We start from the raw sequence: 57,671 nt of genomic DNA, 5'->3' as shown, positions 1-57,671 counted from the left end.
CATAAAACGTCCTTCCACTAATTATATTGATACAAAAAATAATGATACTGATAATTATTAACGCATTTAAAAAGAAAACGCACAAGAAAAATAGGGTGATTAGGTAAATATTTAATGCAAATGAGAATTATAACCATCTTTATTGAGTATAATTTAGCCCACAATGGCTATGTGTTCTCTTGATGTACATCAATTTAATTTATAATAATGGTCGAAAAGCTATCAGATAAATGCCGTGAAGGCTGTACTGTTATTCATCAAAAAACAAACTGTAACAGTTAGAGATAATTGCGCATCATTAGTGTAACAATCAGTGAATGCTATTAACGGGATCTATCATCAAGGTCATACTGACAGATCCCGTTGCAGAGAATAGTGCTAGTTAATTAGTGGGATTAGTGAGTCTGCTGGTGGCTAAAAAGTTGATAAATCGTATTAGGGGTATAACTATAACCTTCATAAGAGATAACCCAATCAGTGATGAACGCAATATCAATGGGATAAATGCCACCTTCTTCCATTTCTTGTACATAGAATGGTACGTTAAGTAACTTAGCATAAATTCGGTCACCTTCTCGAGACTGAGGGATAAACCACATGTGCTCAAGCTCTTTTTCTTCCTTATCACCATAAGGAATACCAAACTTAATCATAAATTGCCATGGGCTCTCAGTTTCTTCATTGCTCTCTTTACTACCTAATAATTTTGCCAAGAAACCGGTTTTTTTCTCTACGGGGGGCTGATGGTAGTTATCAAACATGGAGAGAAAATATTGCCAACGCCTTTTGGCCTTTTCTGCCATTTCGTAGGTTTCTTCGTTACTGCGTAGTAGCATCATGGCTTGTTGTTCTTCATAACCTTTAAAGAAAGTTTCTAAAATAGGGTTTTCTTCATTAGTTCTAAATAACATCGATGATGGGTGCTGATGATATTCGTCTCTATCAGCCATATCGCCCAGAAATACGCCATGTGGTGCCCCTTGAGTGTTATAACGCATCTCTTCTAATGGTCTAAGACTATCTAAAGGTGTGGACTGATTAACGTGACGTATACCTTCTTCAAAGGGCAGCGCGACTAAATATTCTAATCCTGACGAAGTTTGTCCACAAAGCATCGGCTCGCCAAATTCAATTTGGCGGTTGTTAATACTGTTATTGACAAAACAACGGAAAAGATCAGGAATACCGTAGTAAGATTCCAACATGCTTGGGATCACTAAATCAACTTCAGTTAAGCCACAACGTTGCAAGCCATGGGTATGAAACCAGAACATGGTTGGTGGATCATTTTCTGTATCGTAAACTGCATGAATAACATACAAACTTTCTACTTCAGGATAGAGATCGGGTGTCTCCAATTGAAAGCGTATCCATTCGGGAGTTAATCCTTTACCTGCGGCAGATTCATCCAGTGCGAGGATCATTTCTGGCGCAATTATGTTCAGTAGATTGAGCTGATGGCGATAACTCGCTAAAGGATGTAGGGTGTCAGAGAACATCGTTTCTAATAAGATGTCTTGAGTGGTGGCATTGGCATGGGCTAATAGCTCAGGAGTCATCTCATCTGTCGCATACATAGGACGTATTTGATAATCTTCTGATCGTGGTAGCAGACAGATAAAAAAATGGAGCTCATCATCGCCATGTTGGCAATGATAGAAAAAACCTTCATCAAGATCATCACTAAGATAGCTTATCTCACCATCTGTGTATTCGGTCTGTTCCTCTAGGCGTTGTTCTATCAATGCATAGTTTAGTGGCTGTGCAGGGAATGCCACTATACGAGAGGGCTCTTTTTTTCCTTGCCCTGCGGCGATATCTAAATAGTGTTGTTTATTATCCATACTTATTATTACTCGTATATTAAAAGAAGAAAAATAGAATATCAGGGTTATTTAATAAGAAATAGATAGAGTTGTCTGAGCTTTTATTTAAAAAATAAATTTAAATAAAAAATCATAATTTCTAATTATGACTATTTAAAATAGAGAGAAAGGAAATGAACAGATACCAATATATATTTGGTATCTGTCAGATTAAGATAGGGTAACGATAAATTACTTACCTTTTAATAACTGCATAATATCTTCTGTTTTTTCTTCATCGTCATCTTCTTCAAACTCAATGCCTAATTCCGCCATTAACGCATCGATGCGATCAAGGGTTTTTTCAGTATAAGCTTGCTCTTCAGGATTGAGTTTACCCCCTTCTTCCAGACGAGAGAGTAATTCATCTAAACGAGTATCATTCTCTAAGAGTGCTAACTCTTCTTCTAACGATAAGCGCATAGGCTCCATTTTTGCTGGCGCGGATTTTTTCTTATCTACTTTAGGCGCCTGATTATCCACGATGAGAGGGATGGGTTTTTTACTACCAATACGTGGATCTTTCTGTTCATTGGTTTGCGCTTGCTCTTTTTTCATCGCTTCCTGCTGACGGTTACCAGCAGGATTGCCACGATGCTTTTTCTGGCGCTTACGTTCACGTCCTTCTGCATTTAGCTCTTCACGTGTTTTTTTACGCGTTTTAGCTGCGGGTTTTCTTTTAATCATATTCATAATGGTAACTCGATTTGTGATCTTATTGGTTGCGCAATCTATCAGAAACTATTTTGCGATAAAAGCACGAATTTAAGACAATTTAATATTTACTCACGTACAATGTAGCGCTCGGTTTACTATACTTTACTGTATTGTGATAGCAATTAACTATAAATTTAAACTAATTAACTTAACATTCTGTTTATTATGACATTATCATTTGCTCGATTACGCAAACCAGTTTATTGGTGGATAATTGGTTATGCGGTTTTATGGATTATCGTCAGCTATTTATTTGATCCCACCGTACCTTATGATGCCGTAGAAGCGGTTAACTGGGGTACTAATGGCGGTTGGGGCTCACCTAAAAACCCTTGGTTTGTTGGTTTTATTATGTGGCCAGCCATTTATGGTGGTATTGATTTTAGCTTTTATTGGTATTTTATCCACTTTGTGATGATAGCCATCGGCTTATTAGGTGTTTGGAATTTAGCCTATAAGTTAACCAAAAATTATCACCTAGCTTGGTTTGCCATGTTAGGTTTAAATTTATCAGGAATTATTAATTTCGATATCATTCCTTATAACGATAATTATATTTTAGTGGGTTGCTGGCCTTGGGCGCTCTATTTCTTTTTATGCGCTATCAATGACAACCCCAAATATTGGTGTGGATTCGCTGCAGTGATGGGGGTGGCTACTATGGGGAAATACTCCTCATTAGCCCTGATTGGTGCGGTATTCTTATTAAGCTTATTAGTACCTAAAGTTCGTCAAAGCTATCGCTCCCCTTATTTTTACTTTGCGATAGCTATCTGGTTGGCGTTTGTCATACCTAATTTTATTTGGTTGTGGCAAAACGACTTTGCCGCCTTTAAATGGGTCGACTCACAAATAGAAGCACGTTTTAATTTACGTACGTTACGTGCCGCTTTAACGGTTTTCTATCCAGTGCTACTAATGTGGGGAATTGTACGTCTTTATGGTGGGCGAGTTAGTTGGCGTACTTCTCAAGATAGTCAATTATTGAATTTTATTTTGCTATTCCCATTAGCGATTATTTTTATTTGGTTTAGTTTCCATGAAGGGGGACGTATCACTGAGTGGTTACAACCTTTTATGTCAGTGGCTACCGCTCTTTTTGTCGGCTCAATTAGTGTCATACCTAAGCGTTCATTACGTGGTGTGTTATATGGTTTAGCGGTTTTTGGTATGTTAGTGGTATCTGGTTATACGGTAGTACAAGCTGCTAATGTGCGTAATGCGGGTCAAAAGTTTATTGGTGTTAAAACCTTTGTACAAGATGTCGAGAATGCTTGGCATCAGCATTATCATCAGCCTTTATCTTATGTAGGGGGTGAGTATATGCATGAGTGGGTCACTTTTTATGGCAAAGATAGACCGCTATCAGCCCAACCCTGGATTGTCGAGAAAGATGTTCAGCCCCCTAATATTTATAACCGTCATATTACGTTGGCGCAATTAGAGGACAAAGGTGTCTTATTGATTGGCCCGGTGGGGTATTACTGTGATAAAGCCCATTTCGATGCGGGATTACAATATTGGCCGAGTTTAAAAATAGCAGATACTCAAGAGATCATGTTTCGCTCTGAGCCTGATGCACTGGCAGAGCCGGTATGTATCGCTTTTGTCTCGCCTAAACAGCAATCAGAGAAGTTGTAAAATGCGTTATGCTGATATTCGTATTGAAACAGAGCGATTATTATTACGCTCTTTTGCCATGAAGGATGCTCAAGAGTGGTTCCAGATTATGAGCTCTCCTGAGGTTACTCGTTATTGGAGCCATCTTCCTTGGCAAAATATACAACAAGCGAAGGAAGATATTATTCAGGATATTACGCATATGGAGCGTAAGGAATATCTGCGTTTAGCCATTATTGATAAAGCAACAGATAAACTTATTGGCATGTGTGTATTCTTCAATCATCATCTCCATTCTTGCCGTGGTGAAATTGGTTATTGTCTTGATAACGCCTTTCAAGGAAAAGGGTTGATGTATGAGGCAATGATTGCTTTTATTGATTATTTAAGAACACATCTATCAATACGCCGTTTAGAAGCGGATATACATCCCGATAACCAAGCCTCTAGGGCATTATTAACCAAGCTTGGTTTTGAGCAAGAAGGCTATTTAAAGCAACGCTGGATTGTTGGTGATGAAGTGTCTGATTCCGCTATTTTTGGTTTGTTGCTACCAACTTATATCAAGTAATTTAAGATAATAAAAAGCACCAGTGATGAATATTATTGGTGCTTTTTTTATTATTAATAAATTAATTTATTAAATATTAAAATAAATTATTTAAATCAATAACATGAGTATCAATTAATAATATTTTTAGAATAAATAACAGTGAAACGATCACCACACAGAGATTAATTTCTTTCCAGCGTAGAGTACCCACTTTCATCACACAATAGGCGATAAAGCCAAGGGCGATACCTTCGGTGATAGAAAAGCTAAATGGCATCATCACGGCGGTAATAAACGCTGGTACGGATTCAGTTAAATCATCCCATTTTACGCGCGTTAAGCTGGAGGTCATCAGCACCCCGACGTAAATTAATGCCCCTGCGGTAGCGTAGCTTGGCACCATTCCAGCCAGTGGTGATAAGAAAATGGCGAGTAAGAAAAGAATACCGACCACAACTGCAGTTAATCCGGTACGACCACCAACAGAAACACCCGAGGTACTTTCAATAAATGCGGTAACAGATGATGTCCCCATGGCGGAGCCTGCGACAGAACTTAAACTATCTACATAGAGCGCTTGTTTCATCCGTGGGAATTTACCTTTATCGTCTGTTAAACCCGCCTTATCGGTGACACCAATTAATGTACCGGATGAGTCAAATAAGTTAACCAACATAAAAGCAAAGATAACCCCAGACAAGCCAATATCTAATGCGCCAACAATATCAACCTGCCCTACAACGGGAGCAATAGATGGGGGAATATCAAAGATACCTTGATATTGAACATCCCCTAATAACAGGCCAATAACCGTAGTGATAATAATCGATATTAAGATTGCCGCATGAATATTACGAGCCGCAAGGATGGCGATAATAAAAAAGCCTAGAGCACCTAATAACACATTGTGGGAGGCAAAATTACCGATAGTCACAATGGTGTCGTTGTTAGGAATAATGATCCCAGAGTTTTTTAGGCCCATCATGGCAATAAACAGACCGATACCGCTGGTGATCCCAACACGTAAACTAAGCGGAATATGCGCTATTATCCAATAGCGTATACGAAAGAGAGTAAGCAAAAAGAGACCTACTGCGCCCCAAAAAATAGCGCCCATGGCCACTTGCCATGAATACCCCATCGCTCCTACTACGACAAAGGCAAAAAAGGCATTTAGACCCATCGCGGGTGCGACGGCGATAGGTAGATTAGCCACCAGTCCCATTAAAATACTACCGAACGCGGCAATTAAGCAGGTAGTAACAAACACTGCTTTAATATCCATATGGGCTGCAGCAAGAATTTGTGGGTTAACAAAGATAATGTAAACCATGGTTAAAAAGGTGGTGACACCGGCGATCAGTTCTGTGCGAACCGTGGTGCCGTGTTCCTGAAGTTTAAACAGGCGTTGGAGCAAACTCTGCGGAGCAGAATTTGGTGATGACATGCTCATAGACAAAAGATCCCAAAAAAAATGTTTTTCGCTTTATCCTACACAAATAAATTAGAAACTGCACCTAAAAAGTAATCGATTGCGTTTTAAGACGAACATATCACGAAAAAGTGTTGTAGAGATAAAGGAGGTATAGGTTTTAATTAAGCATTAATACCTATAGTAATAAGTCTTGTTATTAGAAATAAAATGATATCTCTATTGGTATTATTTTTATCAGAGTAATTATTTATATTGTTTTCATTTTATTTAGTTCGGGATCTAATTAATTATGAATATGCTTTCCTATTGCCAAATAAATATATTTCTCTAAAGTTAATTCACCAGTAAATTTCAATCGATTTTTTGTTTTATATTTTATTTGTCACCTGTTAGTGCTTAATAGATCTTTTAAATAAAGAGAGATCTTATTATTTAATTAACTTTTGTGCTTAATATAAGGTAATTATAATGAATAGGAAAAAAATTGTTTCTTTTAAAATTAATTTATTAGTTTTCTCTGTATTATCAACGTTAAATATGGCGACTGTAGTACAAGCTGATCCGTCTGCTCATATTGTTGTGCAACAACAGCAAAAAAATAGTAGTGTTGATATTCTTAATATTGCCGCAGCGATTAATGGCTATTCCAGTAATTCATTAACCAGTTTTGATGTTTCTGAAGCAGGGTTAATATTAAATAATAGTCCTGATGGTGCTGATACTCAATTATCGGGGCATATTGACGGTAATAGTAATTTATCTAGCGGTGCGGCAAAAGAGATTACTCTTGAGGTTAATGCTAAAAAAGCCATTACGTTAAATGGCCCTGTTGAGGTGGCCGGAACAAAAGCACGGGTTATTTTATCTAATCCTGCTGGAATTATTTGTAGTAGCTGTAACTTTCTTAGTGCTGACCGTGTTGTGTTGACTACTGGGAAAGTGAATACACAAAATGATACCGTTGATAGTTATAAAGTGGAAAAAGGGAATATTACTGTTAAAGGTAATGCCACTTTTGATAAAAGTGCGCAACAGATTGATTTAATTGCCCGCAATGTTTCTATTGAATCGCCTCTTGATGCATCTGGTATTAATGTGAATGTGATAACTGGCGCTAATGAAGTTAAAGCACAAGATAATACGGTGGTTGCACAAAAGCCAACAGGCGTTGCTAGTAAATATAGTTTGCAGATAGTCAAGAATGCAGGAGTGAGAAGCTCATCGCTAAAATTTATAGGTACTGAAGCTAACTCACCACTGAAAAATAATGGTAATGTTGAAACTGCTGGGGGAGGGATCGAGCTTATTCATAGCGGTGCACTTGATAATAATAAAGGTAACTTCTTATCTGAGGGGGATATCTATTTTGCTTTCGATAAAGGTGTTACAAATAGTACTGGTGAAATACAAAGTACTAAAACTATCTCAATAGAAACAAAAGAAGCGAAAGTTGATAATATCTCTGGTGGTAATATTTTGCGGATGGAAATGTAACTATCAATAGTGGTGAATTTAAAAACAATGCCTCCTATATTGCAAGTAAAGATAAATTAGATATTCAGACAAACGGTAAACCAATAACGAATACTGCAACGGTCGGTGAAGGCGTCGGTATTTCTGCTACTAATGGTATTAAAATTAATAGTGGCTTATTTAATAATAAAGAGGGTCAAATCAATTCTAAAAGTGTCATTGATATTAATACTAACCTAAAAGACTTCAATAATATTGATGCTTATATTGATGCGTCAGGGGATATTAGTATTAATAGTGGCGCAATGAATAATACCCATAGCCGCCTACGCTCAGTTACTCGTGTTGAAATTGATACTAATGGTAAGGCGCTGAAAAATACCGGCATGACTGCAGATACTGCTAGCGATGATTCATTAGGTATTCTTAGTGGTCTGGATGGTATGACAGTTAATATTGCTGGACTGAATAATGACCAAGGGATTATTGCCACCGATGGCGATATGAACTTCACTAACAAAGGCGACATTACCAATAAATGGGGACATATAAAATCAGGGGGATACTTGACATTTAGTAGTGATAAGATCAAAAACCTCTATGGTGGCTTAGCATCTAAAACTGGTGCTAATGTGACTTTCTCCCAGACATTAGATAATAACTTTGGTGTTTTTTACTTAGAAGGCGATAGCGTTACCATCAGTGCGCCTTATATAAATAATAATAAAGGTGTTATTAAAGGAGACGCTATTTATTTTAAAACAGATAAATTTAATAACACATCAGGATTTGTGATCACTGAACAGAAATTAGAGATTGATACACCAGAACTGACGAATAACAGCAGTTTAGATTTCAAAACAGAAATGGGCTTTTATCTGGGGCAACCTGATCAGAAAGGGGGATTAATTAGTAAAGGCGAAATGAAATTAAGCGGTAATAAATTAGTGAGTAATAAAGGACGTATTGTAACAGAAAATGGGGATATGGAGCTTAAATTCACCTCTGTTGATAATACCAGTGGTACTATTGCATCACATAAAAATGCTTCTGTAGTGACAAGCACCTTTACCAATTCACAAGGCACATTGTTTGGCCAGGATAAATTAACACTGCAAACCGATACACTGAAAAATAACAGTACAGGTTCGGTTGAAAGTAATACCTTAAAAGGTGTTATTGCGTCGAGTGGTGATACTGAAGTGACGGTTAATCGTGATTTTGAAAACAATGGCGTCATTTCTGGTGTAGAACATTTACGTGTAAATATAAATGGTAAATATACCAATGCCAGCAATAGTATTATGTCAGGTAAAAATAGTTTCGAATTAGGTGTGACAGGAAATATTATTAATCGCGGTATTCTTAATTCAATAAAAGACACGACTATTTCTGGTGAGAATATTACTAATGAAAAATCAGGTATTATTGTTGGTAGAGAAAGTATTACTATCGATAATAAAGGCACTTTTACTAATAAAGGTAAAGTTGTCGGGCCGTTAAATAAATAACATTTTAGCCTATCTATGAGCGATATTTTGTCGCTCATAGATCAAAGGATACACCATCTTGAGTATGAAATAATATGGGAATAGGAACTGATATTATAGAAATAAAAAAGGTGGCTATTGCAATATGTAGAAGTGGTGAACCGTTAACTCAGCGATTATTAACTGAATATGAAAGAAACAGTATCGGTAGAATTCATGAAAATTATCATCGTGTTGCAGGGTTTTGGGCTGCTAAAGAAGCCGCTGTAAAAGCAATAGGTACAGGATTTCGTTTGGGGATTTTATTTCATGATATTGAAATAAGGCATGATGAATATGGCGCACCTTGTTATTTTTTTACAGGCCATTTTTCTAATTTATTAAAGCAGAAAAAAATAACCCAATCATTATTAAGTATTTCTCATTGTGATCATTATGCTGTCGCTGTTGCAATTTTTAATTGATGCTTTTATAGGTGTTTTATTATGTTTATATATTCTGATCTAAAGAATAAGAATGTGATTGTTACAGGAGCTAATGGTGATATAGGTATTGCAATTTGCCAGAAATACCTTGAACAGCAGTGTCATGTTTATGCATTATATCACCAAAATAGAAATAACTTAGATAAGCTAAAAAAAGAGAGTGAATATTGTCACCGCTTACATATATTACAATGTGATATCAATAATGATAAATCAATTCATGACTTTTTAGATAAACTAAAGGCATATGCTAATGCTATTCATATATTAATCAATAACGCAGGTGTAATTAAAGATGAATTATTTTCTGCTATAAATATAAGTGAATTTGAATATGTTATTAAAACCAATTTATTAGGAACTTGTCAATTTACTAAACAGTTATTGCTTTTATTAAGATCGGCAGAAAAAGCGACCATTATTAATGTTGCTTCTATTGCAGGGATTGTTCCAAGTATTGGGCAAAGTAACTATAGCGCCGCTAAAGCTGGAATTATAGGTTTTACTCATACGTTGGCTGCAGAGTTGGCAGGTAAAGGAATTCGAGTCAATGCGGTGGCACCAGGTATGATTGAGTCTGACATGGTCAAAAAAGTGTCACGCCAAGTCGTCCGTCATATTAAATCGGTTATTCCATTACAACGATTGGGAGCAAGTGCTGAAGTTGCCAATACCATTGTATTTTTAAGCTCCGAGGCATCGAGCTATATTGTTGGGCAAACATTAATCGTTGATGGTGGGATGGTGATGCGATGAGAGGTAACCCTTATGAGTCTCTATAATCAATCGTTATTGCCTCCTACACTATTTTTAAAATTAGGGGCATGGCGACAACCGACCATTATGGTTGATAGGATAGTCGATTTTGTCCCTAGTGAAAAACCTATTATCAAAACGATTAAACATGTCACCTTTAATGATCCCTATTTATTAGGACATTTTCCAACCGATCCTGTTATGCCAGGGGTTATGGTGGCGGAAATCTTTGGTCAAACGAGTGAGTATTTATCTTTTATTGATGACTTTTGTTCAATTTATAAAATAGAACATAATATTGAATTAAATACATTTAAAGAAATAGCCAAAGCCCTTAATGAGCCGAGATCAGAACGAATTTTAATTCAGCATCGAAGAAAGGTTTCCGGTGTATTGGCCTCACAAAATTTAAGGTATAAAAATGCTGCTTACCCAGGGGATACCATAGAGATAACAAGCATTCTATTATTTTCTGATAAAAGCAATTTTAAACACTATTCTGTTGAGGCAAGAGTGGGAAAGAAAATTATTGCTAATGGCACCATAGTTAATTTCAGAGAATATAATCACTCTGAACAAAATAAAAATTAGGATATTAATAGTATGGAAAATGACGATAAGTTAAATGAAAAAATTGAACAAAGAAAAAAAATGTTAAAGCGAGTCAAAGAAGGGCTTATTGAACGACTCAATTTAAATAAGAGTGTTAATCAAATAGATGATGATACTCCATTATTTGGTAGTGGTTTAAAATTAGATTCTGTTGATGCCACTGAGATAATTGTCTTTCTTAATGATGAATTTAATATTCAAGTAACAGAAGGTGATGATCCTTCTTATATGAGAACAATAAATAGCCTAACAACCTTTATTTTAAATAAACAGCGAGAAAAACAAGAAAAAAATGAGAGTAATAATAATTAAGTTATATCATTTTTATTTATTGGAGATGTTATGAAATACTTTGAAATGGAAAATAAAGCGAATGTATTATTCGGTGAATATAATGGAGTGACACTTCCCAAACGTTATACTAATGAACATGAGGCTTATTTCTCGGTAAGAAATAGCATATTAATGACAGACTTTTCTCATTATGGCATGGTGAAAATTTCTGGTGAAGATGCTTGGCGGTTACTCAATTATCTTATTTCTGCAGACATTTCATCTATTCGTGATGAACAACTACTTTATACATTGTTGCTAGATAAAGAAGGGAAAATAATAAGTGATGCCTATGTACTATGTGATAATGAACACTATTTTTTAATTTCAGAGTGGATGAATAGTGATGCCATATGCCAGCAGATAAAAAAAGTATTAGATAAGCAAGATGAACGGGGTGAATGCTACCAAATTGATGCTATCGCTTCTCTTACTCCAGATTGGCGTATGATCTGTCTAGAAGGCCCCTATGCTTGGGAAATTTTATCTGAAATCGTCGGTATGGATATTATTGGATTACCTTTTCATGAGTTTATGTATGTTGATGAAGATGTCATTACTATGCGTGTTGGTAAACACGGTGAATATTGTTATCACATTATGGGAGATGAAGAGAAATTAATGTCTATTTGGCGACATTTATGCACTTTATCTGAGAAATTTGATTTAAAGATTGGCGGGGTTGATGATTTAAAAAATATACGACTAGAAAACCCTTGTTGGGAGCCTCAAGTGATTAATCCTTTTAGTCGCTGTCCTATTGAGTTACAAATGCAATGGGCGATTAGTTACGATAAAGATGCATTTATTGGTCAAGATGCAATAAAACAACGTGCTGATAATGGGGTAGATCAGAAAATAGTTGGCGCAAGAATAATTAATATGCCTCAGAATGCTGCAATTTTACAAGGCGATGCAATCTATTACCAAAATGAACAAATAGGCGTAGTTATTCAAGTGGGATACTCTTTTATATTAAAAGAACATATTGCCAGAATATTATTAAAACGAGAATTTGCTTATGTTGATATTGATGACTATAAAATAAAAACGGCTTATGGTGATATTGATTTTATCACAACGAGTATTCCCTTTGTTAATAATTTAAGTTTAATAATTAATCCAACCGAAGATAGTTATCTTGAAAGACATCAATAATGAAAGATTAAATTTATAGAAAAAATATTTATTAAAAATAATAAATATTATATAGGAATTAACATGAATAGTAGACGCCGTCGGGTTGTAATAACCGGAATGGGGATTTTATCATCTTTAGCTAAAGATGTGCCTCAATTTAAACAGGTTCTTTTTAATAGACAATGTAATATTAAGCCCAGCCAACGTTATTTAAAATGGTTTAAAAATGCCAATGCATCTGAGATTGAGATGGCATTAGATTATTCAGATATACCGCAGCATATCGCTCGATCACTAGACAATGCGGCATTATGGGCATATCGAGTCTGCAATGAGGCATTACAACAAGCAAACTTAATAGATAATCAGTCTATTTTAGATAATACCGCGATGATCGTGGGCGTCTCTTCAGCAGGAACGGAAGCCTTTCTGCCATTATTTGAACAACATATTGATGATTTTTCGATAAAAAAAGCCATTTTATCCGGTGGATTTTCATCATGCTGTTCGAGTGTATCAAGTCTACTTGGCTTACGTGGTGGTCTTGAATTAGTGGCGACGGCCTGTACCGCAAGCCCTAACGCGATAGGTATGGGGTATGATTATATCCAAAATGGCAAAAATCCTGTTGTGCTAGCGGTCGGAACAGAACCCATTTATCTTCCTACCTTTGCGGGTTTTTATGCCCTTAATGTGATGAAAACAACACCAACTTCCCCATTTTCAGGTACTCCTGGTATGTCTATTGGTGAAGGTGCTGGGGCGTTAGTATTAGAAGATTATCAACATGCGGTTGAACGTGGTGCGACAATATATGGTGAAATTGTCTCTTACGCGACATCTTGTGATGCTTACCATGAAACTAGCCCTGATCCTCGAGGAAATGGTGCAGTGCAAGTTATGTATAAAGCACTGGATAATGCGGGTATTACTCCTAATGATATTGATTATATAAATGTGCATGGTACAGGTACTGAAGCAAATGATCGCATTGAAACTATGTCGATGAAAAAAGTGTTTCCTAATATTTATCATATCCCATTAAGTTCAACAAAATCTTATGTTGGTCATAATATTGGTGCTGCGGGTATTGTTGAAATCATCGCGTGTTTTATTTGTTTAGCAGAAGACAAACTTCCCCCTACATTAAATTTCACTCAGCCAAGGCATAGCTGTGATTTAAATTATGTACCGAATTTCTTTCAAGATAAAAAAGTAAAATTTTTTATGAAGAATAATTATGCTTTTGGAGGAAATAACTGCTCTATTATCGCAAGCCCTTATATTACAGATAAAACACCGACGGAATATAAAGCTAAAAAAGTGGTTATTACCGGAGTGGGGGCGATTACATCTATTGGCAATAATGTAATGGAGATAATAACAGCGATTTCGGCAGGAGATAAAACAGGTACATTAAAACCTATCGTATTTGCGAGTGATGTGCAGAAAGATATCGACAACTTGATGTCTGTTGTCATAAAAGATAATGATTTTGAGCAATCGTTAGGACATCCTTATTTTGATCTCGACATTGATCATCGCTTAAAAAATAACGCCTGTTATCATGCTATCACTGACGTTAATCCGAAAAAAACATTACGTTATTATGATCCAAGAAAAGCTATTCCTAGCGGGACTTATGCCTTATTCGCTTTAAATGAAGCACTTGCTAATGCTGGACGCAAAATTAAACGTGATGGTGATAACTTAGGTTTTATTGTTGGAATGTCAAAAGGGCCACAAAGTACCGTTAATCGTTATTTACAAAGTTTAATTCCTGATCCGCAAAAAGTAAGAACATCAGAATTTCCTGGTACTTTAATGAATGCAGTACCGACATTTTGTGCCATCACAGAGGGAATAAAAGGTTATACCACGACATTGGCAACAGGGGTTAATGCTGCATTAGGAGCGTTAACTTATGGTTATGAAATTATCAGGCAAGATCTACAACCTCAGGTAATTGTCGGAGGGGCAGATGAGCACTTCAGTTCTATTTCACTCTATTTTCAAGCGATGAGTAAGAAAGTTAATCTGACCAAGAATGCGACAGATTATCAGGTTTATTCTAATGCAAGTGCCGGCTATATCCCCGGAGAAGGGGCAGGGATGTTATTTCTTGAAGATAAAGAGTATGCCAAGCAACGAGGCGCTAAAATTTATGCTGAAATTATTGGCTACGGTAAAGCTAATGATAATACTTTTTTAGTAGACGAAAATATTACTGATAGAGTGGCCGCCTTATGTAAGGCTATCCAACAAGCATTATCTGAGGCGCAACTCAGTTGCCAAGATATTGATATTATCTGTGGTACCAGTGATGGTAATAAAGAGAATGATGAAGTTGAAATCCGTGCGATTCGGCAACTATTTTATCAAGCGGCAAATCATGTACCAGTAGTTAATTACAATGCCTTTTTTGGTTTAGTTGAATCATGCGCTGGGATATTGGCGATCTCTTTAGTGATTCATATGATGCAAAGCAACACGATAATACCTATTCCTTATACAAAAAGTTTTATAGCTGATGATATTCATTTTGTTACCCAACCGATTAATAAGCAGATAGAAACTGCTTTAGTTCTTGGTTCATCAGAAGGATGTAACCACTATGCAATTATCATCAGGAAACCGTTATGAAAAATGTTGCGATAAGTGGATGGGAACTTAATTTACCTTCAATAGTAAATTTTGAACAACTTTCTGAACAACTCTTATTAAAAAGAACAATTAAAACAGAGAAATACTTCTCTGATGATTATTTTGTAGAATATTTTAAATTTAATCATAATCCGGCGGTGATCCCCTATCAAAATATTCCCAATAATCATTTTGAGATATTAACGCGATTAATTCATAACAGTTTAAAACGGGCTAATATCACCCTAGAAAAGCTTCGCGCTTCACGTACCATAATGTATCTTGCAGGTCACGGGCCTAGAGCCGATTTTATGGATTACCAAGGGTTTTATGATAAAAACGATGCCGAAGACGTTCAATATTCTCCACAGATAAAATCACTCCATGCAGCCTCTTTTGCACAGGATGAATTAGCGAATAAATTGTGGGCTGAATATCAGTTAGATTTCCCACCTATTCCTATCTATTGTGCCAGTAATTCTGCGTTAATGGCTGTGCATATAGGACATAATGAAATAAGCCAAGATATGGCGGATATTGTAATAGTATTGTCGTGGAATAGCTTACTTTTACAAGATATAGCCTTTATGGATAGCCAAGGCATGTTAGTTGAAGCGCACGCTCAACCTTTGAGTAAATACAGTGATGGGGTCACCTTATCAGATGGTTATGCCGTGATGATTTTAGAAAGCCAACAACAGATAAACTCGAGACAATATCTTGCACCTGCTTATATCTATCATTCCGTTTTTATGCAAAGTAATGCTGAACGGACAATGGGAGGCACATTATTTAACTTTTATACAATATCAAAAGTGATTTCTCAGCTTCTCGATCTTAGTCATTATTTACCAAGTGATATTGGTGCTATTTTTATTCATGGTAATGGTTCGATTATTAGTGATAAAGCTGAGACGGTAGCTATTACTAACATCTTTAAACAACCCATCCCTATTATTAGCTATAAAGGGCAGATAGGTTATATTTCTAATTGCTCTGGTATTATTGATTTAATGATTATAGCTGATTCATTAAAAAATAATCGATTGATCCCCTCGACTTCACATTATCCAATAGATGATGGAATGGAGGTTAATTTCCTCACTAATCAAGAGTGTGTGAACTATAGCGCTAAACCTATTTTAAAAATCGGCTTAGGTATGGATGGCTCTATTATTGCCATGTTATTAATCGCAAATGGAGAGCAAGGATGAGGCGATTATTACCCACTGGTGCTATTAATTTAGCCGCTTATGCTTTTTTTGAGCCACAAGAGCCACTGATCCCTTTTATTCCTTCATGGTATAACGTATGGGAATCTCATATGTTACGTTTAGCGGGTAAAAAAAGCGCAGGAAAAAGTTGGAGTTTTCAACGCTATGGGGTCAATCATGATATGTATCTACGTGAAGGAATAAGAAAAACAAATTGTCGTCCTTACCTATCTGCAATAGAGCATGTGGTCGATCATGCTGTTGGTCAATTAGATACAAAATCACAATTCCTCTTAAAAAAAGAGCGAAATGGACTGATTTATATTGATGCATGGGGAGAGCTAACTGCTTTCGAACAGATAGATAGTTTAAGGGATGTGTTTACTCTTAATATTATTCCTAGAAATATCATAAAAAAATACAGTATAAAAAATTTCTCTTGCAAAATAAGAGGTGAACGTAATGGTATGATGTCGGCACTATTATTAGCACAAAAACTTATTAATAGTGATTTACTTGATAATATATTTATTTGTGGTGGTTTTCGGGCTGTACCAATTTTATCTTTTAGTGAAATAGAAAGACAACCGATAACCCTTTTTTTCAAGCCTAACTCTTTGGAAAATATAAATAGTATTGAAAGAGTCGCCTGCATTATTATCAATAAAAAACAGTGTTCAGATATTTTGATTTCTATCAATCATTATTTTTCTATGAGTCAAAATAGAAAAAAGGCAATAAAGCAATTAGTTAAAAATTGGCACCGTTGTATTAATAAACAGACGGGTTCAATTTATATAACTGCGTTACTGACTTATAAATATATTTCTATACTTGAAACCGCATTCACAGCATTACCTGTTAATCTTAATTGCTATTTTTTAAATCGTCTTTATGGTGATAGTGGGTTTATCACACCGGCTCTTATGTTCGATCATTTACAAAAAGCAGCAGATAGTGCCTCTCATTACCTTTTGAGTGCGTTTGATGGAGAAAATGGTGTTTGGCTGGTTGATTGTTGGAAACAATAATAAGGTATTTTATGTATGGAATAACAAAAGCACGCCAATTAGCATTATTTTCACTAACAAATATTAATAAATTTTATCATGATAAAAGTAATGCTGAAATAATTTTTAAAAATCTCACATTCGACATTAATAATGAGCATTTTACATTAATAAAATATCAACAAGAGAATGAAAAGAATGCATTGATTGATATTATTTCAGGAGTTGATATTCAATATACTGGTTATACTTATTTTTTAGGTAACTATATAAATATTCTAGATGAAAAGCAGCGAGCTTTATTAAGGAATAGAATGATCGGTTTTGTTTTCAAAGAAAATTACTTTTTTAATCATTGTAATGTATTTGATAATATTTATTATTCAGTAGTCAATCATAAAGATAAAAAAAAGCTAAAGAATAATATTATAAATACACTTAAATCTATGGGCATAGAAAAACTCTATAATAAAACCCCAAAATCGTTATCAACAGATCAATTGCTAAAGGTTGCCTTTAGCAGAGCTTTAGTGAAAAAACCTAAGTGTATCATTGCTAATTATAATAATGATTGTTTCAGTCAGAATAACTTTGATTATTTTATCCAATTATTATCACAAGTACATAAAGATTTATCTATACCAATATTATTAATCACTAATTGTAATCATCCAAACACGGCTGTAGATAAAATTATAACGATTAAACATGGAGAGTTATATGATGGGGAGAAAACTTAATTGTATCGGTATTATTTTAATAATAATTTCTCTATTGCTCTCACAAGTAGAGAGTAAAATAGATATTAAAAATAGTGATAAACGTTTCTTATTATTTATATCACTGAATACATTTACTGCCAATGATAAATTGACCTCATTAATTTCAGAGTTAGAATACAGTATAAAACAAGGTGATCATCCATTTGATAAAGTCATTTATGGTTATGTCAGTGTATTTTTATCCGCTTATTATCATAAAAATAAAGCTTATTCTCAGGCTGCACAGACAATAAAAAAGGCCTTTTTTTATCTTGATGAAGTTGTTGAACAAAACCCAACTAATTGGCGGTTGATCTATCTAAGATTAAGAATGGATGCTTTTACACCTCGTTATTTAGGGCGCTGTGTGGTGGCTAAAAAAGACAGTCAGCAATTACTTGAGAATATTAATATCAATAGTGAACTTATACCCATGATTAACTATATGTATGCGCGTGCATTATTTAGTTGTGAGCAAGTGACACAAGCAAAAAAGATCATGGCTCAATTACTTCAAGAAAATGAAGCGAGTAAAAAAATTGCTCGATATAGTTTCACTAGCGTTCCTCCTTGGTTATCTATTGAAAAGACCGCGGTTATTCAACCAATAACATTAGAGAGTGATTAATGGAAAATATTATTATATTCATCTCAATATTTATTTTGATAGTATTACTTTCTAGTTCATTATCTTGGTTTTATATCAAATACACATTAGGGTTACTTTATATAACCCTTAGCCATTTTTATCGAAATTTATGTTTTATCGTTTTACTCTGTGTCGCCATCTCGATTTTGGAGGGTTTTTATCATCACCTCACGCTACTGCTCAAAGAGCAAGTAGCATATTCCAATTTAGGGCATATCGAAATTTATAAAAAAGATAATAAACAGGATATTACTGATAAGAAAGATTATTTGGAAATAACCAATGCTGAAGAAATCATCCATTTATTAACTTATGATAAGCAGTTATTAGAAAAAATTCAGGTAATTTCACCACAAATTATTTTTTCAGGCATGATAGAAAATGTTATCAATAAAAAAGCAGTATTGTTTTCTGGCCTAGCTATCGAGCCTAAGTCATTATTAACTATAGGAGCATACGATCTAACTGTTTCAGGGAGTGAATTGTCTCATGTCAGAAGAACTGAGATCACGATAGATAAGTTTATTGCTGATGCTATAAATATAAACTATGGGGATTTAGTTAATGTTGTATTTATTCATAATAATGAAAAAATGGTATTACCAACTTATGTACGTGGTATTTTTAACACACAAATAAATAGTTATCCTTATGCCATGATCAAAATTCCATTAGAAACACTACAATATATAAAAAAAAGTAAAAGTGTCTCAAAAATAAATATTCTATTAAAAAATGTGCATGATATTGATAGCGTAATAGCTAAAATAACAAGGATTAATAAAGAAAAATCTTTAAATTTGCAAGTGATCCCTGTTATTGAGAGACAAAGTTATATTATTTCTATTGTGACATTCTTTAAGTGGTCAATGCTATTATTGTATAGCATTATTGCTATTTATTATTATTTTTTAGTGAATAAAATCATTATCATCACTATCAAAAAAGCTATTGGTGATCTGTTCGAATTTAATCGATTAGGTATTTGGCGAGGTAGTTTTTCTCGATTATTTATTTTATTGGCTATTTTTATGACTATAACAATTTCTATAACGATATTATTAATTCATCAGCTATTATTTTGGTTGATTAATTTGAAACAAATCAATATTTCTTTATCTGATAATAATAGCTATTCATTAATGCTCCCTTGGCTATGGCAATATGATGCTATGTTTAAAATCCCTCTATTATTATTTTTTTCCGCAACAATCGCTTCGTGTATCTCTATTTTTAAAGTTAGCCACTATTTACAAAAATATCAAAAAAATAATATTACTATTTAGGAGTATGGTCTATGCCATTGAGAGAGAAAAAGTATCACCAAAATCAAGAGAGCATTTTATTTTTTCCAGGTCAGGGTAGGCCTTATTTAGGTATGGGAAATAGGGTATATCGTGACGTTCCATCAATAAAAGAAGTATGGAATTGTGCGAGTGAAATAGCAGGGTTCGATGTAAGGACGGTTTGTTTAAAAGGGCCCATGAATAAATTGGTACAAACCTGTTATCAGCAAGTGGCGTTAACAACTATCAATATTGCTTCTCTTTATTTACTGCGTGAGCATTGTTATGTGAATGAGGCGGGGTATTCAGGGCACAGCGCTGGAGAATATTCAGCGTTATTTGCGGCGAACGTACTGGAACTTGAATCTGTCTTTAAGTTAATTAGTTATCGCGCATCTATCATGCAACAGCTCGCTAAGAATAACAAAGGGGTAATGTATGTTGTTAAAAATTGCTCTTATCAGACGTTATCAACATTGATTGCCCAGCAAGATCTCGCCACAAAGGTGAATATTTGCTGTGATAACAGTGAACTTCACCAAGTTATTGGGGGGGAGTATGCAAGTGTACGTAAGGTTGTTAATCAATTAGCTAATATGAAAATAGAAACGAATAAATTAGCCGTTAATGGTGCTTGGCACACTGAATTGATGAGCGAAGGGAAAAATTTACTTGCTCACTTTTTACAGACAATCCCTTTTTCAATCCCAGATAAACCCCTAGTGATGAATGTTTCTGCTGAGATTGTTAGCGATATTGAGACAATTAAACAGAATTTAGTTAATCAACTCACAGAAACCGTAAGATGGACAGCAACTATGGCGCTATGGTGTCATTTAGGCTATCACAATTTTATTGAACTTGGTGATAGCAAGTCATTGTATTATTTAGCGAAAAATTCACATACGCTAAAAGATAAAAATATATTGCATGTTAATGATTATATTTAATTATCTTATATAGGAGCAATTATGTTGCCTAATTATCATTATTATATGCAAGCGCATCATCATACTATGCTAACACCTATTTATATCGCCTCGATAGTATTAAGTTTATGCTTTATTAATAATTATAATGAGTTAAGTTTTTGGTTATTATTTATGGGTAACTTTGCTATTTTTATTGTCATCTTACTCAGTGCAGTGATGAATGAGCGAATATATTGGCGATACTGTCTCTTTTCTGAAAAGTTTTATTTAAAAAATAATAATAAAAGCGAGACAAAAAGGACGATAATATCACGTTATTTTACTGTTTTTTCGTTAAGCTATATAATTGGGGTTATAATAATATTTCTTGTTACCTCTTATTTAATCGAGATTGTTTTTGATAGCCAAATATATATTATTATTTTTCTTGGTTTTTTCTTGTCACCATTAATGATATGGTTTTTTATGTATTTTTTGATCAAGTTTTATGTCAGTTGTTCAATTCATTATTTGAATAACTTTTCTTTATATAGCCGTGAGAAGAAAAAATTTAACATATCCTATATTATTGTTAATGAGGTTTTTTTAAGTTTACTTGTTAATTTTCCTATTGTTTTTCCGCTCCAGAACAGTGCTACTTTCTCGTTAGAGCAAGGTTATCTTAATATTGAGTTTATTGTTGCATTAATTATTCTTTTATATAGTGTTCTGTTTATTATGCTTTTTTTGTCGAAGGCGAGTAAAATTAATTACTTAATGGGGATGATTATTTGTTATAGCTTTGAAGAAGATTTTGCTGAGGTAAAAAAAAGAGGCCTATTTTGCCGTGTATTATGGTTTCTGATTTTGATCCCTTTAGGTACATTGTTACTCTGTTTATTATTCTATTTGCTGAATATAAAAGAGAATTTCTTTTTAATTTATTCGGTGAGTTTATCTTTAGTTATTTATCTCTATTTTATTGAGCGGAGAAATAAACTCTATCAGGAATTTATATTAGCATTTGATATGATCTTACGTTTAAAAGCACTAAAAAATTTTAAGGAGTAAGACATTGTGATGGTTATTATTTAATCCCCTAATCAATATTATTAGGGGATGAATAAGTTAAATAATTTTTTCACTCAGTGAAGGCTTTTTATTAGGGATAACATATTGCCAAAAAGAGCGTTTTTCTTTTTGGGGGGTAAATAATTTCCCCACTCGGTTGGCAATTAACTCTAATGAAAAACAGAGCACAAAGTAAATAAAGGCAACAAATAAAAAAACTTCCATCGGGTACACCATGCTGCGATTATTAACTTGTGTTGCTAAGAATGAGAGTTCACCGACACCTACAACATAAGCGAGGGAAGTATCTTTAATTAAGGCTATCCATTGATTGATAAAAGAGGGCACCATCATACGTAATGCTTGTGGTAACACGATATACCAAAGCGTCTGCCAGCGATTAAATCCTAATGATAAACCTGCTTGCCATTGCCCTTTGCCAATAGCGAGAATACCGGCTTTAACACCATGAGCGATATAAGAGGAGGTAATAAGTGCTAGAGCACAGATCACGGTGGTTATCTCAGGAATTTCCATTCCTAATACCACGGGTAATAGAAAATAGAGCCAAAAAATCAGCATAATGACCGGAATAGCACGGAAAAAACCTAAAAAAGCGGCAAATAAGTTAACCCATACCCCTTTAAGCATGGCGAGAGCGATCCCCCCAAGCGTCCCTAATATAATAGATACAATACCGGCGATCACACTAATAAATATGGTTAAAGCCGCACCTTCTAATGGCCCATCAGGATACGCGCCAAAAAGTAGATACTGCCAATTATCAGCAATAACAGTAAAGTCCATATCAATATCCTTGCGCTAATTTTCGTTGCTGATGCCATTGCCCCCAAGCTTCCATTAATGCAATGGCAGCGATATACAGTATGGTGGCGACGCCGAACGCTTCAAAAGTACGTAATGATTCAGTTTCAACTTGCCTTGAAGCATAAGAAAGCTCTGCGACACCTATGGCCATAGTGAGAGAGGAGTTTTTGATAATATTCATATATTGACCCAACAATGGCGGAAGGGCGATACGAAAAGCTTGCGGTAAAATGACATAACGCATGGATTGCCAGTGGGTTAATCCTAACGCTAAAGCTGCATATTTTTGGCCTTGTCTGACTCCCTGTATTCCTGCTCTTAGCTCTTGGGCAATAAAAGGTACAGAGTAAAAGGTAAGCCCAATAATACCGGCTAAAAATTCAAAAGAGGGCCAAGAGAGCGTTAAGCCAAATAAAGAAAGTTCATGTGGGGTGTTAAGCCATATCATGGCCGTTTGTGGCAATAGTTCACCAGAAGCAAAATACCAAAAGAAGAGCTGAACCAATAATGGGGTATTACGAAAGAGTGAAGTATAAATGGCCGCACACCAACGTAATGGCGCGATATGGCTATCATAGGCAGCACTGAGAAGAAAACCTAGTAATGTGGCAATAATGATAGTCCAGAAAGAGATAAGCAAGGTGATTAAAAAACCTTGCCACAGCCAACTTAAGTAGTGAGGCTCAAGAAGATAGTGAGAAAGAAACTGCGCAAACATAATTATTACCTATTGCAGACGCCAAACCCCGCAGTAGCGGGGTTGGTGTTTTATCAATAAATCATCGCGATGAATTAAATCGTTATTTGCTCTACCATTAGGATTGAGGCGCTTGCTCAGAAAGTGGGGCAAACTTAAAGTCACCACGAGGTTGAGCGGACTTAGTATCTGGGCCAAACCAACGATTATAAATTTCGTCTGCTTTGCCTTCTTTCTCTAATCTTAATAGCGTGTTATTAATCTCGTTAATTAAACGCTGTTCACCTTTAGCTGCGGCAACGGCTTGATATTCTCGTGTAATACTAAAGGGCGATATTTCAAAATCAGCTTTGATTTTCTCAGGTAAATTAGCTAATAACCCTACTAATTTAGCATCATCTTGGGTTATAGCTTGTACATTGCCATTGCGTAATGCGGCAAACGCAAGAGGGGTATCGTCATAGGAGATGACTTTAGTTTCAGGATAGCGTTCACGTAAGGTAATTTCCTGTACGGTGCCTTTGTCAGCCCCAATGCGTAATGACGCAATTTGCTCAGGGCTGGTTAATACGCCTTTGCGCGCGATAAATTTCTGTCCAGTAGCAAAATAAGGTACAGAGAAATCGACTTGTTTTGCTCGCTCTTCGGTAATGGTGAAGTTGGCGGCAATTAAATCGACTTTTTTGGCGCTAAGTAGTGGAATACGGTTAGCTGGGTTAGTTGGACGTAATTCCAATTTTACCCCGAGATCTTTGGCAATTTCATTCGCAATATCTGCATCATAACCTGCCAATTTTTTGGTTTGTGGATCGATAAAACCAAACGGTGGGTTACTATCAAAAATAGCAATGCGTACCACACCTGCCTGTTTTATATCGTCTAATTTATCGGCTTTTGCCAGACCAGAAAAAAGCACTGAGCCAGCAATTAATGCCGTTGCCAAAACACGTAATTTCATTATTCACCCCAAAAAAAGTATTCTCATTGTTATGTTGCCTATCACGCTATCAAGTTGTTCTAAGTTCATAAAATAATAAAAAATGATATGGATATGCTTTTATAGAATAAGTTAAGGAGAGATAGTGACTTTATAAACATAAATAAAAAAACAGAGGCAAATAATGCCTCTGTTTCAGAGCGTAAAGAGAGTGAATAAATTATTTAATTAGCAGAATGACTATCATCATTTTTTGTCAGCATTCTTTCTACTTGGTCACCCCCTAAATGACGGAAGTCATGACCCTTGACGTAGTAGAAGATAAACTCACAGATATTTTGGCAACGATCGCCAATACGTTCGATAGAACGAGCACAGAATAATGCCGTCAGTACGCTCGGGATAGTGCGAGGATCTTCCATCATATAAGTCATTAATTGACGAACAATACCTTCATATTCGTTATCAATTTTTGCATCTTCACGATAGACTCGAATAGCTTCTTCTAAGTCCATACGAGCGAAAGCATCAAGAACATCATGGAGCATTTGTATCGCATGTTGGCCTAAGGACTCTAAACTTACTAGCAGTGGTTGATGTTGATGTGAAAATTTCTCAAGGGCCGTTTTACAGATTTTTTCTGCCACATCACCAATACGCTCTAATTCGGCGATAGTTTTAGAAATCGCCATAATAAGGCGTAAATCACTGGCGGTGGGCTGACGTTTGGCAATGATACGCATACAGGCATCATCAATGGCAACCTCCATCATATTGACTTTTTGATCACCTTCAATCACTTCATTGGCTAATGCTTGGTCTTGGTTATGCATTGCGGTAATGGCTTTTTTTAATTGCTCTTCAACTAAGCCACCCATGACCATCAGTTCTGTACGGATATGCTCTAACTCAGCGTTAAATTGACCAGAAATATGTTTATTGTGGTTTAAATTATCCATGATTTGCCTCGTTATCAGCCATAACGCCCAGTGATGTAATCTTCAGTTTGCTTCTTCGCTGGACGAGTAAATAATGTATCCGTATCACTGAACTCGATTAATTCACCCAAATACATAAATGCAGTGTAATCAGAACAACGTGCAGCTTGCTGCATATTGTGGGTGACGATCACCACGGTATATTCGGATTTTAGTTCACTGATAAGCTCTTCAATACGACCTGTAGAGATAGGATCGAGTGCAGAGCATGGCTCATCCAGTAATAATACTTCAGGACGGATAGCAATACCGCGTGCGATACATAAACGTTGCTGCTGTCCCCCAGAAAGACTATAGCCACTTTGATGTAATTTATCTTTGGTTTCATTCCATAATGCGGCTTTGGTCAGCGCCCACTGAACGCGTTCGTCCATTTCAGCACGAGACAGTTTTTCAAATAAGCGTACACCAAAAGCGATATTGTCATAAATCGACATTGGAAATGGTGTAGGTTTTTGGAATACCATGCCTACTTTTGCGCGTAATAGCGCAATATCTTGTTTATCTGTCAGAATATTGTTGCCATCTAACAAGATTTCACCTTCAGCACGCTGTTCGCCATAAAGCTCATACATTTTATTAAAAGTACGCAGTAAAGTGGATTTACCACAGCCAGAAGGGCCGATAAATGCCGTTACTTTATTTTTGGCAATATCTAATGAGATATTTTTCAGCGCATGGAACTTACCATAGTAGAAGTTCAAGTCACGAACTTGGATTTTGTTTCCAGCGTTATCATTAGCCATAGTCATTCAACGTTCTCTCTTGCTTAACTTTCTGCGTTAGCCATGCTTATTTTTAGCAAACAGCACGCGCGCGATAATATTGATAAATAGAACACAGAGGGTGATCAGTAATACGCCAGCCCAAGCAAGCTCTTGCCATTGTGAGAAAGGGCTCATGGCGAATTTAAAGATAGTCACAGGTAAGTTGGCTATCGGTTCGTTTAGATCTGTGCTCCAGAATTGGTTAGATAGTGAAGTAAATAGCAGTGGTGCTGTTTCACCCGCAATACGCGCAATCGCTAATAATACGCCCGTGATAATACCTGATACGGAGGCTTTTAACGTGATTTTAGCGATCATCTTCCACTTGGGCGTCCCTAATGCATAAGCTGCTTCCCGTAAGCTATCAGGGACTAACTTCAACATATTTTCCGTGGTGCGAATAACAATAGGTATTTGTAATAACGCTAATGCCACAATACCCGCCCAACCAGAAAAGTGCTGCATTTGTGCCACCACAATGGTATACACAAACAGTCCAACAACAATCGATGGGGCTGATAATAAAATATCGTTGATAAAGCGTATGACTTCCGCTAACCATGAACGACGTCCATACTCAGCAAGGTAGATACCCGCTAAGATCCCCAAAGGAGTACCAATGACCGTCGCCCATAAAATAAGTAGACCACTACCCACAATGGCGTTAGCTAATCCGCCACCATCGGTGTTAGGGGGTGGCGTCATTTCTGTGAATAAGGCCCAAGACATGCCATCAAAGCCTTTGGTTACTGTAGAAAACAAGATCCACATTAACCAGAACAGACCAAATGCCATGGTAGAGACAGATAAAAACAGTGCGATACGGTTTTTTTGACGACGCCAAAGTTGGCGTTTATGGCGTATATGCAGTTCTTTTTCTGTTTGAACTTGTAATGAAGAAGAGGATGTTTTAGCCATCTTAACGTGCTCCTTCATTCTTAGATAAACGTAGTGTCATAAACTTAGAAATCGCAAGGACGATAAAGGTAATGACAAATAAAATCAGACCTAATTCCATTAATGCAGCGGTATGAAGACCTGTTTCTGCTTCGGCAAATTCGTTGGCTAATGCAGAGGTAATACTATTGCCCGGCATAAAGAGTGATGCAGAGTCTAACTGGTAGGTGTTACCAATAATAAAGGTCACAGCCATAGTTTCCCCGAGCGCACGACCTAATCCAAGCATCACACCACCTATCACACCGTTTCGGGTATAAGGTAAAACGATATTCCAAATCACTTCCCATGTGGTACAGCCGATACCGTAAGCGGATTCTTTCATCATCACCGGGGTCTGTTCAAATACATCACGCATTACAGACGCGATATAAGGGATGATCATAATTGCGAGGATAACCCCTGCTGCTAATATACCGATACCAAACGCAGGACCAGAGAATAACTCACCGACAATAGGGACTGATGAGAGCACATTGCCAACAGGCTCTTGGAAGTATGTGGCAAAGAGCGGCGCAAAGATAAAGAGTCCCCACATACCATAAACGATACTTGGAATAGCGGCTAATAACTCAATAGCGATACCTAATGGGCGCTTTAGCCAATTGGGTGCCAGTTCTGTTAAAAAGAGTGCAATACCAAAACTCACCGGAACCGCAATGATCAGGGCAATAATTGAGGTAACGACAGTACCGTAAATTGGTACTAAAGCACCGAATTCCTGTGCGGGTGGATCCCACTCTTTCGTCCACAAGAATGACAGACCAAATTGTTGAATACTTGGCCATGAGGCGAAAATCAGTGAAACAATGATACCTGCTAAAAGCAAAAGTGTAATTAACGCAGCTAGTCGAACTAGTGCGCTAAAAATAACGTCCCCTCGTTTACTCGGGGCCTTTATTACCGTTGTATGCTCGGCCATAAAGCCTCTTTAATTTATTACCCCCTGTGTTGCAGGGGGTGAACGTTAATCTATTTTTTAATGGTAACCCTTTGGTTAGTAAATTGGTTTACCATTACTGTCTTTGATGCTTGTTTTCCAAGCGGCACGAATTTGTTCTACCACTTCTTTTGGCAATACGGCGTAATCAAGATTTTTCGCTTCATCATTGCCTTTTTCATATGCCCAGTTAAAGAAATTCAGTACTTCTTTTCCTTTAGCCGCATCTTTTTGCGTTTGATGCACTAAAATGAAGGTAGTAGAAGTAATTGGCCAGGCATTTTCGCCTTTTTGATTCGTTAGGTCTTGTGCAAAGCTCTTACTCCAATCAATTTTTCTCGCTGCTGCGCTAAAACTATCGGCAGTAGGAGGAATAACTTCGCCATCTGCAGTGACTAATTGAGTATATGCAAGATTGTTTTGTTTTGCGTAAGCGTATTCAACATAACCAATTGAGCCTGGTAGACGTTGAACAAAGGCTGCGATGCCATCATTTCCCTTACCACCTAAGCCTGTAGGGCATTTAACGGTAGAGCCTGCGCCTACTTCATCTTTCCATGCGCTATTTACTTTAGATAAGTAGCTAGTAAAAACGAATGATGTGCCTGAACCATCAGCACGACGAACAACAGCAATGTTTTGGTCAGGTAGATTGAGTTTTGGATTTAGTTTAGCTATAGCAGGATCATTCCATTTTTGGATCTTGCCTAAGTAGATATTCCCGATAGTCTCACCGTCTAAGACAAGCTCACCGGATTTAATACCTGAGATATTGACTGCCATCACCACACCACCGATGACAGTTGGAAATTGGAATAAACCGTCAGCCTTGAGTTTTTCATCAGCTAATGGTGCATCAGAAGCACCAAAATCGACAGTATTAGCAATGATCTGTTTTACACCACCAGAAGAGCCTATGCCTTGGTAGTTAACTTTGTTGCCAGTTTCTTTTTGATAGCTATCTGCCCATTTTGCATAAACTGGAGCAGGGAACGTTGCGCCAGCACCAGTCAGTGAGGTCGTTGCCTGTGCAGAAAGAGCCGTCATTGAAAGTGCAGCGGCAATGACACTGGTCAGGGTGGTACGCATCAGTTTCATAATCCCTCCTGTGGGATAGGTAGAATAACTTTTCGACATCTATCAACTTCGGTTACGGTACGCACAGACAATAGGTCAGTTAGATGACAATTAAATGTCTTAATTGTGACAGTTTTATGACAAAGCAGAAAAAGAGTGAAAATAATGCATAAAAATAGGTGAGAAAGAATAAGAAGGGCGTTAACGTTGAAAAGTGAGGATATTAATCATCTTCGTCTTCTTGCACTTTTAACGGAAAGTTGGCACGGATAAGTAACCCGCCTTTCGTGCTATCGCCGAGTTCGACAAAGCCACCATGGGCATCCATGATCCGACGAATAATAGATAGACCTAAACCCGCACCGGTTGAACTTCGTGCTTGTTCCCCTTGAACAAAGGGTTGGAATAAACGTTGTCTATCTTCTTTGGCAATGCCTGGACCATCGTCTTCAACTTGAAACCAAGCATATTCTTCATTTTGATTACTTGTGATGCTTATCCAACCATGTCCGTAGCGTGTGGCATTAACAATCATATTGGTAAGCGCCCGTTTGACGGCAATTGGGTTTGCTGTGATATTGATAGGATAAGGGTATAAATGCTCTTCGCTGACTTTGCCTGAGTTAGATTCAGCGCAGATCACTTCACGCAATAGACCATTCATATCACATAATTCTAAAGACATCTCTTTGCCTGTGCGCATATAGTCTAAAAATTGACCGATAATGGCATCGCAATCTTCAATATCTTTATTGATAGAATCAGCAAGATAACTATCTTCAGGACTCATCATTTCTGTAGCAAGACGAATACGCGTTAACGGAGTGCGTAAATCATGGCTTACCCCTGCCATCACCAGTGTTCTATCATTATCTAATGAGCGAATATCTGATGACATTTGATTAAATGCTCGAATAATTGAACGCATTTCAGCAGTGCCAGATTCAGGTATTGGCGGAGGGATCACCCCTTTACCAATGCGTCGTGCTGCATATTCAACTTCATGCAATGGACGATTTTGAAAACGGTTATATAACCAGAAAAATGCCACTACGATGATGATAAAAATAATGGCTTGCCGATAAACGGGTAATAAGAAATTTTGCCCTAATTCGGTAAGTGGTACGCGTATCCATAGCGTGGGTGAGAGTTGGGTATTAATCCATAAAATAGGATACTCTAGGGTGTTTTCTAGCCAAATCGTCGTATCACTATTGAGATAATCCGTCATCTGCTGGCTAAGTTCTAAATCTTCTCTTGCCCACTCTAAACCGGCTTTTAAAGCGGCGTCTTTATCAAAAAATGAGATACCTAACTCGTTGTAAATTTTATTACGTAGAGCGGGAGAAATTTTAAGTGGGGTGCCATCGACTAAGATCAGTTCTTCCGGTACTAGCGTACGAATTTCATACGCTAATACTTTATTAAATTGCTGGAGGCTTGGCCCGACAATAAGATGCTGTACAACAACATAACTGGCTATCAAGCTAAAAAAAAGTAATGAGATAACCAGAAATAGAGAGCGAGTGAGCTTATTGTGGGGTGAAAGCCTCAGCCTTCTCATTATGATACGCTCGTTCCATCAGGTACAAAGACATAACCCAGTCCCCAAACCGTTTGAATATAGCGAGGATGGGTGGGATCTTCTTCAATCATGCGACGTAAACGAGAAATTTGCACATCAATAGAACGCTCCATCGCACTATATTCACGACCTCGCGCCAGACTCATTAATTTATCACGTGATAATGGCTCTCGGGGATGTGAAACAAGGACTTTTAATACGGCAAATTCACCACTGGTCAAAGGCATATGTTGATCTTCGTGGAACATTTCCCGCGTACCGAGGTTAAGCTTAAATTTACCAAATGAGACAATCGCATTGTCTTGTGAAGGTGCTCCCGGTAGTTCATTGGCTTGGCGACGAAGCACCGCACGAATACGGGCTAATAGCTCTCTTGGGTTAAATGGTTTTGAGATATAATCATCAGCACCAATTTCAAGTCCGACAATTCTGTCAACTTCTTCCCCTTTGGCAGTCACCATAATAATAGGGATAGGATTGTTTTGGCTTCTCAAGCGACGACAAATAGATAAGCCATCTTCGCCAGGAAGCATTAAGTCGAGGACAATAAGATGGATAGATTCGCGAGTAAGTAAACGATCCATTTGATCGGAGTTTGCCGCGGTGCGGATTTGAAAACCCTGCTCTGTCAAATAGCGCTCTAATAGTGAACGTAGACGTAAATCATCATCCACAATCAGCACTTTATAACTGTCTTGCATCTTTAAGCTCCCGAAGTGCAAATGCTTTTATTAGCGAATTCTATCATTGATAAGAATATTAAACCAAAAACAAAGAATAAATATTAATGATTTATAGGCAAAACTTGTTCTGACTTTGTATCTTAGAATATCACACTATTTATTTATCTTATTCCGAATAATATTTGATAGATAATACGCAGTAATTAACGATGCCACCTGGCGTTTGCACGCTAACTTCATCATCCACTTTTTTACCGATCAGCGCTCTCGCGACAGGGGAATCAATAGAAATCCACTGTTTTGCTGGGTCAAATTCATCAGGGCCGACTAGTCTAAATGTCTTAATGTTTTCATCATCGTCTTCAAGGGTTACCCAAGCGCCAAAATACACTTTTCCTTCTTGACGAGGATCTGGGTCAACAATTTTTAATTCATCAAGACGTTTGGATAAAAAACGAACCCGTCGGTCTATTTCACGTAATCTTTTTTTACCATAGATATATTCAGCATTTTCCGAACGGTCACCTTGAGCCGCTGCTTCAGAGACCGATTGAGTGACGCGAGGACGCTCTTCTTTCCAAAGATATTTTAGCTCTTTATCCAAGGCATGCCAGCCATCACGAGTAATATAGTTACTTTTTGCCATTACCAATAAATACGATCATCAACATTGAATTTCATACAGATACTATAGCGCGAATCACAGAATAATCTGTTATTTTCCTCATAAATGTCATGCTTGGCCTATAATAAGCGGAATTTTTTTCTTATTGCGCGTGTATAATAGCCATCTTTTTTAACCACTCCTCTCGGTAGGTAAATATATTATGAATGAATCATTAAGCCGAATTATTGCACAAGAGCTATCAGTAAAGCCCCAGCAAGTACTTTCGGCCATTACGTTACTGGATGAAGGGAATACGGTGCCTTTTGTGGCCCGTTACCGAAAAGAGGTAACTGGTGGGTTAGATGATACTCAGCTTCGTCAATTGGAAACCCGCCTGAGTTACTTACGGGAACTCAATGATCGTCGCCAAACTATTTTAAAATCAATTGAAGAGCAGGGGAAACTCACAGAAGAATTACGCTCTTCGATTAATGAGACGCAAAGTAAAACAGAACTTGAAGATCTCTACCTTCCTTATAAACCGAAACGTCGTACTCGTGGGCAAATTGCAATTGAAAATGGCTTAGAGCCATTAGCTGATTTGTTATGGAATGAACCACAACATACTCCTGAAGACGCAGCAAGTGCATATATCAACCCTGAAAAAGGAATAGATGATAGTAAAGCAGCCTTAGATGGGGCTCGCTATATCTTAATGGAACGCTTTGCAGAAGATGCTGGATTATTAGCTAAAGTTCGCCAATATTTATGGAAAAATGCGCATCTTGTTAGCAAAGTTGTTGACGGAAAAGAAGCAGAAGGCGCTAAATTTAGCGATTATTTTGATACTCATGAGCCGATTGCTCATGTACCTTCTCACCGTGCATTAGCGATGTTTCGTGGTCGTAATGAAGGTATTTTGCAGTTATCACTTAATCCTGATCCACAATTCGAAGAAGCCCCCAAAGAGAGCTATGGCGAACAGTTGATTACGGAGCATTTAGGTTTACGTCTTAATAATCAACCCGCGGATAGTTGGCGTAAAGCCGTTGTCAGTTGGACTTGGCGTATAAAAGTGTTAATGCATCTTGAAACTGAATTAATGGGTCAGTTACGTGAGAAAGCGGAAGATGAAGCCATTAATGTGTTTGCACGTAACCTAAAAGATCTCTTAATGGCCGCACCTGCAGGTATGCGAGCTACGATGGGGCTAGATCCTGGTTTACGTACTGGGGTTAAAGTCGCGGTGGTGGATAGTACCGGTAAGCTGATTGCGACAGATACTATTTATCCTCATACCGGACAAGTGGATAAAGCCGCTGCTAGTGTAGCGGCATTATGTATTAAGCATAATGTAGAATTAGTGGCGATTGGTAACGGTACTGCATCACGTGAAACAGAGCGCTTTTTTGCTGATACAGTAAAACGCTACCCAGAAGTTAAAGCACAAAAAGTGATCGTGAGCGAAGCGGGGGCATCGGTTTATTCGGCATCAGAGCTGGCAGCGAAAGAATTTCCGGATCTGGATGTTTCTCTTCGTGGCGCTGTTTCTATCGCTCGTCGCTTACAAGATCCATTGGCGGAATTGGTAAAAATTGACCCTAAATCTATCGGAGTGGGTCAATATCAGCATGATGTGAGCCAAATATTATTGGCAAAAAAATTAGACACTGTTGTTGAAGACTGTGTAAATGGTGTCGGTGTTGATTTAAATACAGCTTCTGTACCGCTATTGACGCGAGTGGCGGGGCTTAGCCAATCTATTGCTCAAAATATTATTGCTTGGCGTGATGAAAATGGCCGTTTTGTGGATAGAAAACAGTTACTCAAAGTGGCGCGCTTAGGGCCTAAAGCGTTTGAGCAGTGTGCGGGATTTTTACGTATTCGTGATGGTAAAAATCCACTTGATGCCTCAACGGTTCACCCTGAAGCCTATCCTATTGTTGAAAATATCTTGCAATCAATACATCAAAAAATTGATCAAGTCATGGGCAATAGTGCATTACTTTCACAAATCAATGCCAGAGAATTTGTCACCGAGCAGTTCGGTTTACCTACCATTAATGACATCTTAAAGGAGCTTGCTAAACCGGGGCGTGATCCTCGTCCTGAGTTTAAAACAGCCACCTTTGCCGAAGGTGTTGAAACAATGAATGATTTAGTCAGTGGTATGATATTGGAAGGTACTGTAACTAATGTGACTAATTTTGGTGCCTTTGTAGATATTGGGGTACACCAAGATGGATTAGTGCATATTTCATCACTGTCGGATAGATTTGTTGAAGATCCCCATACTGTGGTAAAAACCGGCGATATTGTGAAGGTAAAAGTCCTTGAAGTCGATTTACCGCGTAAACGTATTGCGTTAACCATGCGTTTAGATGAAGTGGCTGCTGATAGTGATCATAAACGCCAGTCAGTGACTAAGGATAATGCTTCTAAACATAGTCGCGGGCAAAAACCGACCAGAAACCGCCAATCAAATACGGGTAACAATGCAGGTAATAGTGCGATGAGCGATGCATTGGCCGCAGCATTTGGTAAAAAACGCTAATATCTTACAGGTAGCCATCAATATCAACGTGAAGTAATAAATTTTATTACTTCACGTTTCATAACTATTCACTCAATCTATGGTTTGGTGAATAAAAAGGCAAAAGTAATCAGCAATTAAATTATTTTGTTAATATAAAATATACTTTTAGTCTTTTGTCTGAGTCTGCTTTTATCTAACTTAAGGTATATTGCTAATATAATAGATAGAATATAACGTATTTTATCTTTATATTCATTTGTTGTTTCTTTTATCAACATTTTTCTATTTTCCCTATGGGTGATTAATTTTATATTAAAAATAAGTTGATCCCATTATTAACCTTACTACTGTTATGGTTTAATGGCGGGTAAAATAGAAACGTAAATTAAAATTTATCTTATTTTATTGTTCGTTATAGGATTTGCACAACAAAAAATCAATGACGATAGGTTTATTTCACCGATATTGGATGATGAAAATGACATTTAATAAATTATCATTAGGGGTAGTTTTACTTTCTGCTTCATTACTAGCAGGTTGTGCCTCAGAATCTTCTCGCTCTTTAGAGGTTGCTAAAGTGGCTACCTATAATACGACTTACTCAGGACCTAAGAGTGCCATTGCTATTGGTAAGTTTGATAACCGTTCTAATTACATGAATGGTATTTTTTCTGATGGTGTGGATAGATTGGGTAATCAATCTAAAACGATTTTAATTACACATTTACAACAAACAGGCCGTTTTAATGTTTTAGATCGCGCTAACTTAACGGAGTTAACACAAGAAGCGAAGATTAAAGGCCAAAGTCAGCAATTAAAAGGCGCAACTTACGTTATTACTGGTGATGTGACAGAGTTTGGTCGCAAAGAAGTAGGTGATCGCCAACTATTTGGTATCTTAGGACGTGGAAAAACCCAAGTTGCTTATGCCAAAGTGAACTTAAATGTTGTGAATGTGAATACCTCTGAAGTGGTGTTCTCTACGCAAGGTGCGGGGGAATATGAGCTTTCTAATCGTGAGATTGTTGGTTTTGGTGGCACAGCAAGTTATGACTCAACACTTAATGGTAAAGTGCTTGATTTAGCCATTCGTGAAGCGGTGAATAATTTAGTTGCAGGGATTGAAAGCCATGCTTGGCAGCCTGAGCAGTAACCCCAATTTTATAAGGATATAAAAATGTCAAAATCATTGCTGGGGTTGCTATTTGCCTCGTTGTTATTGGTTGGGTGCCAAGCGCCAAAGCCTCTTTATAACTGGGATAGTTATCAAACGGTGGTATATCAATATTATCAACAAAGTGAAAGTGATCCTCATGCGCAAATCGATGCATTGAAAAAAAGCATCGAGGTTGCCCGAGCAAAATCATTAGGCGTTCCACCGGGGTTACATGCACATTTGGGCATGTTATATGTGACCACTGGCGCATTAGACTTAGCCATGAGTGAGTTTGATCAGGAGAAAACCCTTTATCCTGAATCAGCAAAGTTTATGGATTTTCTGATGAAAAATAAGGGAGCACAAAAATGAATCGCATTTTAACGTTAGTTTTTGTGGCATTTGCTTTTGTGTTATCAGGATGTGCAGAGCCAGTCAAAACAGACTATACCGCCTTTAAAGCAAGTAAACCAAAAAGCATTTTAGTGCTGTTACCTAAAAATCAGACTCCAGAAGTAGAAGCTGCCCATAGCTTTTTATCTCAAGTGACTTATCCTTTGGCGGAAGCTGGCTATTATGTTTTTCCTGTCGCGGTTGTTGAAGAGACCTTTAAACAAAATGGTTTGTCAACGGGAAGCGATATCCAAGCGGTGAGTCCTAATAAGTTACGTGAGATTTTTGGTGCGGATTCTGTGCTCTATTTGGATGTCACCCAATATGGTACTTCTTATCAAGTGATCGCCAGTGAGACGCGTGTCAGTGCCAGTGCTAAATTGGTCGATTTACGTAATGGTGCCTTATTGTGGAGTGGACATGCCAGTGCATCGAGTGCAGAAGGGGATACAGCATCGAATGGTTTGGTGGGCATGTTAGTTTCTGCAGTAGTGACTCAAATTGTTGATACTATTGCAGATAAAAGTCACGAAATTGCAGGAGTAGCAAGTGTGCGTTTACTTTCTGCTGGACATGCCAATGGGATCTTATATGGTCCTCGCTCTCCCCACTATGAAAAAGAGGGACAATAACAGTTTGTTATAGTGATTACTCTTTTAAAAGACGCGGTTTATATTGTAAATATAAGCCGCGTTTTTATTTATCTATTATAAATAATAATTATTCTTATTTATATTGGGTGATTTTATCTGCATTTTATATAAACAGCGTGAGACTACTGATTTGAGAGTGAAACATTAAGGGGGGAAATGATATATCGCAGAGAACTAACCATCCTTGGTTGATTGTCCATTTCCTTCCGTGGCGCATAATCCTTAATTCGGAATATATAAAGAGACGATTAAATAAGAGAAATATCAGAATGAATGCGAAAAGGTAATGGGGAGTGCTATCTTTCCTTGTAATATAGCGACCTTTGTTCTTTTACTGAGCCTCAAATTTAAATCAAAACACGACTTAATTGGATATTAATCAATGTTTAAATATAGAGTATGTAATATTATAAATTAGGTAAAGGGCTAATTATCATTATAATTATAACTATCGAATTATGAGAGAATAAAAATATAATAAAATTAATAAAACGATATATTTATTTATTTTAAAGTGTATTTTGAGTAATATATTTTTTTTAATGTGTTATAAAAATAATCGAAAAAAGATGTATTATTAAAATGCGCTACTAACATATTGAATAAACTTAATTTATTCATAAATAAATTTTAACAGTAATACTATTTCCGTTTAATGTGATCTATATCATATTTTTTACTTGAGTGATTATTTACAGATAGAGTGAAAAGGTCAAAAACAGGATCTTTTTTTCTCTCGTGTTCAGTTAAGCATTTATTGGTTACACTATTATTTCTGGTGGTCATAATGTCTGTTGGCTGGTATGGCACATCGGCGGTTCACTTTTGGAAGGTAGAAGCATGTCAGAACAAACAATTATTTGGGATCTTGACCTGATCCATAAGTATAACTATTCAGGTCCGCGCTACACATCATACCCAACGGCATTGGAATTTAATCAGCAATATAGTGATGCGGATTTCGAACAAGCAACAAAGCGTTATCCCGAGCGACCTCTGTCACTGTATATTCACATTCCTTTCTGCCATAAGTTATGTTATTTCTGCGGTTGTAATAAAATTATCACGCGCCATAAACATAAAGCTGATGAATATCTTGATGTTTTAGAAAAAGAAATTATTAATCGCGCTCGCTATTTTAAAAATAGAAAAGTGACCCAAATGCATTGGGGGGGCGGTACTCCCACTTTTCTTGATAAACAGCAAATTAGTCGCTTAGTCGCCTTATTAAGACAACATTTTCATTTTGTGGAAAATGCTGAGCTCTCTATTGAAATTGATCCCCGTGAGATTGAGTTAGATGTTATTGATCATTTACACAATGAGGGATTTAACCGCCTAAGTATGGGGGTGCAAGATTTTAATAAAGAGGTGCAACAAAAAGTTAATCGTGAACAAGATGAAGCATTTATCTTTTCATTAGTAGCAAGAGCGCGTGAAGTGGGCTTTCATTCTACCAGTATTGATTTGATCTATGGGCTACCTAAACAGACTAAAGAAAGTTTTGCTTTTACGTTAAAAAAAGTGATTGAATTGTCCCCTGATCGCTTAAGTGTGTTCAATTATGCACATTTACCTAATTTATTTGCCGCACAACGTAAAATTAAAGATGAAGATTTACCACTTGCAGAAGAAAAGTTAGAGATCTTGCAAGAGACTATCACCACACTCACCACAAATGGTTATCAGTTTATTGGGATGGATCACTTTGCTAAGCCTGATGATGAATTAGCGGTTGCACAACGCCAAGGCATTCTACATCGTAATTTCCAAGGATATACCACTCATGAAGAGTGTGACTTATTGGGAATGGGCGTTTCAGCTATCAGTATGCTGGGTGATCACTATGCGCAGAACGAAAAAGTGCTAAAAGAGTATTATGCTCGCGTAAATAGCGAAGGGCATGCGTTGTGGCGTGGACTCTCTCTAACTCATGATGATTGTATTCGTCGCGATGTTATTAAGACCTTGATTTGTAATTTCCATCTTAACTTTACTGAGATTGAACATCTATATCAGCTTGATTTTCAAGATTATTTTAAAGAAGACTTAGCATTGCTTGCACCAATGGCAGAAGATGGATTGGTGGAGATCAGCGCAGAAAAAATTCAGGTCACTCCAAGAGGACGTTTATTGATCCGTAATATTTGTATGTGTTTTGATACTTATTTACGTAATCAAATGCGCCAACGCCAATTCTCTCGAGTGATTTAGTGGGCAAAAATAAAAGGGAGGGGAGTGACTTAAAACTCCTCTATACCTAACTCTTTTAATTTACGTGTCAGCGTATTTCTTCCCCACCCTAATAAACGTGCAGCATCTTGTTTATGGCCTTTTGTATAGGAAAGCGCACTGAGTAGTAAGGTGCGCTCAAATTGTGGTAGAGCATCATTAAGAATATTTTCTTTGCCTTCACTGAATACCTCATCCGCCCATAATGAAAGATGTTGTGACCAATGTTGAGAGGAGATACGAGGTATCGATTTGCTCTTCTCATCTGATTGGCGGATCTCTTGAGGTAAATCTTGCGGCATAATCTCTTGGCTAGCGGTCATAACCGTTAACCAACGACATACGTTTTCTAATTGTCTGACGTTACCTGACCAGTGGTATTCCATCATACAATGTAAACTTTGCTGGTGGAGTACTTTAGTTTCAACACCAAGTTCTCGAGCGGTTTTTTGGAGAAAATAACGCGCTAAGCTTGGAATATCTTCTGTTCTATCACGCAGTGGGGGCAATTGAATACGTATTACATTGAGTCGATGGTAGAGATCTTCACGAAAATCACCTTCCATTACGCGTTTTTCTAAGTCTTGATGAGTCGCGGCAATAATACGTACATCGACTTTTACAGGGGCATAACCGCCAACACGATAAAATTGACCTTCAGCCAAGACGCGTAATAAGCGGGTTTGAATATCCAGTGGCATATCGCCAATTTCATCAAGAAAGAGGGAACCGCCGTTCGCTTGTTCAAAACGGCCTTGGCGTACTTGAGATGCACCAGTAAATGCCCCTTTTTCATGACCAAAAAGTTCTGATTCAATTAAGTCTTTGGGAATAGCCGCCATATTGAGTGCAATAAAAGGGGCTTGTGCTCTCGGACTATGGCGATGAAGAGCATGTGCAACTAATTCTTTACCAGTACCCGACTCGCCATTGATAAGCACACTAATTGATGAGCGAGAAAGGCGACCAATAATGCGATAAACCTCTTGCATCGCAGGGGCTTCGCCAATCATGTCAGAGACAGATTGAAGGTTAGTTTCTGTTGTATTAGGTTGTTTTTGCTCTCGATAGTGCGTAATAGCACGATGAATGAGTGCAAGTGTATCATCAATATCAAAAGGCTTGGGGAGATAATCAAATGCCCCTTGCTGATAAGCATTTACCGCGGCATCAAGATCAGAATGCGCTGTCATGATAATAACCGGCAACGTAGGGTGTTGCTCTTTAACGCTTTTTAAGAGAGATAAGCCATCAATATCAGGCATACGAATATCTGATAATAATACATCGGGAAGTTCACTATTGAGTGCACTGAGGACGTCATTAGCGTGTTCGAAGGTTTTACATGTAAGGCCTTCTCGTGTAATGGCTCGCTCAAGCACCCAGCGAATAGAGCTATCATCATCGACAACCCATATATTTCCTTTTTGCATTGGTTATCTCCTATTTTATTGGCAAGTAAATAGAAAACTCGGTATTTCCCGGCCAACTGGTAAACTCAATTTTACCGGCGTGTTGGTCGACTAAGCTACGTGCAATGGATAAACCAAGGCCATTTCCGCCTTCTCTGCCACTGACCATCGGGTAAAAAAGCGTGTCTTGTAGATGAGGAGGAATACCCGCGCCAGTATCAATCACATCAATGCGAGCCACTAGTCGATGACGTTCACCCTGCAGTGTGACTTGGAACGCTGTTCGGGTTCGCAAAATAATAGTTCCCCCAGTTTTCTCCACTGCCTGTAATGCATTGCGGGTAATATTTAACAATACCTGCTCAATCTGATCCGGATAGTGTGAAAGCTCAGGTAGACTAGGATCATAATCTTTGAGTAAGGTGACATTTTCAGGGCATTCTAATGTGATAAGTTGTGCAACACGCTCTACAACATGATGAATACTCTGAAAGGTTTTGGTGCCGGGATGTTGTGGACCGAGTAACCTATCCACAAGCGCTCTTAGGCGATCGGCTTGTTCAATAATGACTTGGGTATACTCAGTCAGCGCAGGATCAGGTAATGATTTTGCTAATAATTGAGCCGCCCCTCGTAATCCACCGAGTGGATTTTTAATTTCATGTGCCAGTCCCCTAACCAATTCCCTAGCCGCCATTTGTTGTGCTTGTTGTATCTGCTCTTGGCTTAACCGGCGTTGACTATCCATAGGCGCCAGCTCCAACAAAATGTGTTGCTCGGAAATAGGCTGGGCACTGAGCGACATAGTGTGTGATTGGTTATTAATAACCAAAATCACTTCGTTATCAGTGAAGCTTTGCCCATTTGCTAATGTTTCACGCATTAACTGTTCATCAAAAGAGGAATAACTAAACAGTGCGCTAAAAGGGGTTTCAAATAATTTACGACGACTTTGAGCCAGTAATTGCAATGCAGCATGGTTTGCATAGCAAATAATAAACTCTTGGTTGATAACCAATACTGAGTGGATTAATGAATCCAAAATAAGTGTGTTATCAGGTAAATCCGCCGTTTCCATATTGAATACTCCCATTGCACCATTTTAGTGCATCTTACCTTTTTTTTCATAAATGAACAGATGCGTAATTTATTAACAGATGCCTCATTAGAGAGAAAAGAGCCCATCCGAAGATGGGCAAAATAGCTTCACGGCAACAAAAAAATCATAAGCAAAGTAAGTACTTTAACTATTGTGCGTTACGCACTGTAATACATTTCAAATTCAAGTGGATGTGGTGCCATACGAACACGCTGCACATCAGTACGTAATAGCTCAAGATAAGCGTCTAAAGCATCATCAGTGAATACACCGCCACGGGTTAAGAATTCACGGTCATTATCAAGGGCATTGAGCGCCTCTTCTAATGAACCTGCCACTGTTGGGATCTCTTTAGCTTCTTCTGGGGGTAAGTCATAGAGGTTTTTATCCATGGCATCACCTGGGTGAATTTTATTGATAATACCATCAAGACCTGCCATTAATTGAGCTGCAAATGCAAGGTAAGGGTTAGCTAAAGGATCTGGGAAACGCACTTCGATACGGCGTGCTTTCATGCTAGCGACTACCGGAATACGAATGGATGCTGAGCGGTTACGGGCAGAATAAGCCAGCATAACAGGGGCTTCAAATCCCGGCACTAAGCGTTTATATGAGTTAGTGGTTGGGTTAGTAAATGCGTTTAATGCACGAGCATGTTTGATAATACCACCGATGTAATACAGCGCCATTTCAGATAATCCGCCATATTTATCACCAGCAAATAAATTGACACCATTTTTAGACAGTGACATGTGGCAGTGCATACCTGAGCCATTATCACCCACTAAAGGTTTTGGCATAAAGGTCGCGGTTTTACCAAATACGTTAGCGACGTTTTGTACTACGTATTTATAAATTTGAGTTTCATCTGCTTTTTTGGTCATGGTATTAAAGCGGGTTGCCACTTCATTTTGACCTGCAGTTGCGACTTCGTGGTGGTGTGCTTCAACCACTAAGCCCATCTCTTCCATGATATTACACATGGTCGAGCGAATATCTTGTGAGGAATCAACCGGAGGGAGAGGGAAGTAACCTCCTTTTACCATTGGGCGATGACCTTTGTTACCTTCTTCATATTGTGTATTGGTATTCCATGCTGCTTCAATATCATTGATGGCATAAGAAGCACCAGAGATATCATTTTTAAAACGAATATCATCAAAAAGGAAGAATTCAGGTTCAGGGCCAAATAGGACGGTGTCAGCGATACCACTTGATTTTAAGTAGTCTTCTGCACGTTTTGAGATAGAGCGCGGGTCACGATCGTAACCTTGCATAGTGCCTGGCTCTAAAACATCACAACGAATAATTAATGTTGGATCTTGGAAAAATGGGTCAAGCATCGCTGTTGTAGCATCAGGCATTAGCACCATATCTGATTCATTAATGCCTTTCCAACCACCAATAGAGGAGCCGTCGAACATTTTTCCTTCTTCAAAGAAATCATCGTTAACTTGATGCGCCGGAATAGTAATATGTTGTTCTTTACCGCGGGTATCAGTGAAACGTAAGTCAATATATCTAACTTTATGTTCTTCAATCATGGATAACACATGTTCAAGGGACATAGTAACTCTCCTGGCGAATGGTTTTATTAAGTGCAGTGGCCTTACACATTTTTCGGTGAATTTTTTGCTCACCTAAACTCTATTGCGAAAAGCATGCCAACTTATCTAAAAAGGGATATATACTGTATTGATGAAGTTTAGTGTAGAATATCCCCCGTGATTTTTTAATTATTGCACAAATTTGGTGCAAATTAAGTCTGAATAGTTGCACAATTTTGGTGCAATCGGTTCAAGACGACTTATTTCTGAGGCGTGAAAAGGATCACAATTCAATTAATTGCATATTGTTAAGCAATCATTATTGTGATCTTGTTTAGTCTCTCGTCTAAAGCGTGTACAATAACACGCTTATTTCTACAATGCCTGAGGCAAATTTTGTGATCGAAAACTTGCGTAATATCGCCATCATCGCCCACGTTGACCATGGTAAAACTACTATTGTCGATAAATTACTACAGCAATCTGGCACGTTCGGTGAACGTGAAACCGTTGCTGAGCGCGTGATGGACTCTAATGATCTCGAAAGAGAGCGCGGAATTACTATTCTTGCGAAAAATACAGCGATTAAATGGAATGACTATCGTATTAATATCGTAGATACCCCAGGACACGCCGACTTCGGTGGTGAGGTAGAACGCGTTATGTCTATGGTAGACAGCGTTCTATTGCTGGTTGACGCGATGGATGGCCCAATGCCACAAACTCGCTTTGTGACACAAAAAGCGTTTGCTAACAACTTAAAACCTATCGTTGTTATCAACAAAGTTGACCGTCCAGGTGCACGCCCTGATTGGGTTGTTGATCAGGTCTTTGATCTGTTTGTTAACTTAGGTGCGACTGACGAACAACTGGATTTCCCAATTATCTATGCATCAGCATTAAATGGTATTGCGGGAACAGATTATAATGACATGGCTGATGATATGACTCCATTATATGAAGCTATCGTCAAATATGTAGAGCCGCCAAAAGTCGATCTGGAGGGGACCTTCCAGATGCAGATTTCTCAGTTAGATTATAATAACTATCTGGGTGTTATCGGTATTGGCCGTATTAAGCGCGGTAAAGTAAAACCTAATCAACAAGTGACTATCATCGATAGCGAAGGTAATACCCGCAACGGTAAAGTAGGTAAAGTATTAGGTCATTTAGGCTTAGAGCGTATCGATGTTGACGTTGCAGAAGCTGGCGACATCATTGCGATTACAGGTTTAGGTGAATTAAATATTTCTGATACGATTTGCGAAGTAGGTGCTGTGGAAGCATTACCTGCATTAGCCGTTGATGAGCCTACTGTTAGCATGTATTTCTGTGTTAATACATCACCATTCTGTGGTCGTGAAGGTAAGTTTGTTACTTCTCGTCAGATTTTAGATCGTCTGAAAAAAGAGTTAGTTCATAACGTAGCACTGCGTGTTGAAGAGACTGAAGATCCAGATGCATTCCGTGTATCAGGTCGTGGTGAATTACACCTATCAGTACTGATTGAAAATATGCGCCGTGAAGGTTACGAATTAGCCGTATCTCGTCCGAAAGTTATCTTCCGCGAGATTGATGGTCGTAAACAAGAGCCTTTCGAACAAGTCACTATCGATATTGAAGAGCAGCACCAAGGTGATGTGATGCAAGCGATGGGTGAGCGTAAAGGTGAAATGCGCGACATGCAACCAGATGGTAAAGGACGTGTACGTTTAGACTACATTATCCCTAGCCGTGGTTTAATTGGCTTCCGTACTGAGTTTATGACGATGACATCAGGTACTGGTTTACTGTACGCAACATTCAGTCATTATGACGATGTGCGCCCAGGTGAAATCGGTCGTCGTAATAATGGTGTGATGATCTCTAATGGTCAGGGTAAAGCCGTTGCTTACGCGCTATATAGCTTACAAGATCGTGGTAAGTTATTTGTTACTCATGGTGCAGAAGTTTATGAAGGCCAAGTTATTGGTATTCATACTCGCTCTAATGACTTAACAGTAAACTGCTTAACAGGTAAAAAACTGACAAATATGCGTGCTTCTGGTACGGATGAAGCGACAACGCTGACGCCACATATCAAGCAAACATTAGAACAAGCATTAGAGTTTATTGATGATGATGAATTAGTGGAAGTGACTCCACAATCTATTCGTTTACGTAAACGTCATCTCTCAGAAAACGATCGTCGTCGTGCTTATCGTAGCAAAGACTAATTTGTTATTCTGATAATATAATTCTTAGGGCGCGTTAAGCGCCCTGAGTTTATAAAACCCCGTCACTTCTGTGAAGTGATCCTAGCTCTACCCTTGCGGTATCGAAAGATTACAGTGCGTACCTGATAAGAGCACCAATCAACGGACTAGAGATTTTTCGATTGCACCATCGAAAGAAGCCCAACCTAACCAGAAGTACCCAACTTAGCTAGTTGCACGAGCTAAGGCACAATAACCGAATCATAGAGAAAAGCAAAGACAGGAAGATGCTGTCGCTTCGCTCTGTTTTGATTAGTACCACATTGAGGCATTAGGTTTTTATGCTAAATGCTATAAGTCTTTCATATGACGTTTTATCGCCTCTTCACTTTCAGTAAGCCAGGCATCTCGTTGTTCTTGGTCTTCTTGCTCCTTTTTCCATAGTTCTATTTGCGCCGGACTAAACCGATTTTTCCTTTTGACCATTTGGTTGAGCCTTTTTCATTTGCGCATCTCAGTCTCGGGTTTTACTTTTTTCGCTTTCATCCGATATCTCATAAATCATTGACTACTTTTAAAAACGTTAATCGCATTTTTAAGTTTAAAAAAGAGATGCTCAGAACCACCCAAAAACCAACAGAAACTGTGCTAAACTGCCAATACAGATTTGGTATTATGAGATGCGTTTGTTGCTTAAAATTGTTTTGATGGGGAATTAGAGATAAATGGACAGTTTTCACTAACTAACTAGGCCGTTTAACATAATGGGTCTTATCTGAAACTAAATTGCAATAACAAAAGATGAGTGATAATGACAAAAAGATCAGATATTGATGGAGGCAGACTTATCTATACCAAAGAAATTGGATGGATAGATAAAGGCCATGCAAAAGGTGAAGATGCATCCACTTTAATGAGTGTTCTAACTGCAGGAGACTATAGTACTAAAGAGCCATATTTTACCTTGAAGTACACTCAATACATGGGAAGAGGAAGAAGTTATGGGGTGTCAAAAATAACTCGATGGAAGGTTAGAAGAGGATTATCAGATAATGATAAAAAGAGAGTAGCTCTTACTATTATTATGTATACCACTCATAAATTTGAATCTCTTCAAGATGCTTTTCCTTTTAGTTGGTTTACGGATAGTGGTTATAGTGGAGAGGATTGCATATCAAACTTATTAGGATTTTACAGAGCAGTTAGTGACGTAGACCCAATGACATATTTAACAGTATTAAGTAAAGAAGAGGCTTATCGTCGCTGGGATTATTACGGCTCTATTGGTAAATATAAAAATAAGCTTTTCAAACCGTTAATTTTTCCTGATCCAGCTATTTATCCAAATAATGCAAGACCTTACTTCGTTTCATTACCATGCTATTTGGATCGCGTAAAACCGATAGAAGATATTAGAAATAATAGTATTTTAATTCATGTAAAAGATACAACAGGAATAAACATTGGAGCTGAAAGTGAATGGATTAAAATTGAATAAATTTTTTATTTTTCCAATATTATTGATTTTATCTTTAATGACGACCATCATTTTACTGATGTTTCCTGGTGACAGAGAATATACCAAGTTAAATTTCGTTTATTATTACCTATACACTTTTGATGAGGTCAAAAAAATAGATTTTATATCAGATGAATATATCATTATCTATAGACCCATAGATGGAAATTCAAATGAGTCCAATGATGTTATTTTTTTTAATATAAAACCTGAAAAGAACATAGCTCTTATTGATAATCTATCTAAAAATGGATTCACCTCTACATATGATGATTTCTATAAAGAAGAGCGATGGGTTAAAGATAATATACATATAAAAATATCTATTGATGAAAAATCAAGAACCACATCACTTTTTGTTGAGAAATCTTAAATGTTTTGACTAATACTATCACCTGACATTCCTGCACAAATGTGATCCCAAGATATACTTTCATATCTAATAGTAATATCTTCATATGGTTGTGCATTAGCATGAATAAGTGAGTTCGGATAATGCGCTGATATACCTATAATGCTAGCTTTTGTTATTTTTCATTCCTTGATTTCCATTTACAACTCAAGTGTTGTTTCTTGTCTTATATACAACTTGAAAGTTGTTTTTATTGCTGTATACAATTTATAAGTTGTTTTTTGTTTATATACAACTAAAATGTTGTATATAATGCTAATGTAATCACTGAAATGGTTTAGAGTTAATTATGAAGACTATTAATGAAATTGCTAATTTAATAGCGGAACAACGTAAAAAATTAGGTATTGAGCAAAAAGATATGTATCTACGTATCGGTATGAAACAGCAACAATACCAACGTATAGAATCAGGAAGTGATTTAAAACTATCAACCTTATTAAGAGTATTAGAAGGACTAGATTTAGAGTTATCAATTAAGGCTAAAAATTCTAATATAAACCCTATGATTGCAAGTACTGTGATAGCGAATAAAAGCGAAATTGATTTGAAAGATGATGGGGATGATCTCGACTTTTGGTTTAAAACAGAGGAATAAGGTATGAATAAACAAATCGAGAAAGTGGAAGGCCTTAATATTCAGCTACATGGCATTTTAAATGCTTGATGAGCATAAAGAGAAATTAGTATTACATTGGGCACAGTTGCATGATGATTTTAAAATCATAGGAAAATAAATGGGGAGAGAGTACCTTATCATCACATGGCAATTCCTTTATAGATAAGGATGCTTCTCGTCTTATTTTTCGTCTCTTCCCCTTCTGGTTTTATGTTTTTCAAAAAATTAGGTGTGAATATGGTATTTTTTATCGTTTAAGCCTATTCACTCAAGCAATTTATGATTAAAGTAAAACGAGTTTTCTATTATGGAGAGAATTTATGCTTTATATCTTTGATATGGGTAATGTGATTATCGATATTGATTTCAATCGTGTTTTTGCCGTGTGGAGTAAACTCAGTGGGGTTCCATTAGCCAGTATAAAAGATAATTTTACGACTGGGGAAACCTTTAAATTACACGAACGAGGCAATATTACGGATATAGAATTTGCAGAAGCTGTCTGTGCTGAGCTTGGTATTGGACTGAGTTTTGAACAGTTTGCGGAAGGATGGCAGGCTATTTTTATCGCTGTTCGCCCAGAAGTCATAGATATAATGAATAAGCTAAGAGAGCAAGGTCATCGTGTGGTGGTATTGTCAAATACTAATCGATTACATCAAGATTATTGGCCTCAGCACTATCCTGAAATCGCCGCTTCAGCGGATTTTCTCTATTTATCCCAAGATATCGGTATGAGAAAGCCAGATCCTGAAGTGTATAAATATGTGCTACAGTCCGAAGGCGTTGAAGCACAAGATGCTGTCTTCTTTGACGATTTACAAACTAATGTCGATGCAGCCATTGCGTTAGGTATTCAAGGTGTTCATGTCGTAGATAAAAATACGGTTGTTGAATACTTTAAAGATCATGATTTTACTCTCCCAGTAACAGAATAACGTTGTAATAGGATAACAATTAATTGAATTTGTTATCCTTTTTTTATAAACACATATTCGGTGTTAATCAGGAATACAGTATGATTGCGTTAATCCAAAGAGTGACACAAGCGAAAGTCGATATTGCCGGTGTGACTGTTGGCGCCATTAATCACGGCTTACTCGTGCTATTAGGAGTAGAAAAAGACGATAACCAACAGAAAGCAAAAAGATTGTGTGAAAAAGTGTGTGGTTATCGTATTTTCAGTGATGAAAATGACAAAATGAATCTGAATGTACAACAAGCAGGTGGTAGCCTATTAGTCGTATCGCAATTTACACTGGCCGCTGAAACCCAAAAAGGGATGAGACCGGGTTTTTCTAACGGAGCGCCTCCTGAAATGGCTGAAAATTTATATCACTATTTTGTTGAGCAGTGTAAGCAACAAGGTTTAGAAACCCAAACAGGGCAATTTGCCGCCGATATGCAGGTCACCCTGACTAATGATGGCCCAGTGACATTCTGGTTGCAGGTCTAGTTGAATTATAATAGGAGCTTACTATGTATCATTTACGAACCCCTAAGACGCAAGCAGAATTAGCAGCTTATTATACTTTTCGTTGGGAAATGCTTCGTAAACCGTTACATCAGCCAGAAGGCTCCGAAAAAGATGGTTATGATACCTTAGCGCATCACCAGATGGTGGTTGATGACAGTGGGCAACCCGTTGCTATTGGTCGTCTCTATATAAATGCCGATAATGAAGGTGCAATCCGCTTTATGGCGGTACGTGAGGATGCTCAAGGTAAAGGATTAGGCTCTTTAGTTGCCATGGCGTTAGAGTCTTTAGCTCGTCAAGAAGGGGTAAAGCGTATTGTTTGTAGCGCCAGAGAAGAGTCCGTTCGTTTCTTTGAAAAATTAGGTTATGAGAATTGTGGTTTAGTCACAGGCCCTCAAACTACCCCGATCAAACATTACTTTATGAAAAAAAGTATTGAATCATTAGATGATATTCTCCATCGTCCTGATTGGTGCGCGGAGTTGCAAAAACAGTGGCATCAGCATATCCCCCTAAGTGAAAAAATGGGGTTACGTATTACGCAATATACGGGCACCCGTTTTTATACCACGATCCCTGAATCCGGTAATCAAAACCCACACCATACTATTTTTGCCGGTAGCCAGTTTTCTTTAGCAACACTGACCGGTTGGGGGCTGATTTGGTTGTTAATGCAAGAGCATAAACTGCAAGGCGATATTGTGCTGGTGGATGCGCATATTCGTTATCGAAAACCAGTCTCAGGTCGGCCGTCAGCCGTTGCTGATATGGAAAATTTAAGTGGTGATTTAGGACGATTAGCGAAAGGAAGCAAAGCACGTATTAAGTTAGATGTTGATATTTGTGGTGATGAAGGTACGGGAGCGGTTTTTAGCGGCACTTACATTGTGTTACCCTCACAAAATAAACAGTACTAAATAATAAATCTCTATTTAATTGAAAATTAAGTTATTTATTGTTTTTATCTCTCTTTTTTTCTACCTTTTCCTTATCATGGAAATGAGGAGTGAGAAATCTCTGCTTTAGTGTATACCTAATAGTGTTTCTATCGTCACTTAATTGAGGTATATTCCGCAGTTTACGGAGGGAAGCATGGACACCAATTTATCTACTCGTCTTAATAAATATATCAGTGAAAGCGGTATCTGTTCACGTCGTGAAGCCGACCGTTATATCGAGCAAGGTCTGGTTCTTATCAATGGTAAGCGCGCAGGCATTGGCGATCGCGTAACGGCTGGCGATGAAGTGAAAGTGAATGGACGATTAATTGAAGCGCAAGATAATTCTGAGCTGGTGTTGATCGCACTGAATAAACCTGTAGGTATCGTCAGTACCACAGATGAAGGTGAGAAAGATAATATTGTTGATTATGTTAACCATAGCACCCGTATTTTCCCAATTGGTCGTTTAGATAAAGATTCTCAGGGACTGATTTTTTTGACTAACCATGGTGATCTGGTCAATAAAATCTTACGGGCGGGTAACTCCCATGAAAAAGAGTATTTGGTCACGGTTGATAAACCCATTACTGATGAATTTATTCGCGGTATGGGGGCGGGTGTTCCTATTCTGGGACAAAAAACCAAGAAATGTAAGGTGAAAAAAGAAGCCGCAATGGTATTTCGTATCACCTTAGTACAAGGTCTAAACCGTCAAATTCGTCGTATGTGTGAATATTTTGGTTATGAAGTCACCAAGCTTGAACGTATCCGTATTATGAATGTTAGTTTGGCGGGATTACCTGTCGGGGAATGGCGTGACTTAACGGATGATGAGCTGATAAAGCTATTTGATGCTATTGAAGCATCAAGCTCTGAAGCCCCTAAACAGAAGCAAAATAAACCTAAGAAACAGATAAGTAGTAATGCGAAAGCGTTAGGGATCCATATTCCGAAAACAAAAGCCAAAGAGACGGAAAATAATACGCGTAAACGCTTTGCACAACCGGGGCGTAAAAAGAAAAAACGTTAGTTTGTTTCTTTTGTCATTCTGAGTTAAATAAGCGCCTATAGCGGGAGAAATTAGCGCTTATCCCGCTTTATTCCTCACTGCAATCAATCACTCTAAATCCAGTTCATCGAGTTTCTTTTGGCGACGTTCAAGTACAATGGCGGCTAATTCTGCATCCATAATACGCCCCATTAGCGTGTTATAATCCTGTTTTGATAGGCAATAAAATAACGGAGTTTGGTTATTATCACACACTTCGACACTACTACTATTTTCAAGTGCGGTTAAGGGTGCTTGCTGAAATTCATCAAGAGTGATTGTTGGCAGGGAAAAATTGTCATCAGACATGAAAACTCCGCAATAAGAAAATAGAAAGAGTCTGCATTGTAACGCTTTTTGCAGCAGGCGCAATCTATGCGCCTGCTAAACCATCAAAAGGATAAATTATTTATTATTTCGCCGTCTTGCATCTTGTCATCGATAGGCGTTTGGTCATCTTTTTTACCTATTAATGTACCATTTAAGGTTGGTATAACAGCGTCAGCGGCTAAGTTGCCTTTCAGTTTTAAGGTAAATTGTCCTGTTTCATCGGTAGGTTGCGATAATTTCCAACCCATATTATTAGGCAAAGAGAGGGGCACATTCAGCCCATTGACGATAAGAGAAAATAGTCTTTGGTTATTGTTTTGTTCTAATGCAGCAGAGCCACGCACGATGCCTTTATCTACGAAAGCAGAAAACTGTGGAATAATGGCAGTATCTTGTTGTGTCATTAATGTTATGTCAGGGCGGCGAAGCTCTACGCCATTTAATGTACCACTATCAGCACTTAACGTCGCGGTGCCTTGCCATAATCCCCATTGCCCATCTTTGGCGATGATTAAATTTTTCAGTTGGCCTGTTAGGCCGGTAAATTGAAAAGGAAAGAGGGGATTAATATCAATGAGGATAGATTGGTTTAATGATAACTGCTTAATATTGATACTCTTCACATCTTGCTCAATAGGTTTAGCAAAGAAGGAGAGCCATTGCTCAGGTAGGGTATATAAAATACCTGAGAGTGTTGCATCTTCAATATTTAAAGTCTTTGTCTCGCTGTTCCATTGTCCTGCTAGTTTTATTAGCCCTTTTTCATAGCGTAAGCTTAAATTATCTATGTTAAATAAATTATCTTGCTGATTTAACTTAGCGATCACATCAGTGACATGTTGATTTTTATAGACAATATCATCGGTGTTTAGCTCACCGGATGTCAGTGATAGCCTATTATTCCACGCAACTTGAGAAAACTGCCCAGCAAATCCACTTATTGCCCACTGTTTCCCTTCGGCAGTAAAATCAACAATGCTCAATTGCTTGATAGTCATTGCTGGAGATTGACTTAATGATTGTTGTAACTCTTCTAAGGTTTTTGTGGATTGCCAACGCAGTCCGGTTAAGTAAACATCATTAAGTTGCCATTGGTTATCTTGATATTGGCCTGATAAAGAGAGTGAGCCATTAAGGAACTGGGTGGCTAATTTTTCAATCAAAATACGATTTGGTTGATATTCGCCAGCAACAATAAAATTATTAAAGCTATTTTTTCCTATCATGCCATCAGCAATGGAAAACTGAAAATGCCCCGCACCAATAGGATCGGTCGAGGTAGGTTTCCAAGGTGTGATACCTCCCGTTATTTTGTTAGCACTAAAGGTGAATGTTGTGCTAGATGTTGGCATGCTATCTAACTGCATATTTTTAAACTGGAGAATATCTGCACTAACAGGAAGGGGAGCTATTTTATTAGCTAAAATAATTTTACCATTCTCTAAAGTAATTTTTTGCAGATGAGACGGCGTAGTAAAAAATTGCCAGTTAAACCTAAGTTGTGCTGATTGGGCTAATACGGCGGTTTTATCTTGTTTGGGGTTAATGGACAGATCATAAACAACAATTTGTTCTGGTTGAGTTAAATCATGTTCAATACCGGAAAAGCGAATGTCATAATCACTATACTGTGTTAACCATTCACTGGTTTTTTGCGCACCCCATTGTGTCTGAAGAAAGGCATAAATCACAATAATAAATAAAATAACGATAAGTATCAGAGATACCAAACTTTTTATCAGCCAGCGCATAACCTTTCTCCTGTTTTATACTCCATCAAAACATCATACAGTTATGCCTGAAAATTGACTTTTGCTCAAGTATTCATCAATAAAAGAGTAGTTATGGCATTCTCTTTTATCTAGCCGATATTCTTGCCTAAAAGTAAATAATAATTTTGTTGCCTTAAGTAATAATTAAATCATGTTATTAATCAATTTATTAAATGCGCTATTCCGATTAAAGAGTGAAATAGCGCCGGATTGTGTTTCAGCTATTATTTTTCGGGTGGAAAAATCAGGTTTAAAATAATAGCGGTTAGACCGCCTGCAGCAATACCGGATGACAGTAATGTTTTTAGCCAATCAGGTGCAAACTGTAATATTTGAGGTTGCTGTGATACCCCAAGTCCTACGGCCAAAGAGATGGCGAGGATCATAATAGCACGACGATTTAGTGCCTCTTTAGAGACGATACGCACCCCAGATGCAGCGATAGTACCAAACATAACAAGCGTTGCCCCCCCTAGTACAGGTTCAGGAATTCGTTGTACAAATTCTGCCACAGAGGGAAATAACCCTAAAATAATCAACATGGCTGCTACGACATAGCCCACATAGCGACTTGCCACACCTGTTAATTGAATAACGCCGTTATTTTGCCCAAAACAGGAGTTTGGAAAGGTATTAAAAAATGCAGAAACCATAGAGTTCAATCCATTTGCTAATATGCCCCCTTTAATGCGTTTCATATAAAGTGGCCCACTGACGGGTTGTTCTGAAACATCTGAGGTGGCAGTAATATCACCAATGGTTTCTAATGAGGTGATCATAAACACCAGCATTAGTGGGATAAGCAAATGCCAATCAAATGAGAGGCCATAATAGAAAGGTTCTGGTACGGTGATAATCGGTGTTTCTTGTTGTTCAGGCGGTGTAGGTAGCATATCTAGCCACCATGCCAAAATATAACCGACAGCCATAGCAATCACTAAAGAAGCGACACGTAAATAAGGGTTTCTTTGGCGGTTAAGTAAAATAATAACCACTAATACCGAACCCGCTAATAAAAGGTTTTTAGGTGAGCCAAAGGTGTTACTTTCAATAGCGGCGTAACCACCACCAATAGAAGTAAGCCCAACTTGAATTAAAGAAAGGCCGATAATCATCACCACAATTCCTGATACCAATGGTGTGATAATCCGGCGAGCTAAATGTAAAAAACGCGATAATAGCACTTCGGTAAGTGAAGCAACCATTAAAGTGCCAAATAGAGCCGCCATCATTGTTGGAATATCCGCGCCACCATTTTTTAATGCCAATCCCCCCATAATCAGAGGAGCCACAAAATTAAAACTGGTGCCTTGAATTGATAATAAACCTGAACCTACGGGACCCCAAGCTCGAATTTGGATCAGTGATGCAATACCTGAGGCGAATAATGACATGCTGATAATGCGTTGAGTGTCATGTGCAGGTAATCCTAATGCTTGGCAAATTAAGATAGCAGGGGTTATTACGGCGACAAACATGGCTAATAGATGCTGACAAGCCGCAAATAGTGTTTGTGGTAATGGGGGCTTTTCTTCTAAAGCGAATAGAAGCTCACTCGTTTTTTGGGGCGAAATCTGACTACTTTGTGACAAATTACGATTTTCTGAAGTAACCATGATGTGAATTTCTTATCTGGCAAAAAGCGTATTTTAATGATCTGCGCCACAAAAGCAATCGTTTGCGTAAAATTGATGTTATCAAAATGCATAAGAGGCGCTCACATTTTTATATGTTTTAACTTGTGTTTATCGTCGTTTTTTTTTCTAATCGGGGTATACCTGCTTTTGGCGTTGTTCATGGATGAACTTAGCGTCGTAGTTTTTTTATACAAAATTAACAAATAAGACGGGGTACATAAATGTATCATCTCGATGTTTATGGCACGCTAGTCGCGGCCACTTTGGTTCTTTTACTCGGACGTAAGTTAGTGAAATCTGTTCCTTTTTTAGAACGGTATACGATCCCAGAACCCGTTGCAGGTGGGTTACTTGTTGCAGCTCTTTTACTTGCATTAAAATCATTTATGGACTGGGAAATTAGCTTTGATCTCTCCTTAAAAGATCCACTGATGCTCGCTTTTTTTGCAACAATTGGTTTAAACGCGAACCTTGCCAGCTTAAAAGCGGGAGGAAAAGCGCTGTTTATTTTTGTGTTTGTGGTCGTTGGATTACTTTTAGTTCAAAACACAGTAGGTATTGCATTAGCAGAAATGCTAGGCCTTGATCCTCTTATGGGATTATTAGCCGGTTCTATTACCTTATCAGGTGGTCATGGAACGGGTGCCGCTTGGGGGAAAACATTCGTTGAAAGCTACGGCTTTATGAGTGCCTCTGAAGTGGCTATGGCTTGTGCAACCTTTGGTTTAGTGTTAGGTGGATTAATTGGTGGCCCTGTTGCGCGTTATTTAATTCGTAACATTCCAACCCCTGGCGCAGGCAGTGATGATCATGAAATGCCTACAGCCTTTGAGAAACCCGCTACGGGGAGAATGATCACTTCAATGGTGTTATTGGAAACCATTGCGATGATTTCTATCTGTTTAATGGCAGGGACTTTCTTATCTCAGTTACTAGAAGGTACGGCTTTCTCATTACCTACCTTTGTGTGTGTACTGTTCATTGGCGTTATTTTAAGTAATAGCCTATCAATGCTCGGTTTTTATCGTGTATTTGATAGAGCCGTTTCTGTTTTAGGTAACGTTAGCTTATCGTTATTTTTAGCGATGGCGCTGATGAGCTTAAAATTATGGGAGCTGGCATCACTGGCAATACCTATGTTGGTTATTCTCGGTGTTCAAGCGGCAGTAATGGCATTGTATGCAATTTTTGTCACTTTTCGTGTTATGGGTAAAAATTATGATGCGGCAATTTTGGCCGCGGGTCACTGTGGTTTCGGTTTAGGCGCTACGCCAACGGCTATCGCTAATATGCAAGCTGTGACAGATCGTTTTGGTCCTTCTCATCTTGCATTCTTAGTTGTTCCGATGGTCGGTGCATTCTTTATTGATATAGTGAATGCGATAGTGATCAAATTGTATCTGATGCTACCATTCTTTACGCCTATAGCAGGGTGATGACAGTGTTCATCTAGTTCGAATGAGAACGGCACAGGTAAGTCTGTGCCGTTTTTTATTACAGTATTAAGCCCTCAAGTGCGCTCTAAGCCATTTAAACGGTGTCGTTTAAGCTTGGCTATATTGGGTCTTTGCAGGTAGCCAGCGTTCGATTAACGCTTGCGAATGCTTAGGATAATGTTGATGTAAATAACGAGCAATACGTTGTACTTCTGGAATAAGCGCCTGATCGCGTAATAAGTCTGCGACTTTAAATTGTGCATTGCCCGTCTGCTTAGTTCCTAATAGTTCACCTGGTCCTCTTATCTCGAGATCTTTTTGTGCAATAACAAAGCCATCATTACTGTCTCTGAGCACTTGTAAACGTAAACGAGCAGTTTGAGTTAAAGGCGTTTTATATAATAAGACACAATGGGAAGCCACTGCACCTCGACCAACACGCCCTCGTAACTGATGTAATTGTGCAAGACCTAATCGTTCAGGGTTATCAATGATCATTAAACTGGCATTAGGTACATCTACCCCGACTTCTATCACGGTCGTTGCGACCAAAAGCTGTAGTTTGTTTTCTTTAAAGTCGGCCATCACCGCCTGTTTTTCTGCCGGCTTCATTCGACCATGAACCAATCCAATCTTGATTTCCGGTAAGGCAATCGTCAGCTCATCATAAATAACTTGTGCTGCTTGTGCTTCAAGGACTTCGGAGTCTTCAATTAACGTACAAACCCAATAGGCTTGGCGATTTTCTTCGCTACAAACCACCCTGATACGTTCAATGATGTCATTTCGCCGAGTATCAGGGATAGCCACTGTCGTTACTGGGGTTCTACCAGGAGGTAGCTCATCGATAATGGAGGTATCCATATCCGCGTAAGCGGTCATCGCCAGTGTTCGAGGAATGGGGGTTGCGGTCATCACCAATTGGTGTGGATGAAAGCCTTGCTCTTCGCCTTTTTTCCATAATGCAAGGCGTTGATGTACCCCAAAGCGATGTTGCTCATCAATAATGACTAATGCGAGAGAGTGAAACTTAACTTGCTCTTGAAAAATGGCGTGAGTGCCAATAATGATGGAAACCTCGCCATTAGCTATTGCATTTTGTTGTGCTTCTCGCGCTTTACCTTTTTGTTTGCCAGCCAACCACCCCACTTGAATAC

The 57,671-nt window shown here is 37.8% G+C and carries 54 protein-coding genes (2 of these 54 only partly in view); 31 read left to right on the top strand and 23 right to left on the bottom strand.

Going from position 1 to position 57,671, the window contains the following annotated elements:
* The 3 genes from feoA to yihI form a co-directional block, all read right to left on the bottom strand.
* Positions 1 to 3: the 5' portion of a ferrous iron transporter A gene (gene feoA / locus HMPREF3129_RS12040; protein ID WP_004246763.1), read on the bottom strand. The gene continues 234 nt to the left of window position 1, outside the view; the window shows 3 of its 237 coding nt (coding positions 1-3); the start codon lies at positions 1 to 3; its stop codon lies beyond the left edge, outside the window.
* A gap of 392 nt (positions 4 to 395) precedes the next feature.
* Positions 396 to 1,844 (bottom strand): DUF4026 domain-containing protein, encoded by a 1,449-nt coding sequence (locus tag HMPREF3129_RS12035; protein WP_004249059.1) that lies wholly within the window; start codon positions 1,842 to 1,844, stop codon positions 396 to 398.
* 213 nt (positions 1,845 to 2,057) lie between these two features.
* On the bottom strand, positions 2,058 to 2,558 hold the full coding sequence (gene yihI / locus HMPREF3129_RS12030) for a Der GTPase-activating protein YihI (protein WP_004246765.1): 501 nt from the start codon (positions 2,556 to 2,558) through the stop codon (positions 2,058 to 2,060).
* A 189-nt stretch (positions 2,559 to 2,747) separates the two neighbouring features.
* Here yihI and HMPREF3129_RS12025 point away from each other — a divergent pair, with 189 nt between their 5' ends.
* Positions 2,748 to 4,223 (top strand): glycosyltransferase family 39 protein, encoded by a 1,476-nt coding sequence (locus HMPREF3129_RS12025; protein ID WP_036919304.1) that lies wholly within the window; start codon positions 2,748 to 2,750, stop codon positions 4,221 to 4,223.
* 1 nt (position 4,224) lies between these two features.
* A complete protein-coding gene (locus HMPREF3129_RS12020) occupies positions 4,225 to 4,773 on the top strand; it encodes a GNAT family N-acetyltransferase (RefSeq protein WP_004246767.1) in 549 nt (182 codons plus the stop codon).
* Positions 4,774 to 4,849: 76 nt separating this feature from the next.
* Here the strand turns inward: HMPREF3129_RS12020 and HMPREF3129_RS12015 are convergent, their stop codons facing one another.
* Positions 4,850 to 6,208: an NCS2 family permease gene (locus tag HMPREF3129_RS12015; RefSeq protein ID WP_004249062.1), complete on the bottom strand. Its 1,359-nt coding sequence runs from the start codon at positions 6,206 to 6,208 to the stop codon at positions 4,850 to 4,852.
* Positions 6,209 to 6,658: 450 nt separating this feature from the next.
* Between HMPREF3129_RS12015 and HMPREF3129_RS18990 the strand changes: the two genes are divergently transcribed.
* From HMPREF3129_RS18990 to HMPREF3129_RS11945, 15 genes are all read left to right on the top strand, one after another.
* The gene (locus tag HMPREF3129_RS18990; protein WP_254668253.1) at positions 6,659 to 7,684 is read left to right on the top strand and encodes a two-partner secretion domain-containing protein; all 1,026 of its coding nucleotides are present in this window, start codon (positions 6,659 to 6,661) and stop codon (positions 7,682 to 7,684) included.
* Between the two features lie 284 nt (positions 7,685 to 7,968).
* Positions 7,969 to 9,174: a hypothetical protein gene (locus tag HMPREF3129_RS18985; protein WP_254668252.1), complete on the top strand. Its 1,206-nt coding sequence runs from the start codon at positions 7,969 to 7,971 to the stop codon at positions 9,172 to 9,174.
* A gap of 74 nt (positions 9,175 to 9,248) precedes the next feature.
* Positions 9,249 to 9,617, top strand: a complete 369-nt coding sequence (acpS, locus tag HMPREF3129_RS12005) for a holo-ACP synthase (protein WP_004246770.1) — start codon at positions 9,249 to 9,251, stop codon at positions 9,615 to 9,617.
* 21 nt (positions 9,618 to 9,638) lie between these two features.
* Positions 9,639 to 10,394, top strand: coding sequence for an SDR family oxidoreductase (locus HMPREF3129_RS12000; protein ID WP_036895773.1), 756 nt, complete (start codon positions 9,639 to 9,641; stop codon positions 10,392 to 10,394).
* 12 nt (positions 10,395 to 10,406) lie between these two features.
* A complete protein-coding gene (locus tag HMPREF3129_RS11995; RefSeq protein WP_004246772.1) occupies positions 10,407 to 10,985 on the top strand; it encodes a hotdog family protein in 579 nt (192 codons plus the stop codon).
* Between the two features lie 12 nt (positions 10,986 to 10,997).
* Positions 10,998 to 11,318 carry an acyl carrier protein gene (locus HMPREF3129_RS11990; protein WP_036919299.1) on the top strand — a complete coding sequence of 107 codons (321 nt, stop codon included), beginning with the start codon at positions 10,998 to 11,000 and terminating at the stop codon, positions 11,316 to 11,318.
* A 30-nt stretch (positions 11,319 to 11,348) separates the two neighbouring features.
* Complete coding sequence (locus HMPREF3129_RS11985) at positions 11,349 to 12,497, top strand: aminomethyltransferase family protein (RefSeq protein WP_017827127.1); 1,149 nt, start codon at positions 11,349 to 11,351, stop codon at positions 12,495 to 12,497.
* Between the two features lie 63 nt (positions 12,498 to 12,560).
* Positions 12,561 to 15,122 (top strand): beta-ketoacyl-[acyl-carrier-protein] synthase family protein, encoded by a 2,562-nt coding sequence (locus HMPREF3129_RS11980; RefSeq protein ID WP_036895769.1) that lies wholly within the window; start codon positions 12,561 to 12,563, stop codon positions 15,120 to 15,122.
* Positions 15,119 to 16,336, top strand: coding sequence for a beta-ketoacyl synthase N-terminal-like domain-containing protein (locus HMPREF3129_RS11975; RefSeq protein WP_036919298.1), 1,218 nt, complete (start codon positions 15,119 to 15,121; stop codon positions 16,334 to 16,336). The genes HMPREF3129_RS11980 and HMPREF3129_RS11975 overlap by 4 nt, the downstream gene beginning before the upstream one ends.
* Positions 16,333 to 17,367: a hypothetical protein gene (locus HMPREF3129_RS11970; protein WP_036919295.1), complete on the top strand. Its 1,035-nt coding sequence runs from the start codon at positions 16,333 to 16,335 to the stop codon at positions 17,365 to 17,367. Before HMPREF3129_RS11975 ends, HMPREF3129_RS11970 begins: the two co-directional genes overlap by 4 nt.
* An 11-nt stretch (positions 17,368 to 17,378) precedes the next feature.
* Positions 17,379 to 18,086, top strand: coding sequence for an ATP-binding cassette domain-containing protein (locus HMPREF3129_RS11965; RefSeq protein ID WP_036919292.1), 708 nt, complete (start codon positions 17,379 to 17,381; stop codon positions 18,084 to 18,086).
* Complete coding sequence (locus HMPREF3129_RS11960; protein ID WP_036919290.1) at positions 18,067 to 18,735, top strand: hypothetical protein; 669 nt, start codon at positions 18,067 to 18,069, stop codon at positions 18,733 to 18,735. The genes HMPREF3129_RS11965 and HMPREF3129_RS11960 overlap by 20 nt, the downstream gene beginning before the upstream one ends.
* Positions 18,735 to 20,042, top strand: a complete 1,308-nt coding sequence (locus HMPREF3129_RS11955; protein WP_070487049.1) for an ABC transporter permease family protein — start codon at positions 18,735 to 18,737, stop codon at positions 20,040 to 20,042. The genes HMPREF3129_RS11960 and HMPREF3129_RS11955 overlap by 1 nt, the downstream gene beginning before the upstream one ends.
* 11 nt (positions 20,043 to 20,053) lie before the next feature.
* Positions 20,054 to 20,992 (top strand): ACP S-malonyltransferase, encoded by a 939-nt coding sequence (locus tag HMPREF3129_RS11950; protein WP_036919287.1) that lies wholly within the window; start codon positions 20,054 to 20,056, stop codon positions 20,990 to 20,992.
* 153 nt (positions 20,993 to 21,145) lie between these two features.
* Complete coding sequence (locus tag HMPREF3129_RS11945) at positions 21,146 to 22,024, top strand: hypothetical protein (RefSeq protein ID WP_223302904.1); 879 nt, start codon at positions 21,146 to 21,148, stop codon at positions 22,022 to 22,024.
* Positions 22,025 to 22,081: 57 nt separating this feature from the next.
* Here the strand turns inward: HMPREF3129_RS11945 and HMPREF3129_RS11940 are convergent, their stop codons facing one another.
* The 11 genes from HMPREF3129_RS11940 to greB form a co-directional block, all read right to left on the bottom strand.
* Entirely contained in the window at positions 22,082 to 22,831 is a 750-nt protein-coding gene (locus HMPREF3129_RS11940; protein ID WP_004246783.1) for an amino acid ABC transporter permease, read from the bottom strand.
* A gap of 1 nt (position 22,832) precedes the next feature.
* On the bottom strand, positions 22,833 to 23,570 hold the full coding sequence (locus HMPREF3129_RS11935; protein ID WP_004246784.1) for an amino acid ABC transporter permease: 738 nt from the start codon (positions 23,568 to 23,570) through the stop codon (positions 22,833 to 22,835).
* A gap of 97 nt (positions 23,571 to 23,667) precedes the next feature.
* On the bottom strand, positions 23,668 to 24,507 hold the full coding sequence (locus tag HMPREF3129_RS11930) for an ABC transporter substrate-binding protein (protein WP_004249074.1): 840 nt from the start codon (positions 24,505 to 24,507) through the stop codon (positions 23,668 to 23,670).
* Positions 24,508 to 24,710: 203 nt separating this feature from the next.
* On the bottom strand, positions 24,711 to 25,445 hold the full coding sequence (gene phoU / locus HMPREF3129_RS11925; protein WP_004246786.1) for a phosphate signaling complex protein PhoU: 735 nt from the start codon (positions 25,443 to 25,445) through the stop codon (positions 24,711 to 24,713).
* A 14-nt stretch (positions 25,446 to 25,459) separates the two neighbouring features.
* Positions 25,460 to 26,236, bottom strand: a complete 777-nt coding sequence (gene pstB / locus HMPREF3129_RS11920; RefSeq protein WP_004246787.1) for a phosphate ABC transporter ATP-binding protein PstB — start codon at positions 26,234 to 26,236, stop codon at positions 25,460 to 25,462.
* 30 nt (positions 26,237 to 26,266) lie between these two features.
* Positions 26,267 to 27,169: a phosphate ABC transporter permease PstA gene (gene pstA, locus HMPREF3129_RS11915; RefSeq protein ID WP_004249075.1), complete on the bottom strand. Its 903-nt coding sequence runs from the start codon at positions 27,167 to 27,169 to the stop codon at positions 26,267 to 26,269.
* Between the two features lies 1 nt (position 27,170).
* Positions 27,171 to 28,130 carry a phosphate ABC transporter permease PstC gene (pstC, locus tag HMPREF3129_RS11910; protein WP_004246789.1) on the bottom strand — a complete coding sequence of 320 codons (960 nt, stop codon included), beginning with the start codon at positions 28,128 to 28,130 and terminating at the stop codon, positions 27,171 to 27,173.
* Between the two features lie 75 nt (positions 28,131 to 28,205).
* Entirely contained in the window at positions 28,206 to 29,246 is a 1,041-nt protein-coding gene (gene pstS, locus HMPREF3129_RS11905; protein ID WP_070487047.1) for a phosphate ABC transporter substrate-binding protein PstS, read from the bottom strand.
* A gap of 202 nt (positions 29,247 to 29,448) precedes the next feature.
* Positions 29,449 to 30,789, bottom strand: coding sequence for a two-component system sensor histidine kinase EnvZ (envZ, locus tag HMPREF3129_RS11900; RefSeq protein WP_012368538.1), 1,341 nt, complete (start codon positions 30,787 to 30,789; stop codon positions 29,449 to 29,451).
* A complete protein-coding gene (gene ompR, locus HMPREF3129_RS11895) occupies positions 30,789 to 31,511 on the bottom strand; it encodes an osmolarity response regulator transcription factor OmpR (RefSeq protein ID WP_004246792.1) in 723 nt (240 codons plus the stop codon). The genes envZ and ompR overlap by 1 nt, the downstream gene beginning before the upstream one ends.
* 148 nt (positions 31,512 to 31,659) lie before the next feature.
* The gene (gene greB / locus HMPREF3129_RS11890; protein WP_004246793.1) at positions 31,660 to 32,139 is read right to left on the bottom strand and encodes a transcription elongation factor GreB; all 480 of its coding nucleotides are present in this window, start codon (positions 32,137 to 32,139) and stop codon (positions 31,660 to 31,662) included.
* A 181-nt stretch (positions 32,140 to 32,320) separates the two neighbouring features.
* Here greB and HMPREF3129_RS11885 point away from each other — a divergent pair, with 181 nt between their 5' ends.
* The 5 genes from HMPREF3129_RS11885 to hemN all read left to right on the top strand — a co-directional run bounded on the left by HMPREF3129_RS11885 (position 32,321) and on the right by hemN (position 39,052).
* The gene (locus tag HMPREF3129_RS11885) at positions 32,321 to 34,654 is read left to right on the top strand and encodes a Tex family protein (RefSeq protein WP_036919281.1); all 2,334 of its coding nucleotides are present in this window, start codon (positions 32,321 to 32,323) and stop codon (positions 34,652 to 34,654) included.
* A 454-nt stretch (positions 34,655 to 35,108) separates the two neighbouring features.
* A complete protein-coding gene (locus HMPREF3129_RS11880) occupies positions 35,109 to 35,789 on the top strand; it encodes a CsgG/HfaB family protein (RefSeq protein ID WP_012368537.1) in 681 nt (226 codons plus the stop codon).
* A 24-nt stretch (positions 35,790 to 35,813) separates the two neighbouring features.
* Positions 35,814 to 36,164, top strand: a complete 351-nt coding sequence (locus tag HMPREF3129_RS11875; RefSeq protein ID WP_004246796.1) for a DUF4810 domain-containing protein — start codon at positions 35,814 to 35,816, stop codon at positions 36,162 to 36,164.
* Complete coding sequence (locus tag HMPREF3129_RS11870; RefSeq protein WP_036919279.1) at positions 36,161 to 36,817, top strand: DUF799 domain-containing protein; 657 nt, start codon at positions 36,161 to 36,163, stop codon at positions 36,815 to 36,817. Before HMPREF3129_RS11875 ends, HMPREF3129_RS11870 begins: the two co-directional genes overlap by 4 nt.
* An 861-nt stretch (positions 36,818 to 37,678) precedes the next feature.
* Complete coding sequence (gene hemN, locus HMPREF3129_RS11865; RefSeq protein WP_020946400.1) at positions 37,679 to 39,052, top strand: oxygen-independent coproporphyrinogen III oxidase; 1,374 nt, start codon at positions 37,679 to 37,681, stop codon at positions 39,050 to 39,052.
* A 29-nt stretch (positions 39,053 to 39,081) separates the two neighbouring features.
* Here the strand turns inward: hemN and glnG are convergent, their stop codons facing one another.
* From glnG to glnA, 3 genes are all read right to left on the bottom strand, one after another.
* Positions 39,082 to 40,503, bottom strand: coding sequence for a nitrogen regulation protein NR(I) (gene glnG / locus HMPREF3129_RS11860; RefSeq protein ID WP_020946399.1), 1,422 nt, complete (start codon positions 40,501 to 40,503; stop codon positions 39,082 to 39,084).
* Positions 40,504 to 40,513: 10 nt separating this feature from the next.
* A complete protein-coding gene (glnL, locus tag HMPREF3129_RS11855) occupies positions 40,514 to 41,560 on the bottom strand; it encodes a nitrogen regulation protein NR(II) (RefSeq protein ID WP_004249083.1) in 1,047 nt (348 codons plus the stop codon).
* Positions 41,561 to 41,739: 179 nt separating this feature from the next.
* Positions 41,740 to 43,149 (bottom strand): glutamate--ammonia ligase, encoded by a 1,410-nt coding sequence (glnA, locus tag HMPREF3129_RS11850; protein ID WP_004246801.1) that lies wholly within the window; start codon positions 43,147 to 43,149, stop codon positions 41,740 to 41,742.
* Between the two features lie 359 nt (positions 43,150 to 43,508).
* Between glnA and typA the strand changes: the two genes are divergently transcribed.
* Positions 43,509 to 45,344, top strand: a complete 1,836-nt coding sequence (gene typA, locus HMPREF3129_RS11845) for a ribosome-dependent GTPase TypA (RefSeq protein WP_004246802.1) — start codon at positions 43,509 to 43,511, stop codon at positions 45,342 to 45,344.
* A 330-nt stretch (positions 45,345 to 45,674) separates the two neighbouring features.
* On the opposite strand, the gene HMPREF3129_RS19090 is transcribed toward typA, so the two are convergent.
* On the bottom strand, positions 45,675 to 45,809 hold the full coding sequence (locus HMPREF3129_RS19090) for a hypothetical protein (RefSeq protein ID WP_004246803.1): 135 nt from the start codon (positions 45,807 to 45,809) through the stop codon (positions 45,675 to 45,677).
* 325 nt (positions 45,810 to 46,134) lie between these two features.
* On the opposite strand from HMPREF3129_RS19090, the gene HMPREF3129_RS18735 reads away from it, so the two are divergent.
* The 7 genes from HMPREF3129_RS18735 (at position 46,135) to rluF (ending at position 51,321) form a co-directional block, all read left to right on the top strand.
* Complete coding sequence (locus HMPREF3129_RS18735) at positions 46,135 to 46,821, top strand: hypothetical protein (protein WP_036919277.1); 687 nt, start codon at positions 46,135 to 46,137, stop codon at positions 46,819 to 46,821.
* On the top strand, positions 46,799 to 47,215 hold the full coding sequence (locus HMPREF3129_RS11835) for a hypothetical protein (RefSeq protein ID WP_004246806.1): 417 nt from the start codon (positions 46,799 to 46,801) through the stop codon (positions 47,213 to 47,215). The genes HMPREF3129_RS18735 and HMPREF3129_RS11835 overlap by 23 nt, the downstream gene beginning before the upstream one ends.
* 328 nt (positions 47,216 to 47,543) lie before the next feature.
* On the top strand, positions 47,544 to 47,852 hold the full coding sequence (locus HMPREF3129_RS11830) for a helix-turn-helix domain-containing protein (RefSeq protein ID WP_004246808.1): 309 nt from the start codon (positions 47,544 to 47,546) through the stop codon (positions 47,850 to 47,852).
* A 341-nt stretch (positions 47,853 to 48,193) separates the two neighbouring features.
* Positions 48,194 to 48,811, top strand: a complete 618-nt coding sequence (gene yihX / locus HMPREF3129_RS11825; RefSeq protein ID WP_004246809.1) for a glucose-1-phosphatase — start codon at positions 48,194 to 48,196, stop codon at positions 48,809 to 48,811.
* 80 nt (positions 48,812 to 48,891) lie between these two features.
* Positions 48,892 to 49,329 carry a D-aminoacyl-tRNA deacylase gene (dtd, locus tag HMPREF3129_RS11820; protein ID WP_004246810.1) on the top strand — a complete coding sequence of 146 codons (438 nt, stop codon included), beginning with the start codon at positions 48,892 to 48,894 and terminating at the stop codon, positions 49,327 to 49,329.
* 23 nt (positions 49,330 to 49,352) lie between these two features.
* Positions 49,353 to 50,267 carry a fatty acid biosynthesis protein FabY gene (gene fabY, locus HMPREF3129_RS11815; RefSeq protein ID WP_004249085.1) on the top strand — a complete coding sequence of 305 codons (915 nt, stop codon included), beginning with the start codon at positions 49,353 to 49,355 and terminating at the stop codon, positions 50,265 to 50,267.
* A 175-nt stretch (positions 50,268 to 50,442) separates the two neighbouring features.
* Positions 50,443 to 51,321, top strand: a complete 879-nt coding sequence (rluF, locus tag HMPREF3129_RS11810; protein ID WP_017628653.1) for a 23S rRNA pseudouridine(2604) synthase RluF — start codon at positions 50,443 to 50,445, stop codon at positions 51,319 to 51,321.
* 87 nt (positions 51,322 to 51,408) lie between these two features.
* Here the strand turns inward: rluF and HMPREF3129_RS11805 are convergent, their stop codons facing one another.
* The 3 genes from HMPREF3129_RS11805 to HMPREF3129_RS11795 all read right to left on the bottom strand — a co-directional run bounded on the left by HMPREF3129_RS11805 (position 51,409) and on the right by HMPREF3129_RS11795 (position 55,057).
* A complete protein-coding gene (locus HMPREF3129_RS11805; protein WP_036919274.1) occupies positions 51,409 to 51,648 on the bottom strand; it encodes a hypothetical protein in 240 nt (79 codons plus the stop codon).
* 83 nt (positions 51,649 to 51,731) lie between these two features.
* Positions 51,732 to 53,420, bottom strand: a complete 1,689-nt coding sequence (locus HMPREF3129_RS11800) for an AsmA family protein (protein WP_036919271.1) — start codon at positions 53,418 to 53,420, stop codon at positions 51,732 to 51,734.
* 245 nt (positions 53,421 to 53,665) lie between these two features.
* Positions 53,666 to 55,057 (bottom strand): uracil-xanthine permease family protein, encoded by a 1,392-nt coding sequence (locus HMPREF3129_RS11795; RefSeq protein ID WP_070487044.1) that lies wholly within the window; start codon positions 55,055 to 55,057, stop codon positions 53,666 to 53,668.
* A gap of 242 nt (positions 55,058 to 55,299) precedes the next feature.
* Between HMPREF3129_RS11795 and gltS the strand changes: the two genes are divergently transcribed.
* The gene (gene gltS / locus HMPREF3129_RS11790) at positions 55,300 to 56,514 is read left to right on the top strand and encodes a sodium/glutamate symporter (protein WP_004246816.1); all 1,215 of its coding nucleotides are present in this window, start codon (positions 55,300 to 55,302) and stop codon (positions 56,512 to 56,514) included.
* A gap of 108 nt (positions 56,515 to 56,622) precedes the next feature.
* Here gltS and recG read toward each other — a convergent pair whose 3' ends face one another.
* Positions 56,623 to 57,671, bottom strand: the 3' portion of a protein-coding gene (recG, locus tag HMPREF3129_RS11785; protein ID WP_036904842.1) for an ATP-dependent DNA helicase RecG. 1,039 nt of this gene lie beyond the right edge of the window; only the last 1,049 of its 2,088 coding nucleotides appear in the window; its start codon lies beyond the right edge, outside the window; its stop codon occupies positions 56,623 to 56,625.

The organism is Proteus sp. HMSC14B05 (assembly GCF_001808035.1).
In the GTDB taxonomy this organism is placed as follows: Bacteria; Pseudomonadota; Gammaproteobacteria; order Enterobacterales; family Enterobacteriaceae; genus Proteus; species Proteus mirabilis.
This window is presented reverse-complemented; position numbering and strand designations above follow the sequence as displayed.

Coding starts and splice junctions, on each gene's coding strand:
- HMPREF3129_RS12035 (WP_004249059.1), bottom strand. CDS start 1,844: ATGGATAATAAACAACACTATTTAGATATCGCCGCAGGGCAAGGAAAA.
- yihI (WP_004246765.1), bottom strand. CDS start 2,558: ATGAATATGATTAAAAGAAAACCCGCAGCTAAAACGCGTAAAAAAACA.
- HMPREF3129_RS12025 (WP_036919304.1), top strand. CDS start 2,748: ATGACATTATCATTTGCTCGATTACGCAAACCAGTTTATTGGTGGATA.
- HMPREF3129_RS12020 (WP_004246767.1), top strand. CDS start 4,225: ATGCGTTATGCTGATATTCGTATTGAAACAGAGCGATTATTATTACGC.
- HMPREF3129_RS12015 (WP_004249062.1), bottom strand. CDS start 6,208: ATGAGCATGTCATCACCAAATTCTGCTCCGCAGAGTTTGCTCCAACGC.
- HMPREF3129_RS18990 (WP_254668253.1), top strand. CDS start 6,659: ATGAATAGGAAAAAAATTGTTTCTTTTAAAATTAATTTATTAGTTTTC.
- HMPREF3129_RS18985 (WP_254668252.1), top strand. CDS start 7,969: ATGAATAATACCCATAGCCGCCTACGCTCAGTTACTCGTGTTGAAATT.
- acpS (WP_004246770.1), top strand. CDS start 9,249: ATGGGAATAGGAACTGATATTATAGAAATAAAAAAGGTGGCTATTGCA.
- HMPREF3129_RS12000 (WP_036895773.1), top strand. CDS start 9,639: ATGTTTATATATTCTGATCTAAAGAATAAGAATGTGATTGTTACAGGA.
- HMPREF3129_RS11995 (WP_004246772.1), top strand. CDS start 10,407: ATGAGTCTCTATAATCAATCGTTATTGCCTCCTACACTATTTTTAAAA.
- HMPREF3129_RS11990 (WP_036919299.1), top strand. CDS start 10,998: ATGGAAAATGACGATAAGTTAAATGAAAAAATTGAACAAAGAAAAAAA.
- HMPREF3129_RS11985 (WP_017827127.1), top strand. CDS start 11,349: ATGAAATACTTTGAAATGGAAAATAAAGCGAATGTATTATTCGGTGAA.
- HMPREF3129_RS11980 (WP_036895769.1), top strand. CDS start 12,561: ATGAATAGTAGACGCCGTCGGGTTGTAATAACCGGAATGGGGATTTTA.
- HMPREF3129_RS11975 (WP_036919298.1), top strand. CDS start 15,119: ATGAAAAATGTTGCGATAAGTGGATGGGAACTTAATTTACCTTCAATA.
- HMPREF3129_RS11970 (WP_036919295.1), top strand. CDS start 16,333: ATGAGGCGATTATTACCCACTGGTGCTATTAATTTAGCCGCTTATGCT.
- HMPREF3129_RS11965 (WP_036919292.1), top strand. CDS start 17,379: ATGTATGGAATAACAAAAGCACGCCAATTAGCATTATTTTCACTAACA.
- HMPREF3129_RS11960 (WP_036919290.1), top strand. CDS start 18,067: ATGATGGGGAGAAAACTTAATTGTATCGGTATTATTTTAATAATAATT.
- HMPREF3129_RS11955 (WP_070487049.1), top strand. CDS start 18,735: ATGGAAAATATTATTATATTCATCTCAATATTTATTTTGATAGTATTA.
- HMPREF3129_RS11950 (WP_036919287.1), top strand. CDS start 20,054: ATGCCATTGAGAGAGAAAAAGTATCACCAAAATCAAGAGAGCATTTTA.
- HMPREF3129_RS11945 (WP_223302904.1), top strand. CDS start 21,146: ATGGGTAACTTTGCTATTTTTATTGTCATCTTACTCAGTGCAGTGATG.
- HMPREF3129_RS11940 (WP_004246783.1), bottom strand. CDS start 22,831: ATGGACTTTACTGTTATTGCTGATAATTGGCAGTATCTACTTTTTGGC.
- HMPREF3129_RS11935 (WP_004246784.1), bottom strand. CDS start 23,570: ATGTTTGCGCAGTTTCTTTCTCACTATCTTCTTGAGCCTCACTACTTA.
- HMPREF3129_RS11930 (WP_004249074.1), bottom strand. CDS start 24,507: ATGAAATTACGTGTTTTGGCAACGGCATTAATTGCTGGCTCAGTGCTT.
- phoU (WP_004246786.1), bottom strand. CDS start 25,445: ATGGATAATTTAAACCACAATAAACATATTTCTGGTCAATTTAACGCT.
- pstB (WP_004246787.1), bottom strand. CDS start 26,236: ATGACTATGGCTAATGATAACGCTGGAAACAAAATCCAAGTTCGTGAC.
- pstA (WP_004249075.1), bottom strand. CDS start 27,169: ATGGCTAAAACATCCTCTTCTTCATTACAAGTTCAAACAGAAAAAGAA.
- pstC (WP_004246789.1), bottom strand. CDS start 28,130: ATGGCCGAGCATACAACGGTAATAAAGGCCCCGAGTAAACGAGGGGAC.
- pstS (WP_070487047.1), bottom strand. CDS start 29,246: ATGAAACTGATGCGTACCACCCTGACCAGTGTCATTGCCGCTGCACTT.
- envZ (WP_012368538.1), bottom strand. CDS start 30,789: ATGAGAAGGCTGAGGCTTTCACCCCACAATAAGCTCACTCGCTCTCTA.
- ompR (WP_004246792.1), bottom strand. CDS start 31,511: ATGCAAGACAGTTATAAAGTGCTGATTGTGGATGATGATTTACGTCTA.
- greB (WP_004246793.1), bottom strand. CDS start 32,139: ATGGCAAAAAGTAACTATATTACTCGTGATGGCTGGCATGCCTTGGAT.
- HMPREF3129_RS11885 (WP_036919281.1), top strand. CDS start 32,321: ATGAATGAATCATTAAGCCGAATTATTGCACAAGAGCTATCAGTAAAG.
- HMPREF3129_RS11880 (WP_012368537.1), top strand. CDS start 35,109: ATGAAAATGACATTTAATAAATTATCATTAGGGGTAGTTTTACTTTCT.
- HMPREF3129_RS11875 (WP_004246796.1), top strand. CDS start 35,814: ATGTCAAAATCATTGCTGGGGTTGCTATTTGCCTCGTTGTTATTGGTT.
- HMPREF3129_RS11870 (WP_036919279.1), top strand. CDS start 36,161: ATGAATCGCATTTTAACGTTAGTTTTTGTGGCATTTGCTTTTGTGTTA.
- hemN (WP_020946400.1), top strand. CDS start 37,679: ATGTCAGAACAAACAATTATTTGGGATCTTGACCTGATCCATAAGTAT.
- glnG (WP_020946399.1), bottom strand. CDS start 40,503: ATGCAAAAAGGAAATATATGGGTTGTCGATGATGATAGCTCTATTCGC.
- glnL (WP_004249083.1), bottom strand. CDS start 41,560: ATGGAAACGGCGGATTTACCTGATAACACACTTATTTTGGATTCATTA.
- glnA (WP_004246801.1), bottom strand. CDS start 43,149: ATGTCCCTTGAACATGTGTTATCCATGATTGAAGAACATAAAGTTAGA.
- typA (WP_004246802.1), top strand. CDS start 43,509: ATGCCTGAGGCAAATTTTGTGATCGAAAACTTGCGTAATATCGCCATC.
- HMPREF3129_RS19090 (WP_004246803.1), bottom strand. CDS start 45,809: ATGGTCAAAAGGAAAAATCGGTTTAGTCCGGCGCAAATAGAACTATGG.
- HMPREF3129_RS18735 (WP_036919277.1), top strand. CDS start 46,135: ATGACAAAAAGATCAGATATTGATGGAGGCAGACTTATCTATACCAAA.
- HMPREF3129_RS11830 (WP_004246808.1), top strand. CDS start 47,544: ATGAAGACTATTAATGAAATTGCTAATTTAATAGCGGAACAACGTAAA.
- yihX (WP_004246809.1), top strand. CDS start 48,194: ATGCTTTATATCTTTGATATGGGTAATGTGATTATCGATATTGATTTC.
- dtd (WP_004246810.1), top strand. CDS start 48,892: ATGATTGCGTTAATCCAAAGAGTGACACAAGCGAAAGTCGATATTGCC.
- fabY (WP_004249085.1), top strand. CDS start 49,353: ATGTATCATTTACGAACCCCTAAGACGCAAGCAGAATTAGCAGCTTAT.
- rluF (WP_017628653.1), top strand. CDS start 50,443: ATGGACACCAATTTATCTACTCGTCTTAATAAATATATCAGTGAAAGC.
- HMPREF3129_RS11805 (WP_036919274.1), bottom strand. CDS start 51,648: ATGTCTGATGACAATTTTTCCCTGCCAACAATCACTCTTGATGAATTT.
- HMPREF3129_RS11800 (WP_036919271.1), bottom strand. CDS start 53,420: ATGCGCTGGCTGATAAAAAGTTTGGTATCTCTGATACTTATCGTTATT.
- HMPREF3129_RS11795 (WP_070487044.1), bottom strand. CDS start 55,057: ATGGTTACTTCAGAAAATCGTAATTTGTCACAAAGTAGTCAGATTTCG.
- gltS (WP_004246816.1), top strand. CDS start 55,300: ATGTATCATCTCGATGTTTATGGCACGCTAGTCGCGGCCACTTTGGTT.